Annotated in this window: 41 protein-coding genes, 1 tRNA gene and 1 pseudogene; 29 read left to right on the top strand and 14 right to left on the bottom strand. The window is 65.5% G+C overall.

Features of this window, described 5'->3' with window-relative positions:
• The 11 genes from gyrA to pyrF form a co-directional block, all read left to right on the top strand.
• Positions 1-2,370, top strand: a 2,370-nt coding sequence (gyrA, locus tag ACESL5_RS01675) for a DNA gyrase subunit A (RefSeq protein WP_372591041.1), incomplete at its 5' end; no start/stop codon positions are given.
• Between the two features lie 120 nt (positions 2,371-2,490).
• On the top strand, positions 2,491-3,573 hold the full coding sequence (serC, locus tag ACESL5_RS01670) for a 3-phosphoserine/phosphohydroxythreonine transaminase (RefSeq protein WP_372591040.1): 1,083 nt from the start codon (positions 2,491-2,493) through the stop codon (positions 3,571-3,573).
• 51 nt (positions 3,574-3,624) lie between these two features.
• Positions 3,625-4,788, top strand: coding sequence for a 3-phosphoglycerate dehydrogenase family protein (locus ACESL5_RS01665; RefSeq protein WP_372591039.1), 1,164 nt, complete (start codon positions 3,625-3,627; stop codon positions 4,786-4,788).
• Positions 4,789-4,803: 15 nt separating this feature from the next.
• The gene (gene pheA / locus ACESL5_RS01660) at positions 4,804-5,949 is read left to right on the top strand and encodes a prephenate dehydratase (protein ID WP_372591038.1); all 1,146 of its coding nucleotides are present in this window, start codon (positions 4,804-4,806) and stop codon (positions 5,947-5,949) included.
• Entirely contained in the window at positions 5,950-7,125 is a 1,176-nt protein-coding gene (hisC, locus tag ACESL5_RS01655) for a histidinol-phosphate transaminase (RefSeq protein ID WP_372591037.1), read from the top strand. It begins immediately after the preceding gene.
• On the top strand, positions 7,118-8,032 hold the full coding sequence (locus ACESL5_RS01650) for a prephenate dehydrogenase (RefSeq protein WP_372591036.1): 915 nt from the start codon (positions 7,118-7,120) through the stop codon (positions 8,030-8,032). The genes hisC and ACESL5_RS01650 overlap by 8 nt, the downstream gene beginning before the upstream one ends.
• 63 nt (positions 8,033-8,095) lie before the next feature.
• Positions 8,096-9,451 (top strand): 3-phosphoshikimate 1-carboxyvinyltransferase, encoded by a 1,356-nt coding sequence (gene aroA / locus ACESL5_RS01645; protein WP_372591035.1) that lies wholly within the window; start codon positions 8,096-8,098, stop codon positions 9,449-9,451.
• A gap of 222 nt (positions 9,452-9,673) precedes the next feature.
• Positions 9,674-10,342, top strand: a complete 669-nt coding sequence (gene cmk, locus ACESL5_RS01640; RefSeq protein WP_372591034.1) for a (d)CMP kinase — start codon at positions 9,674-9,676, stop codon at positions 10,340-10,342.
• 161 nt (positions 10,343-10,503) lie between these two features.
• The gene (gene rpsA / locus ACESL5_RS01635; protein ID WP_372591033.1) at positions 10,504-12,177 is read left to right on the top strand and encodes a 30S ribosomal protein S1; all 1,674 of its coding nucleotides are present in this window, start codon (positions 10,504-10,506) and stop codon (positions 12,175-12,177) included.
• A 128-nt stretch (positions 12,178-12,305) separates the two neighbouring features.
• Positions 12,306-12,602, top strand: coding sequence for an integration host factor subunit beta (locus ACESL5_RS01630; RefSeq protein ID WP_372591032.1), 297 nt, complete (start codon positions 12,306-12,308; stop codon positions 12,600-12,602).
• A gap of 3 nt (positions 12,603-12,605) precedes the next feature.
• Entirely contained in the window at positions 12,606-13,307 is a 702-nt protein-coding gene (gene pyrF / locus ACESL5_RS01625) for an orotidine-5'-phosphate decarboxylase (protein ID WP_372591031.1), read from the top strand.
• Between the two features lie 63 nt (positions 13,308-13,370).
• Here the strand turns inward: pyrF and mltF are convergent, their stop codons facing one another.
• The 8 genes from mltF to dapF form a co-directional block, all read right to left on the bottom strand.
• Entirely contained in the window at positions 13,371-14,843 is a 1,473-nt protein-coding gene (mltF, locus tag ACESL5_RS01620) for a membrane-bound lytic murein transglycosylase MltF (RefSeq protein ID WP_372591030.1), read from the bottom strand.
• A complete protein-coding gene (gene ubiE / locus ACESL5_RS01615; protein ID WP_372591029.1) occupies positions 14,840-15,583 on the bottom strand; it encodes a bifunctional demethylmenaquinone methyltransferase/2-methoxy-6-polyprenyl-1,4-benzoquinol methylase UbiE in 744 nt (247 codons plus the stop codon). The genes mltF and ubiE overlap by 4 nt, the downstream gene beginning before the upstream one ends.
• Before the next feature lie 52 nt (positions 15,584-15,635).
• Positions 15,636-16,085: a gamma-butyrobetaine hydroxylase-like domain-containing protein gene (locus tag ACESL5_RS01610; protein WP_372591028.1), complete on the bottom strand. Its 450-nt coding sequence runs from the start codon at positions 16,083-16,085 to the stop codon at positions 15,636-15,638.
• Positions 16,086-16,097: 12 nt separating this feature from the next.
• Entirely contained in the window at positions 16,098-17,432 is a 1,335-nt protein-coding gene (hslU, locus tag ACESL5_RS01605; protein WP_372591043.1) for an ATP-dependent protease ATPase subunit HslU, read from the bottom strand.
• The gene (gene hslV, locus ACESL5_RS01600; protein ID WP_372591027.1) at positions 17,429-17,977 is read right to left on the bottom strand and encodes an ATP-dependent protease subunit HslV; all 549 of its coding nucleotides are present in this window, start codon (positions 17,975-17,977) and stop codon (positions 17,429-17,431) included. Before hslV ends, hslU begins: the two co-directional genes overlap by 4 nt.
• A gap of 122 nt (positions 17,978-18,099) precedes the next feature.
• Positions 18,100-19,077, bottom strand: a complete 978-nt coding sequence (locus tag ACESL5_RS01595) for a tyrosine recombinase XerC (RefSeq protein WP_372591026.1) — start codon at positions 19,075-19,077, stop codon at positions 18,100-18,102.
• 17 nt (positions 19,078-19,094) lie between these two features.
• Entirely contained in the window at positions 19,095-19,781 is a 687-nt protein-coding gene (locus ACESL5_RS01590; RefSeq protein WP_372591025.1) for a DUF484 family protein, read from the bottom strand.
• Positions 19,782-19,902: 121 nt separating this feature from the next.
• Complete coding sequence (dapF, locus tag ACESL5_RS01585; protein WP_372591024.1) at positions 19,903-20,775, bottom strand: diaminopimelate epimerase; 873 nt, start codon at positions 20,773-20,775, stop codon at positions 19,903-19,905.
• 268 nt (positions 20,776-21,043) lie between these two features.
• On the opposite strand from dapF, the gene typA reads away from it, so the two are divergent.
• The 10 genes and pseudogenes from typA (at position 21,044) to ACESL5_RS01535 (ending at position 34,845) form a co-directional block, all read left to right on the top strand.
• Positions 21,044-22,873 carry a translational GTPase TypA gene (gene typA / locus ACESL5_RS01580; RefSeq protein WP_372591023.1) on the top strand — a complete coding sequence of 610 codons (1,830 nt, stop codon included), beginning with the start codon at positions 21,044-21,046 and terminating at the stop codon, positions 22,871-22,873.
• A 57-nt stretch (positions 22,874-22,930) separates the two neighbouring features.
• Positions 22,931-24,286: a signal recognition particle protein gene (gene ffh / locus ACESL5_RS01575; protein ID WP_372591022.1), complete on the top strand. Its 1,356-nt coding sequence runs from the start codon at positions 22,931-22,933 to the stop codon at positions 24,284-24,286.
• A 109-nt stretch (positions 24,287-24,395) separates the two neighbouring features.
• Positions 24,396-24,480, top strand: a tRNA-Leu gene (locus ACESL5_RS01570).
• 80 nt (positions 24,481-24,560) lie between these two features.
• Positions 24,561-25,850 (top strand): trigger factor, encoded by a 1,290-nt coding sequence (tig, locus tag ACESL5_RS01565; RefSeq protein ID WP_372591021.1) that lies wholly within the window; start codon positions 24,561-24,563, stop codon positions 25,848-25,850.
• An 85-nt stretch (positions 25,851-25,935) separates the two neighbouring features.
• A complete protein-coding gene (gene clpP, locus ACESL5_RS01560; RefSeq protein WP_372591020.1) occupies positions 25,936-26,583 on the top strand; it encodes an ATP-dependent Clp endopeptidase proteolytic subunit ClpP in 648 nt (215 codons plus the stop codon).
• 105 nt (positions 26,584-26,688) lie between these two features.
• On the top strand, positions 26,689-28,008 hold the full coding sequence (gene clpX / locus ACESL5_RS01555) for an ATP-dependent Clp protease ATP-binding subunit ClpX (protein WP_372591019.1): 1,320 nt from the start codon (positions 26,689-26,691) through the stop codon (positions 28,006-28,008).
• A 206-nt stretch (positions 28,009-28,214) separates the two neighbouring features.
• Positions 28,215-30,563 (top strand): annotated as a pseudogene (gene lon, locus ACESL5_RS01550) (endopeptidase La); the annotation flags it as partial.
• Between the two features lie 425 nt (positions 30,564-30,988).
• Positions 30,989-31,261, top strand: a complete 273-nt coding sequence (locus ACESL5_RS01545) for an HU family DNA-binding protein (protein WP_372591018.1) — start codon at positions 30,989-30,991, stop codon at positions 31,259-31,261.
• Between the two features lie 304 nt (positions 31,262-31,565).
• Positions 31,566-33,494 (top strand): SurA N-terminal domain-containing protein, encoded by a 1,929-nt coding sequence (locus ACESL5_RS01540; RefSeq protein ID WP_372591017.1) that lies wholly within the window; start codon positions 31,566-31,568, stop codon positions 33,492-33,494.
• Between the two features lie 49 nt (positions 33,495-33,543).
• On the top strand, positions 33,544-34,845 hold the full coding sequence (locus ACESL5_RS01535; protein ID WP_372591016.1) for a dicarboxylate/amino acid:cation symporter: 1,302 nt from the start codon (positions 33,544-33,546) through the stop codon (positions 34,843-34,845).
• A gap of 85 nt (positions 34,846-34,930) precedes the next feature.
• On the opposite strand, the gene ACESL5_RS01530 is transcribed toward ACESL5_RS01535, so the two are convergent.
• Positions 34,931-35,620 (bottom strand): DUF4395 domain-containing protein, encoded by a 690-nt coding sequence (locus ACESL5_RS01530; RefSeq protein WP_372591015.1) that lies wholly within the window; start codon positions 35,618-35,620, stop codon positions 34,931-34,933.
• 231 nt (positions 35,621-35,851) lie between these two features.
• Complete coding sequence (locus ACESL5_RS01525; protein ID WP_372591014.1) at positions 35,852-36,646, bottom strand: enoyl-ACP reductase; 795 nt, start codon at positions 36,644-36,646, stop codon at positions 35,852-35,854.
• Between the two features lie 130 nt (positions 36,647-36,776).
• On the opposite strand from ACESL5_RS01525, the gene ACESL5_RS01520 reads away from it, so the two are divergent.
• From ACESL5_RS01520 to ACESL5_RS01505, 4 genes are read left to right on the top strand one after another with little or no spacing between them, the layout of a single operon-like run.
• On the top strand, positions 36,777-38,642 hold the full coding sequence (locus tag ACESL5_RS01520; protein ID WP_372591013.1) for an extracellular solute-binding protein: 1,866 nt from the start codon (positions 36,777-36,779) through the stop codon (positions 38,640-38,642).
• 16 nt (positions 38,643-38,658) lie between these two features.
• On the top strand, positions 38,659-39,285 hold the full coding sequence (locus ACESL5_RS01515; protein ID WP_372591012.1) for a hypothetical protein: 627 nt from the start codon (positions 38,659-38,661) through the stop codon (positions 39,283-39,285).
• Positions 39,286-40,344, top strand: coding sequence for a microcin C ABC transporter permease YejB (locus ACESL5_RS01510; RefSeq protein WP_372591011.1), 1,059 nt, complete (start codon positions 39,286-39,288; stop codon positions 40,342-40,344).
• A complete protein-coding gene (locus ACESL5_RS01505) occupies positions 40,345-41,418 on the top strand; it encodes an ABC transporter permease (RefSeq protein ID WP_372591010.1) in 1,074 nt (357 codons plus the stop codon). It begins immediately after the preceding gene.
• 205 nt (positions 41,419-41,623) lie between these two features.
• Here the strand turns inward: ACESL5_RS01505 and ACESL5_RS01500 are convergent, their stop codons facing one another.
• Entirely contained in the window at positions 41,624-42,901 is a 1,278-nt protein-coding gene (locus ACESL5_RS01500) for an NAD(P)/FAD-dependent oxidoreductase (protein WP_372591009.1), read from the bottom strand.
• 229 nt (positions 42,902-43,130) lie between these two features.
• Positions 43,131-44,096, bottom strand: coding sequence for a 50S ribosomal protein L3 N(5)-glutamine methyltransferase (gene prmB, locus ACESL5_RS01495; protein ID WP_372591008.1), 966 nt, complete (start codon positions 44,094-44,096; stop codon positions 43,131-43,133).
• 119 nt (positions 44,097-44,215) lie between these two features.
• Between prmB and asd the strand changes: the two genes are divergently transcribed.
• Positions 44,216-45,097: an archaetidylserine decarboxylase gene (gene asd, locus ACESL5_RS01490; RefSeq protein ID WP_372591007.1), complete on the top strand. Its 882-nt coding sequence runs from the start codon at positions 44,216-44,218 to the stop codon at positions 45,095-45,097.
• Between the two features lie 33 nt (positions 45,098-45,130).
• Here the strand turns inward: asd and ACESL5_RS01485 are convergent, their stop codons facing one another.
• Positions 45,131-46,075 (bottom strand): amino acid--tRNA ligase-related protein, encoded by a 945-nt coding sequence (locus ACESL5_RS01485; RefSeq protein WP_372591006.1) that lies wholly within the window; start codon positions 46,073-46,075, stop codon positions 45,131-45,133.
• A gap of 64 nt (positions 46,076-46,139) precedes the next feature.
• Positions 46,140-46,709, bottom strand: coding sequence for an elongation factor P (gene efp, locus ACESL5_RS01480; RefSeq protein ID WP_372591005.1), 570 nt, complete (start codon positions 46,707-46,709; stop codon positions 46,140-46,142).
• A gap of 57 nt (positions 46,710-46,766) precedes the next feature.
• On the opposite strand from efp, the gene epmB reads away from it, so the two are divergent.
• The 3 genes from epmB to ACESL5_RS01465 form a co-directional block, all read left to right on the top strand.
• Positions 46,767-47,675 carry an EF-P beta-lysylation protein EpmB gene (gene epmB / locus ACESL5_RS01475; RefSeq protein WP_372591004.1) on the top strand — a complete coding sequence of 303 codons (909 nt, stop codon included), beginning with the start codon at positions 46,767-46,769 and terminating at the stop codon, positions 47,673-47,675.
• Between the two features lie 149 nt (positions 47,676-47,824).
• Positions 47,825-49,456, top strand: coding sequence for a hypothetical protein (locus tag ACESL5_RS01470; RefSeq protein ID WP_372591003.1), 1,632 nt, complete (start codon positions 47,825-47,827; stop codon positions 49,454-49,456).
• The coding region (locus ACESL5_RS01465; RefSeq protein ID WP_372591002.1) for a hypothetical protein at positions 49,443-50,347 on the top strand (905 nt) is incomplete at its 3' end. The genes ACESL5_RS01470 and ACESL5_RS01465, both read left to right, overlap by 14 nt.

The following is a 50,347-nucleotide window of genomic DNA, read 5'->3' as shown; positions in this document are numbered from 1 at the left end:
GTCGTGGGTGACGTCATCGGTAAGTATCACCCGCACGGGGATTCGGCGGTCTACGACGCGCTGGTGCGCATGGCGCAGGACTTCTCCATGCGCAACATGCTCATCGACGGGCAGGGTAACTTCGGCTCGGTCGACGGTGATGCCCCGGCGGCGATGCGTTATACCGAAGTTCGCATGGCGAAGATCGCCCACGAACTGCTCGCCGACATCGACAAGGAAACCGTCGACTTCATCGACAACTACGACGGCTCGGAATCCGAGCCTCAGGTCCTGCCTGCCCAATTCCCGAACCTGCTGGTCAACGGCTCCTCGGGTATCGCGGTGGGCATGGCCACCAACATCCCGCCGCACAATCTCGGCGAGGTGCTCGACGCCACCGTCGCGATGATCGACGACCCGGCCATCAATGATGACGACCTGCTCGCGTACGTGCCGGCCCCGGACTTCCCCACCGCGGGCATCATCAACGGTGCGGCCGGCCTGCGCGATGCCTACCTGACCGGTCGCGGCCGCTGCGTAATGCGCGCCCGGGCCGAGTTCGAGGACAGCGAGAAGACCGACCGCACCTCGATCGTCATCACCGAGCTGCCGTACCAAGTCAACAAGGCGCGCCTGATCGAGCGCATCGCCGAACTGGTGCGCGAAAAGAAGATCGAGGGCATTGCCGAACTGCGTGACGAATCCGACAAGGAGGGCATGCGGGTCGTTATCGAGTGCAAGCGGGGCGAGATGCCCGATGTGCTCCTGAACAACCTGTACCAGCAGACCCAGCTGCAGAGCGTGTTCGGCATCAACATGGTCGCGCTGATCGATGGCCAGCCGCGCACCGTCGGTTTGCGCGAGATTCTCAACGTCTTCCTGCGTCACCGCCGCGAGGTGGTCACCCGCCGCACCATCTTCGAGTTGAGGAAGGCGCGCGATCGCGCCCACATCCTCGAGGGTCTGGCCGTGGCGCTGGCGAACATCGATCCGATGATCGCCGTGATCAAGTCCGCGCCGACCCCGGCCGAGGCGAAGGTCAAGCTGCTCGACGGCACCTGGGAGTCCGGCGTGGTTCGCACCATGCTCGAGAAGGCGGATGCCGCCGCATCCCGCCCCGAGGCCCTGGGCGACGAATTCGGTCTGCAGGAGGACGGCAGTTACCGTCTCTCGCCGGAACAGGCGCAGGCCATTCTCGAGATGCGCCTCAACCGTCTCACCGGCCTCGAGCAGGACAAGATCGTCGAGGAATACGCCAACCTTCTCGAGCGCATCATCGATCTCCTCGACATCCTGCGCTCGGAAGAGCGGCTGATGCAGGTCATCCGCGACGAGCTGATGCGGATCCGGGACGAGTACGCGGACCCACGTCGTACCGAGATCATCGTCGACTACGAGGACCTCTCGATGGAGGACCTGATCGCCGAGGAGGATCGGGTGGTCACGCTCTCCCGCGAGGGGTACATCAAGACCCAGTCGCTGACCGATTACCGCAGCCAGCGTCGTGGCGGCCGAGGCAAGGCCTCGACGCGGATGAAGGACGAGGACGTCATCGAGCAATTGCTGGTGGCCAGCACCCATGCCTGGGTGCTGATGTTCACGAACTACGGTCGCGTATACTGGCGCAAGGTCTACCAGCTGCCGCAGGGTGCCCGCGGGGCACGCGGCCGGCCGGTGGTCAACGTCCTGCCGCTGCAGGATGGCGAGCACATCAACACCATGTTGCCGATTCGCGAGTTCGTCGACGATCACTACATCTTCTTCGCCACACGCAATGGCCAGGTGAAGAAGACCCCGCTGGTCGACTTCTCCCGCCCGCGCCAGGCCGGCATCATCGCCATCGACCTGCGCGAGGGTGACCGGTTGATCGGTGCGGCGCTGACCGACGGCTCCCGCGAGATCATGCTGTTCTCCAACGCCGGCAAGGCGACGCGTTTCGCCGAGGAAGACGTACGGTCGATGGGCCGCACGGCGGCCGGCGTGCGAGGCATTCGCCTGCAGGACAAGCAGTTCGTCGTCTCGTTGATCGTGGTCGACGAAGGCGAGGTGCTTACCGCCACCGAGAACGGCTATGGCAAGCGCACGCCCACCGACGAGTTCCCCGTCTACAACCGTGGCGGGCAGGGCGTGATCGCGATCAACACCAGCGAACGCAACGGCGAGCTGGTCGGCGCGGTGCTGGTGCGCGAGTCCGACGAGGTGATTCTGATCTCGAACCGCGGTACACTCGTGCGCACCGAGGTGTCCCAGATTTCCTCCCTGTCGCGCAATACTCAGGGTGTGACCCTCATCCGTCTGGGCAAGGACGAGCGTCTGGTTCAGATCGAGCCGGTCGCGGCCATGGAAGATGAAGGCGACGAGGAAATCGAGGATCAGGACGCGGAGGAGTGATCCCCGCCGTGGCCGCCGCCACCCCAATCAGCCCGCCCGAGCGGGCTGTTTCCGATTGAATGATGGACCGGGCGAGGCATCGTCCGGTCGCTTGTTTTCTGTTTCTGTTCAGGAGTAGTCATGGCTCGCGTTTACAACTTCAGCGCCGGTCCGGCGATGTTGCCCACCGAAGTCCTCACCCGTGCAGGGGAAGAGTTGGTCGATTATCACGGGACCGGCATGTCGGTCATGGAAATGAGCCATCGCGGCAAGCATTTCGTCGGCATCGCCGAGCAGGCGGAAGCGAACCTGCGCAAGCTGATGAACATCCCGGACAACTACAAGGTGCTGTTCCTGCAGGGCGGTGCCTCGACCCAGTTCGGCGCGATTCCGCTGAACCTGGGCAACGGCTCGGGCAAGGCCGACTACCTCAACACCGGCCACTGGTCGGTCAAGGCGATCAAGGAAGCCAAGCGCTTCGTCGACGTCAACGTGGTCGCCGACACCAAGCCGGAGAACTTCACCACGCTGCCGGCCGAGGGCGAGATCAAGTTCTCCCCGGACGCCGACTACGTCCACTACACCCCGAACGAGACCATCGCGGGCGTGGAGTTTCCGTACATCCCGGACACCGGCGACGTGCCTCTGGTCGCGGACATGTCCTCGACCATCCTGTCGCGCCCGATCGACGTCTCGAAGTTCGGCGTCATCTACGCCGGCGCGCAGAAGAACATCGGTCCGGCCGGCCTGACGATCGTCATCGTCCGCGACGACCTGCTGGGCAAGTCGCGCGAGAACACCCCGGCGATGCTGGACTGGGCCACCCAGGCCGAGGCCGATTCCATGTACAACACCCCGCCCACCTATTCCTGGTACATGGCGGGGCTGGTGTTCGAGCACCTGCTGGAAAAGGGCGGTCTCGAGGCAATGGCCGAGATCAACAAGCGCAAGGCCGAGAAGCTGTACGCGACCATCGACGGCAACGATTTCTATCGCAATCCGGTCGAGCCGGGCTACCGCTCCTGGATGAACGTTCCGTTCATGCTGGCCGATGACTCCCTGGACAAGACCTTCCTCGAGGAAGCGGGCAAGCAGGGCCTCGTTACCCTGAACGGTCACCGTTCGGTCGGCGGCATGCGCGCGAGCATCTACAACGCGATGCCGGAGTCCGGCGTCGACGCGCTGATCGACTTCATGAACGACTTCGCCAAGCGTCACGGCTGAGTCTCGAGACGAGCCGCCAACGCCCAGACAGCCAAATTCAAGGATTCGGACATGTACAAGATTCACACCCTCAACGCCATTTCCAACAAGGGCCTCGAGCGCCTGCCGACCGACAAGTACGACGTCGGTGCCGAGCTCTCTGACGCCGATGCCATCCTGGTCCGCTCGGCCAAGATGCACGACATGGAGCTGCCGGAGTCGCTGCTGGCCATCGGCCGTGCCGGCGCCGGCGTCAACAACGTCCCGGTCGATCGGATGACCGACAGGGGCGTGGTGGTCTTCAACGCACCGGGCGCGAACGCCAACGCGGTCAAGGAACTGGTCATCGCCGGCATGCTGATGTCCATCCGCAACATCGGTCCGGCCTGGGATTTCGCTCGCAACCTCGAAGGTTCCGACGAGGAAATCCACAAGGCGACGGAAGCCGGCAAGAAGAACTTCAAGGGCTTCGAGCTGCCGGGTCGCACGCTGGGCATCATCGGCCTGGGCGCGATCGGCGTCCGTGTGGCCAACTCCGCCAAGGCATTGGGCATGCGCGTGATCGGCTTCGACCCGGGCATCAGCGTCGAGCGCGCCTGGGAACTGTCCCCGGACGTCCATCAGGCGGCCAGCGTCGACGAGGTCCTGGCCAAGGCCGATTTCGTCTCCCTGCACGTGCCCCTGATCGACGCCACCCGCGACCTGATCAACGCCGAGCGCCTGGCGTTCATGAAGGACAACGTCGTGGTCCTGAACTTCTCCCGTGACGGCATCGTCAACGAGCAGGCCATGGTCGACGCACTGGACAACGGCAAGGCCCTGTCCTACGTCTGCGACTTCCCGACCAACCTGACGAAGAACCACCCGAAGTGCCTGACCCTGCCGCACCTGGGTGCGTCCACCGACGAGGCCGAGGACAACTGCGCGATCATGGTCGCCGACCAGGTGCGCGACTACATCGAGAACGGCAACATCAAGAACGCGGTCAACATGCCGCACGTCCAGATGGCCCGCTCCGGCGCCCAGCGCATCGCGATCGCCAACCTCAACCGCCCGGACATGGTCGGTCAGATCTCGCACATCCTCGGCAAGGCCGGCGTGAACATCGAGCACCTGGTCAACGAGTCGCGCGACCAGGTCGCCTACACGCTGCTGGACGTGGACCGTGAAGTGCCGGCAGAGACTCGCGACGAGCTGGCGGCCATCGACGGCGTTCTGCGCCTGCGCCTGCTCTGATATCCCGTCGGGTCCATGGGCGGTAACCAGTCCAAGCCGACGGCACCCCCAACGCTGCCCGACAGCCTGGACGAGGTGCGCCTGCTGATCGACGATCTCGATCGGCAGCTGCTCGACCTGGTCAGCCAGCGTGCGCGTCTGGCCGAGCAGGTCGCCCACATCAAGCAGCGGGACCCCGCCTTCTCTCCGGGGCAGTCCTTCTACCGTCCGGAGCGAGAGGCCCAGGTGCTCGCGCGTATCCGCGAGCTCAATCCGGGGCCTCTCGACGACGACACGGTGGCCTGGCTGTTCCGCGAGGTGATGTCGGCCTGCCTGGCGCACGAGCGCCCGTTGTCGATCGCCACCCTCGGTCCGAGCGGCACCTTCTCCGAGCTGGCAGCCGTCGCGGCCTTCGGTCACGGTGGCCGGCTGCAGTTCGAACCGGGCATCCCGGAGGTGTTCCGCGCCGTGTCCGCCGGCAGCGTGGATTACGGCGTGGTGCCGCTCGAGAATTCCACCGAGGGCAGCGTGTCGCTGACGCTGGACTCGCTTGCCGGCAGCGATCTGCTGCTCTGCGGTGAGGTGGCGCTGCGCATCGACCAGCAACTGCTGTCCCACCCGGATGCCGCGTCACATCCGCGCTGCATCGTCTCGCACGCCCAATCGCTGGCCCAGTGCCGCGAGTGGCTCGACGCCCATTTTCCGGGCGTCGATCGCATGGCCGTGGCGAGCAACAGTGCCGCCGCTCAGCAGGCGGCGACCGACCCCGAGGTGTTCGCCATCGGGCCGGCCTTCGCCGCCGAACGGCACGGGCTGGTCGTGCGCGCAGCCAATATCCAGGACAACGTCCAGAACACCACGCGGTTCGCGGTGCTTGGCCGGGAGCCGGTCGCACCTTCCGGCGAGGACAAGACCGCGCTCCTGCTTTCCGTGACCAACGAGCCCGGGGCATTGTCGCGGTTGCTCCTGCCGCTGTCCGAGGCCGGCATCGACGTGTTGCGCATCGAATCACGGCCGGCACGAGACCGTGTCTGGGACTACGTCTTCTTCATCGACATCGCCGGTCACCGCGACGACCCGGCCGTGGCCGACGCCCTCGAGCGGTTGCACCCGCACTGCGGCCAGTTGCGGGTTCTCGGCTCCTATCCGTTGCCGGTGATCAGCCACCCGGGAGGGGAGTAGATGGATCGTGAGGAAAGCATGTCGGCCTCCAAGAGGGCGCGAGCCTGTGTGCAGGCGATCAGCCCCTACGTTCCCGGCAAGCCGGCCGAGGAGGTGGCGCGCGAGTACGGCATCAGTGACGTGCTCAAGCTCGCCTCCAACGAGAATCCGCTCGGGCCGTCCCCGCGCGCCGTCGAGGCGTTGCGGGACAGCCTGGCCGAACTGCACGTCTATCCCGACGGCAGCGGCTATCGGCTCAAGCGGGCGATAGGCGAACACTACGGGGTGCACCCCGGGCAGATCACCCTGGGCAACGGGTCGAATGACGTGCTCGAACTGGTGGCACGCGCCTACCTCGAGCCCGGCGTCAACGCGGTGTTTTCCGAGCATGCCTTTGCGGTCTACGCCCTGGCCACGCAGGCGGCCGGGGCCGATGCGAAGGTGGTGCCGGCGCGCCCGGCCGACGACCCCGTGATGCCCTTCGGTGCCGACTGCGCGGCCATGTCCGAGGCCATCGACGAACGCACCCGCGTGGTCTTCCTCGCCAACCCCAACAACCCCACCGGCACCTGGGTGGAGGCGGCCGAACTGCGCGAGTTGCTCGACGCGGTCCCGGAAGACGTCATCGTGGTGCTCGACGAGGCCTACACGGAATACGTCGAGGATCCGTCCTTCCCGGACGGGGTCGAGTTGCTCGCGCACTACCCGAACCTGGTGGTCACGCGCACCTTCTCCAAGATCTTCGGTCTCGCGGCTCTGCGCGTCGGGTTTGCCGTCAGCGCACCGACAATCGCGAGCCTGCTCGACCGGGTGCGTCACCCGTTCAACGTCAATGCCCTGGCGTTGCGGGCGGCGGAGGCGGCCCTGGAGGACGCGGCGTTCATCACCGAGAGCCGGACCGTCAATCGCGAGGGGCTCGAGCAGTGGCAGGCCGCCGCCCACGCGCGCGGCTGGCAGACGGTGCCGAGTCGGGCGAACTTCATCACGGTGCGCACATCCTTCGGCGCCGGCCGCGTGTTCGAGCAGATGCTGCGCGAGGGCGTGATTGTCCGTCCGCTGGGCGGGCAGGAGGCCCACGGGGGGTTGTCGACGGCGTTGCGTATCACTGTCGGCACACGCGAGCAGAACGAGCGAGCGATCGCGTCCCTCGAGCGGGCGCTCGATCGGCTGCGCGCCGAGGACGAACGCGATGATTGATCGTCTGGCGCTGATCGGTACGGGCCTGATCGGCGGCTCGCTGGCGCTCGGACTGCGAGAGCAGGACGCGGTCGGCGAGGTGGTCGGCTACAGCCGACGGCTCGACACCCGATTATCGGCGCAGCGCCTCGGGTTGATCGACCGGCCGGCCGACTCGATCGCCGAGGCGGTTGCCGGTGCCGACATGGTCTTCCTTGCGACTCCCGTGGCGGCGATGGACGCCGTACTGGCCGAACTGGCGGACTGTCTGCCCGAGGGTGCGCTGATCACCGACGGTGGCAGTGTGAAGGGTGCCGTGGTCGAGCGGGCGCGGGCCCATCTTTCATCGGCCCAACTGGCGCGATTCGTACCTGGCCATCCGATCGCCGGGCGAGAGCACAGCGGTCCCTCGGCGGCGACCGCCGATCTCTACCGCGGCCATCGTGTCATCCTCACGCCCCTGCCCGAGAACACCGACGCGGACGTTGCCCGGGTCGAGTCGATGTGGCGGGCCGTCGGCGCGCGTGTCGAGCGCCTCGACGTGGCCCATCACGACCACGTTCTGGCCGCGACCTCGCACCTGCCGCACGTGGCGGCCTTTGCCATGGTCTCGGCATTGGCGCGGCTGGCCGAGCGCTACGAAGTGTTCCGCTATGCCGCCGGAGGCTTCCGTGACTTCACGCGGATTGCAAGCTCCGACCCGGTGATGTGGCGCGATATCTGCCTGGACAATCGCGACGAGATCCTGGGGATGCTGGATCATTACCGCGCCGAACTTGACCAGTTACGGGGGCTGATGGCCGATCGCGATGGCGAGGCGCTCGAGTCCTACTTGGCCGATGCCAAGGCAGTGCGGGACGCCCTCTATCCGGTCGCCGACTCGAACGGCGAGTGTGACGGCGATACGTCGCGCCCCGCCGGAGACTGAAAGCCGCACGACCCATCGCTCGACGTCACGAACCAACCTTCCAATCATCCGGACGACTGCCACATGTCTTCTGTTCATGAAACCGCCTCGCTGATCTTCCGCAGCACGGCCGCCGAGCGCCTCTCGGGCGAGGCGCGCGTGCCGGGGGACAAGTCGATCTCCCACCGCTCGATCATGCTCGGTGCGCTTGCCGAAGGGACGACCGAGGTGACGGGATTCCTGGAGGGCGAGGATAGCCTCAACACGCTCCGCTGCTTCCGCGCCATGGGCGTGGACATCAGCGACCCCGAGGATGGTCGCGTCACCATCCAGGGGGTTGGTCTGCATGGTCTCAATGCGCCCGAGAAACCCCTGTACGTGGGCAATTCCGGCACCTCGATGCGGCTGATGTCCGGTATTCTCGCCGGCCAGTCCTTCGATTCGGTGATCGAGGGTGACGCTTCGCTCTCGCGTCGGCCGATGAAGCGTGTGATCGATCCGCTGATCGCGATGGGTGCGGTGATCGAATCGGGTCCCGAAGGCCGTTCGCCGCTGACCATCCGTGGCGGGCAGCCGCTCAAGGCCATTGAGTACGCGATGCCCATGGCCAGTGCACAGGTGAAGTCCTGCGTCCTGCTGGCCGGGCTGTACGCCGAGGGACGCACCTGTGTCACCGAGCCGGCGCCGACGCGGGATCATACCGAACGGATGCTCTCCGGCTTCGGCGTGCCGGTCGACCGCGATGACGCGACGGTCTGCCTGCGCGATGCGGACCCGGCGGATCGTCATCTGGCCGGGGGTCGACTCGAGGTTCCGGCCGACATCTCCTCGGCCGCCTTCTTCCTGGTCGCGGCGAGCATCGTGCCCGGGTCCGACATCACGCTGACTCACGTGGGTCTGAACCCGACCCGTACCGGCGTAATCGACATCCTGCTGGCGATGGGTGCGGACATCCGGATCGAGAACCGCCGTACCGTCGGTGGCGAACCGGTTGGCGATCTTCGTGTGAGGAGTGCGGAGCTTGAAGGCATCGAGATCGACGAGGCACTGGTGCCGCTGGCCATCGACGAGTTCCCGGTTATCTTCGTGGCTGCGGCTTGCGCGCGTGGCCGTACGGTGCTCACCGGTGCCGAGGAGTTGCGTGTCAAGGAATCCGATCGGATCGCGGTCATGGCAGACGGGCTGGCCAAGCTGGGTGTCGACGCGGTGGCCACCGCCGACGGCATGATCATCGAGGGACGCGGGGAACCGAAACCCTTCGGTTCGGCCACCATCTATGCCCAGGGTGACCACCGCATCGCGATGGCATTCGCTGTGGCCGGCCTGAAGGCCCGCGGCGAGGTCACCATCCACGACTGCCAGTTCGTCGAGACCTCCTTCCCGGGCTTCGCCGAAATGTTCAATCGCCTCGGTGGATGCCTGGAGCTGTCCAGACACTAGGCCCGGTCGATCAGGTCCCCGCGCCCGGATCCTTCGGGCTCGTCAGACTCGTGACGAGGCAGGCATCAACCGAGAGCAGTTTCAGGCCCGGCTGTTTGCTGTCGGCCGCCGTCCGCCGGGAGTGATCGAGTCGGGGCTATTGAAGTCCGCCTGAAGCGCCGGTCCGCCGGCGCGGTCGAGGCACCCCGAAAAACGACCACGCTCACGAAAGCAGGAGAACTCATGGTTCCGGTAATCACCATCGATGGCCCCAGCGGTTCCGGCAAGGGTACGGTCGCGCGGCGTCTGGCCAGCCGGCTCGGATTCGGCATGCTCGATTCGGGCGCGCTCTACCGCCTGACCGCGCTGGCCAGCCAGGCTGCTGGACTCGCGCCCAAGGATCCGGAAGTGGTCGACATGGCGCGCCATCTCGACTGCCGGTTCGACGAGGAAGGCAACGTGTTCCTCAACGAGGAGAACGTCTCGCGCGAACTGCGTACCGAGACCACCGGTGCCATCGCATCGCAGATTGCTGCTCGGCCCGAGGTGCGCGAGGCGCTTTTGCAGCGTCAGCGGGATTTCGCCCGCCCGCCCGGGTTGGTCGCCGATGGCCGCGACATGGGTACGGTGGTCTTTCCGGAGGCGCCGGTGAAGATCTTTCTCGACGCCAGTGCCGAGGTGCGGGCCGACCGACGTTATAAGCAGTTGATCGAGAATGGATTCGATGCTAGTTTTACCGCCCTCGTCGAAGAGATCCGGCAACGGGACGAACGGGACCGCAACCGGTCGGTCGCGCCGCTTCGGCCCGCGGAAGACGCGCTAGTCGTTGATTCCAGTGATCTTTCGATCGACGAGGTGGAGGCCACGCTCTGGCGCTACATCCGGGATCGGCTCGCCGGTTCCGAGGAATAGCTACCAGGTCGAGGCCGTTGACTCGTGTTTTTGTGCGGGCAATGTCGCCCGGTCATCAACCGTTGAGTCTGGCAAACCCAGGGACGGATAGGCCAGTGTTTGTTTACCACGACGGACAGCTTTTGGAACGTCCAGTCGTCAACCCTTGGAAATGTTGATTAATGTCTGAAAGTTTTGCCCAGCTTTTTGAAGAAAGCCTCCAGAATGCCGTCATGCAGGCGGGCTCCATCGTCTACGGCAAGGTCGTCGACATCAACGACGACTACGTCACTGTCGACGCCGGTCTGAAGTCGGAAGGCATCATCCCCACCGACCAGTTCCGTGACGAGAACGGCGAGCTGAACATCAACGTCGGTGAAGAGGTCGAAGTCGCCCTCGATGCCGTCGAAGACGGTTTCGGCGAGACCCGCCTGTCGCGTGAAAAGGCCCTGCGTGCCCGTGCGTGGAAGAAGCTGGAGAAGGCTTTCGACGACGACGAGATCGTCACCGGTCGCATTTCCGGGAAGGTCAAGGGTGGTTTCACCGTCGAGCTCGGCGACGTCCGCGCGTTCCTGCCGGGTTCGCTGGTCGACGTGCGTCCGATCCGGGACACCACCTACCTCGAAGGCAAGGACATCGAGTTCAAGATCATCAAGCTCGACCAGCGCCGCAACAACGTGGTCGTCTCCCGTCGTGCCGTTGTCGAGGAAGAGTACAGCGCCGAGCGCGAGGCTCTGCTCGAGCAGTTGCAGGAAGGCATGGTCCTCCGCGGTATCGTCAAGAACCTCACCGACTACGGTGCGTTCCTGGATCTCGGCGGCATCGACGGCCTGCTCCACATCACCGACATGGCGTGGAAGCGCGTCAAGCATCCGTCCGAGATGGTCAACATCGGTGACGAGATCGACGTCAAGGTGCTGAAGTTCGACCGCGAGCGCAACCGCGTTTCGCTGGGTCTCAAGCAGCTGGGCGAAGATCCCTGGAGCGACATCTCCCGCCGGTACCCGAGCAGCACCCGCCTGTTCGGCAAGGTCACCAACATCACCGATTACGGCTGCTTCGTCGAGATCGAGGATGGTGTCGAGGGTCTGGTACACGTCTCCGAGATGGACTGGACCAACAAGAACGTCAACCCGGGCAAGCTGGTCAACGTCGGTGACGAGGTCGAGGTCATGATCCTCGATATCGACGAGGACCGTCGCCGGATCTCGCTGGGCATGAAGCAATGCCAGCCGAACCCGTGGGATGCCTTCGCCGCATCGCACACCAAGGGCGACAAGGTCTCCGGCCAGATCAAGTCGATCACCGACTTCGGCATCTTCATCGGCTTGGAAGGCGGCATCGACGGTCTGGTTCACCTCTCCGACCTGTCCTGGAGCGAGCCGGGCGAAGAGGCCGTGCGCCAGTTCAAGAAGGGCGAGGAGCTCGAGGCCGTGGTCATCGCGATCGACCCCGAGCGCGAGCGTATCTCCCTGGGCCTCAAGCAGCTCGAGGACGATCCGCTGTCCAACTGGGCGGCCGACCATCCGAAGGGCAGCATCGTCAAGGGCACGCTGCGTGAAGTCGACGCCCGTGGCGCCGTGGTCGATTTGGGTGACGGCATCGAAGGCTACATCCGTGCCTCGGACATCGCCCGCGAGCGCATCGACGACGCGCGCACCGTGCTGAAGGAAGGCGAGGAAGTCGAGGCCAAGTTCATGGGCATCGACCGCAAGAACCGCATGATCAGCCTGTCGATCCGCGCCAAGGATCACGCCGAGGAAGCCGAGGCGATGGACGAGCTGAACAAGGCTCCGAGCACCTCGTCGCCGACCTTGGGTGACCTGCTCAAGGAGCAGCTCGGCCGCTCCGAATAAGCCGGCTCTGCCGAGCTTTCAAAACGCCATCCCATGTGATGGCGTTTTTTGTGGGTGCCACGTTGCGGCATCCCCTGACATCAGAAGTCGCACGGCTCGTCCGGGCCGTGCCTGAAGGAGTTCTACCGATGACGAAGTCGGAACTGATCGAACGGCTGGCCGATCGCCAGCAGTACCTGCCGATGCGTGACATCGAGACCTCGGTGCGCCTCATGCTCGACGAGATGATGGATGCCCTGAGTGCCGGTGAGCGGATCGAGATCCGCGGCTTCGGCAGCTTTTCGCTGAACTATCGTCGCCCCCGTCTCGGACGAAATCCCAAGACCGGGGAGACGGTCTCTCTGGGTGCGAAGTACGTTCCACACTTCAAGCCCGGCAAGGAACTGCGTGAACGCGTCAACGCCGCCGTGAAGAGCGAGGCCTGACCCGTGGGGCTCCACCGAGCGCAGCCGCGCATATACGTGGCTCTGGACTCGGCCAAGCCGCAACGGGTCCGGGAACTGATTGGCGAGCTCGACCCGGCGCTCTGCGGCATCAAGATCGGTAAGGAGGCCTTCACGGCCCTTGGGCCGGCGGCCGTGGAATGGGCGCGGGAGCGGGGGTTTCCCGTCTTCCTGGACCTCAAGTTCCACGACATTCCGAATACCGTGCGGCAGGCCTGCCGCACGGCGGCCGATCTGGGCGTCTCGCTGGTGAACGTGCACGCCAGCGGGGGGCGGCGGATGCTGGAAGCAGCGCGCGAGGCGATCGAGCCGGGCCCGGACGCGCCGGGTCTGATCGCCGTGACTGTGCTCACGTCGATGGAAGACGCGGACCTGGCCGAGGTCGGAGTGACCGACGGGACGGCTACCCAGGTCGAAAGACTGGCGGGACTCGTGGTCGGAGCGGGCCTCGACGGCGTCGTGTGCTCTGCCCACGAGGCGGGTGCCATGAGCCGGCGATTTTCCGAGGACGGCCTGATCGTGACCCCCGGCGTGCGACCGGCCGGAAGTGCCCGGGATGACCAACGGCGGGTGATGACGCCCGCCGAGGCTCAGGCGGCCGGGGCGACCAGTCTCGTGATTGGTCGACCGATCACCGGGGCGGAGTCCCCGGGACAGGCCCTGGCGGAGATCGTCGCCTCGCTCTGAGGTCAATCGGCACGGCGAGAGGACAGGACCCGGTCGAACGAGAGTCGGCCGGGTCTTTTTCGTTCAGTTGCCGTTGCCCCTTAGCAGGGCGTCGCGGGTCGAGACCCAGATCATCAGGTCATGGAAGGCCCGGATGTTCTCGACGTAGTTGACCGTCTCGCGGCCACGCGCGTAGCCGTATCGCATGTCGCGGTAGATGGCGGGATCCGAGAGCTGGGGCAGGCGCTCGCGGACGTCGTTCCAGTGCTCGGGTGAGCCGCCCTGGGCGCGGGTGAGTTGCAGGGCGTCGCTCAGGTGGCCGATGCCGACGTTGTAGGCGGCCAGTGCCAGATAGGTGCGGTCGGGTTCCGTGGCGGACTCCGGCACCTGTTGGCGCAACTGGGCGATGTATTTCGCGCCGCTCATGATGTTGGAGACGGGGTCGCTCGGGTCGCTGAGACCAAGGCCGCGGGCCGTGGGCAGGGTGATCTGCATCAGGCCGTAGGCCCCCTGGTGTGAGACGGCGTCGGGTTGCCACTTGGATTCCTGGTAGCCGACGGCAGCCAGCAGGCGCCAGTCGATCCGGTATCTTTCCCCGGCCTGGCGGAAGGTCTTCAGGTAGGGGGTGGCCTTGTCGTGCAGGTCGCTGAGAAAGCGGCGCGAGAGGGATTCGTCGAGCCGCTCGAATTGAGCGTAGTGCCGATCGACCAGCGCCTTGAGTTGAAGATCGCTTCGGGTATCACCGAAGAACTGTTGCGCGACGCGGAACAGCGAGTCGTCCGCCTGGCGCGAAAAGGCCCAGGCCAGAGAGACCGGCGGGCCGACCGTCGGACCGATCGCCACGTCGTCGGAGAGCTTGTGGGTCAGCAGGGCGATGTGCGACAGGGTCACCGCGTATTCGATCTCCCCCGTCCGAATCCCCTGAAGGATGGCGAGCTTGTCCGATTCCTCGCGGATGTCGATGTTCAAGCGCCGGTCACGCTGCCGCTCGCGTTCGAGCCAGTGAAGGGTGGCCGATCCGGCAGGCAGAGCCACCGTCTTGCCCGACAGGTCGGCGAGCGTTTCGGGTGCCACCTGGTCGGTGGCGTGGAGGAGCTTGCGGCTGACAGTGAGATACGGCGGACCGTAGCGGAAGTGCTGTTGTCGTTCGGGGTCGATCTGGAGGCCGGCGGCGGCGAGGTCGGCACGATTCTCCTCGAGCGCCTCGTAGGCAGCGTCGATGGTAGCAACCACGACGAATTCCACATCGACCCCGAGCCGATCGGCGAATCGATGGCTCAGGTCGTATTCCAGTCCCTGCGGACGATAGCTGTCAGGGATGTAGAGCGACGGTTCGATCAGGGTGGCCACGCGCAGCACGCCGCGCCGGACGACCTGCTCGAGCTGCGGGGTGCGCTTGAACGAGTCGGACACGTCGATGGCCTGGAGGCGGGTCGGGCGCTCCCCGGGCGCCCAGAGGGTCGCCCACCAGACGAGTGGCGCGACGAACAGCGCACCCACCCCGATCAGCGGGATCAGCCAGCGGCCGATCCCGCGGTTCCGGACCGCTTCGGTCAAAACCGGAAGCCTACGTGGATGGCGACGACGCCGAAGGTGAGGTTGTGCACGTCGACGTGATCGAACCCGTTGTCGAGCATCATCTGCTCGAGGGTTTCCTGATCGGGATGCATGCGGATCGACTCGGCCAGATAGCGGTAGCTGTCGGCGTCATTGGCCAGCAGCTTGCCCATCACCGGAAGGGCGGAGAAGGAGTAGGCGTCGTACAGGCGGCCCACCACGGGGTTGGTCGGCTTGGAGAACTCCAGCACGACCACCCGGCCGCCGGGCTTGATGACGCGGGCCATCTCGGCGAGAGCCCGGGCCTTGTCGGTGACGTTGCGCAGGCCGAAGCCGATTGTCACGCAGTCGAAGCGGTCGCTCTCGAAGGGCAGCGCCTCGGCGTTGGCCAGGCTGTATTCGACGTTGTTGAAGATGCCCTGCTCGTCGAGCTTCTCCCGTCCGATCGAAAGCATGCTCGCGTTGATGTCCGAGAGCACCACCAGGCCGGTATCGCCGACCATGCGTGCCATGCGGGCGGCGAGATCGCCCGTGCCGGAGGCCAGGTCGAGTGCCTGTCCCCCACGCTTGAGGCCGGTGTACTCCAGGGCGACCCGCTTCCACAGACGGTGGATGCCGAAGGACATCGCGTCGTTCATCAGGTCGTAGCGACCCGCCACGGAGTCGAAGACCGATCCCACCAGCCGGGACTTCTCCTCGCGGGGGACTTCCCGGTAGCCGAAATGCGTCTTCTCGCTCATGGATCTTCTCTCGTCGGGTTCTCGATGGGGCAGGGCGCGGGGGCCCGGTGATTCACTCGGAACGGCCGTCGTTTCCGTTACGTCCGGAGGCCGATAATACATCGTAGGCCGGGGTCCCGCCCGCCTCGGGCGCTCGTTCCGGGTCCCGGTCGATACCCGCGGCGGCCAGCCGGTCGAGATAGTACCGCCAGTTGACATCCTGCCGCTCGCCGAGTTCGCGCAGCAGGCCCCAGTCGTACAGGCCGCTGTCATGGCCATCGTCGAAGACCAGCTTGACCGCGTAGCGTCCCACGGGCTGGACATCGGTGATCCGCACCCGCTCCTTGCCCAGCACCAGCATCATCTCGCCACCGCCGTGTCCGCGGACTTCGGCGGAGGGACTGAAGACGCGCAGGTATTCGGCCGGCAGGTCGTAGGCGGCGCCGTCGGGGAATGCCACGGACAGGGTATGTCTGTCCCTGGCGAGGCGGATCTTGCTGGGAGCGGGGCTCGATGCGTTCATGACGTTCTCCGGCTAGAGGATGTAGCGGCTCAGATCCTCGTCGCGGGCCAGTTCGCCCAGGCGTTCTTCGACGAAGTCGGCATCCAGCGTCAGCCTGCCGGGCCGGTTGTCCGCCTCGAAGCTCAGTTCCTCGAGCAGGTGCTCCATGACCGTCTGCAGGCGGCGGGCGCCGATGTTCTCGGTGCGGTGGTTCACCTCGAAGGCAATTTCCGCGATGCGGCGGATGGCGTCGTCGGTGAACTCTATCTCCAGACCCTCGGCGGCCAGCAGTGCCTTGTGCTGGCGTGTCAGGGCAGCGTCCGGCTCGGTCAGGATGCGCACGAAGTCGTCGCTGGAGAGTGCCTCGAGCTCCACGCGGATCGGCAGTCGGCCCTGCAGTTCGGGGATGAGGTCAGAGGGGTTTGCGACGTGGAAGGCGCCCGAGGCGATGAAGAGGATGTGATCGGTGCGGACCATCCCGATCTTGGTGCTGACCGTCGACCCTTCGATCAGCGGCAACAGGTCGCGCTGGACGCCCTCGCGGGAGACTTCGCCGCCGCCATGCTCGGCGCGCTTGGCCACCTTGTCGATCTCGTCGATGAAGACGATGCCGTTCTGTTCGACGCGTTCGGCCGCCTCGGAGCGGATTTCCTCCTCGTTGACGAGATTGGCGGCCTCTTCGTCGGTGAGCGCGGCCATGGCCTCGCTGATGGTCATGCGGCGGTTCTGGGTCTTGTCCTGCCCCATGTTCTGGAAGACCGAGCGCAGCTGGCTGGCCATCTCCTCCATGCCCGGCGGGGTCATCACGTCGATGCCGGCCGGTGCCTGGCGCAGCTCGATTTCTACCTCGCGGTCGTCGAGCTCGCCGCGGCGCAGTTTCTCGCGAAACTTCTCGCGCGTGTTGCGGTAGGCTTCGTCACCGTGACTGTCGGCGCTTGACCAGGTGTCGCGCGGCGCCGGGAGCAGCGCGTCGAGTACGCGATCCTCGGCCGCAACCTTGGCCCGGTCGCGAACCTGCACCATGGCCTCCTGACGGACCATCTTCATGGCGTACTCGGCCAGGTCGCGAATCATCGACTCCACGTCGCGGCCGACATAGCCCACCTCGGTGAACTTCGTCGCCTCGATCTTGAGGAACGGCGCGTTGGCAAGCTTCGCCAGCCGGCGGGCGATCTCGGTCTTGCCCACGCCGGTCGGGCCGATCATCAGGATGTTCTTGGGCGTGATCTCGCTCTTGAGCGGTTCCTCGACCTGCTGGCGGCGCCAGCGATTGCGCAGGGCGATGGCCACGGCCTTCTTGGCGGCTTGCTGGCCTACGATGTGCTTGTCGAGTTCGGAGACGGTCTGTGCAGGTGTGAGGTTCATCAGTCGAGCTCTTCGATGGTCAGCTGGTGATTGGTGTAGATGCAGATGTCGCCGGCGATGTGCAGCGCTGTCTCCACGGTCTCGCGCGCCGGGAGTTCGGAGTGGCGCATCAGGGCGGTGGCGGCCGACTGGGCATAGGCGCCGCCCGAGCCGATGGCGATCAGCGAGTCTTCGGGCTCGATGACGTCGCCGTTGCCGCTGATCGTCAGCATGGCGTTGCGATCCGCGACCACGAGCATCGCCTCGAGGCGGCGCATCATGCGGTCGGTCCGCCAGTCCTTGGCCAGCTCCACGGCCGATCGCAGCAGGTTGCCGCTGTACTTCTCGAGGTTGGCCTCGAAGCGTTCGAACAGGGTGAAGGCATCGGCCGTTGCGCCGGCAAACCCGGCTAGCACCTTGCCGTCATAGAGCGTGCGTACCTTTCGGGCATTGCCCTTGACCACCGTGTGGCCGAGCGTGACCTGGCCGTCGCCGCCGATGACCGTCTGTCCGTTCTTGCGCAAGCAGAGAATGGTGGTGCCGTAGAGCGTCTCTTCCTGGTGGGCCATGGGAACCCCTTGTCTGGTTGGTTGAGGCCGGGCCGGGGACGCGATGCCGCCGTTTCGGCACCCCTGTAACGACCCCCGCGCGCGTGCAAGAACTGCCTACCTTGGAGGCTCCCGGAGGAAATTCAAGTCTGCTCGGAGCCCTCGGGGTCGCCATCGGCAGGCTGGCGCTCGGCACGCGGATGCGCCTTCTCGTAGACCGACATCAGGTGCTGGAAATCCAGGTGAGTGTAGATCTGCGTGGTCGAGAGGCTCTCGTGCCCGAGCATTTCCTGAACGGCCCGCAGGTCGCCGGAACTCTCCAGTACGTGCGTGGCGAAGGCGTGGCGCAACTGGTGTGGATGGAGCGGCTCGCTGAGGCCGTTTCGACGACTGAGTCGTTCCAGGCGGCGTTGCACGGTTCGTGTCGTCAGGCGACGGCCGTGGTGGCTGATGAACACGGCCGGCTCCTCCGGACGGGCCCAGCGGGCACGCAGGGGAAGCCAGGCGTCGAGTGCCTCGGCAGCCTTGTGGCCCACCGGCACGATGCGGGTCTTGCCGCGCTTGCCGGTCACCCGGACCTGCCCGTTGGCCCGGTCCACGGCATCCAGGTCCAGCGAGACTACCTCGCTCAGGCGCAGGCCGCTGCCGTAGAGCCATTCGAACAGGCAGCGGTCACGTACCTGCCGGGCCTGGTCGTCCTCGCCGGCAGGCGCGGACATGTCGGTCGGGCTCTCGCCGTCGAGCAGGCGGGATACGGTTTCCACGTCCGGGGCCTGCGGCAGACGTCGCGGAGCTCGCGGGGGCTTGAGGAGCAGCCCGTCGGCGGGGCAGGGCACGGCGCGCCGTTGCCAGGCCCGGAGCAGCCACTTGATGGCGCTGACGTGTCGACCGATGGAGCGGGGCGACATGCCGGTACGCGCCAAATGAGCAAGAAACCCCCGTAGCACCCGGTCGTCGACCCGACGCGGTTCGTGAACGCCGGTCTCGACGAGGTGGGCGGCCAGGCGCTCCCAGGTGGCCAGGTAGGCGTTCTTCGTCAGCTTGACGAGCCGGTGGTCCTCGTCAAGCTGTTGGCGGGCATCAGCGAGGGCCTCGTCCAGTCGGGTGCTCGCCGTTGTCATGGCCGCGGTCGGACGGGCTAGGCCTCGGGCGCCGGCAGGAAGGCGGCGGCGAGTTCGCCGATCTGGTCGAGAAAGTGCGTGCCCTGAGCGGGGTTGAAGCCATCCGGGGCATGGCGACCGAGGGCGACGACGTGGGTGATGCGATCCGAGCCGCCGGCGCTTACCGCGATCAGGGCGGCCGAGCCGGTTTGTGCGAGGGCCTGCCCGAACAACTCGTCGCGCACGGCATCGGCGATACGGCCGCAGTGGGGTACGGGGTTGTCCAGCCAGCCGGCCAGTTGCTTTGCGCTCGCCTGGCCGAGGTCGCCGAGGCGAACCACGCGGCTGGCATCCACCTCGAAGGTTTCCCCGATCAGCCGTTCCAGCGTCTCGCGGCTGCGGTCGCCGGTGGCCAGCAGCACCTGACAGAAGTCGTGCAGCAGGCGATCGGCCACGGCGTTCTCCTCGGCAACCTGATGAAGCCGGTCGAGGGCCTGACGATGACGGTTGGCCTGGCTCCGCCAACGTCGCAGTTGCCAGTGGTGAAGGGAGGCCGCCGGTGCCGGCGGGCCAGGGAGCTCGAGGCGATCCAGCAGTTCCGGACGCTCGAGGAGCAGGCCGGGGTGCCGTTCGAGGTAATCGATGACGTCCTCCTCGGTGAGTCCCTCATTGCCCGACGGCTCGGCATCCCTGTCGGCGAGTTCGAAAGCCACGTTGTCGCTCATGCATCATCCCTTGTGTCGGTTTTCGTGGGCATGCCCCTACTTTTGGGGGCAGCCTCTGCTCACCTTACTCCGGCCTTCGGGGTGCGGCAATGCCGCTCGGCCCGTGGTCGACCACCCGGCCTTAAAGCGGCACGCTGCCGTCGTAGACGAACTCGGCTGGCCCCGTCATGTAGAGCGGCTGGTCGTCGTCACCGGACCACTCGATCGAGAGTTCGCCGCCACGCAACTCGACCCGGCATGGTGACCGAAGGCGCCCGGCATGGATCCCGGTCGCCACGGCGGCGCAGGCACCCGTGCCGCAGGCCAGCGTTTCGCCCGTGCCGCGCTCGAAGACCCTCAGACGGATGTGATTCGGGCCCAGTTGCTGGACGAATCCGGCGTTGACCCGGCGGGGAAACGCCGGGTGGGACTCGATCGCCGCCCCGACCTCCACCACCGGGAAGCGGTCGAGGTCGTCGACCTGAATGACGGCATGCGGGTTGCCCATGGAAACCACGTCTGCGCGAACCTGACCGATCCCTCCGGGCCGGCCGCTGAGCATCAGCGAGTAGGGTGGGGCCGTTTCGGTGATCGGCGGCTTGAACGGAATGGTCTCGGGCTCGAAGCGGGGGCGTCCCATGTCGACGCGGACCCGCCCGTCGTCGGTGAGGCTGAGCACGATGGGCCCGCCGGCGGTCTCGACCCGGATGTCCTTCCGCTCCGTCAGGCCGCGTTCGGCCACAAAGCGGGCGAAGCAGCGTGCGCCATTACCGCACTGCTCCACCTCGCCGCCGTCGGCATTGAAGATGCGGTAGCGGAAATCCATGCCGCGGCCGCGCGCCGGCTCGACCAGTAGTAGCTGATCGAAGCCGATGCCGAAATGTCGGTCGGACCAGCGGCGGATGCGCTCCGCGGTGAGTAGGCGATCAGGGTCGACATCATGGCTGATCGCGTCGATCACCATGAAGTCGTTGCCCAGTCCCTGCATCTTCGTGAATGCCAGCCGATCGGACATTGCGCTCCCCGTGTCTCATGCCTGTCGATACTCATTAAAGTCTATCATTCGCCATCAAAGATCGTTCGGTCGGACGATCTGGCGGATGTGCTCGCTGTGGAGATTGTCGTCACGCTCCTCCATCTTCCACGGCAGGATGGCCGGCGAGGATGCGCCATGCCGGGCAGGCAGCGAGGGCAGCGGGAAGGATTTGGTGAATCCGCCTCGGTATCGGGCCGGTTTATGGTTATACTGCGCGCCCTTATTTCAACCCCTTGGACCGCATTTCGTGATCGCCAATCTCCGTAATATCGCCATTATCGCCCACGTCGACCATGGCAAGACCACGCTGGTCGACCGTCTCCTGCAGCAATCCGGCACCCTCGACGCCCGCGCCGACCACGGCGAGCGGGTCATGGACTCCAACCAGATCGAGAAGGAACGGGGCATCACGATCCTGGCCAAGAACACGGCGATCAAGTGGCAGTCTCCCAAGGGCGAGGACTGGCGCATCAACATCGTCGACACCCCGGGACACGCCGACTTCGGCGGCGAGGTCGAGCGGGTCATGTCGATGGTCGACTCGGTGCTGCTGCTGGTCGACGCGGTCGACGGCCCGATGCCGCAGACCCGCTTCGTCACCCAGAAGGCCTTCGAGCACGGTCTCAAGCCCATCGTGGTGATCAACAAGATCGACCGCCCGGGCGCGCGCCCGGACTGGGTCATCAACGAGGTCTTCGACCTGTTCGACCGCCTGGGCGCAAGCGACGACCAGCTCGACTTTCCGATCGTCTACGCCTCGGCGCTGAATGGCTACGCCAGCCTCGACGAGAATGTCCGCGAGGGCGACATGACCCCGCTGTTCGAGGCGATCGCCGAGCGCGTCCCGGCCCCGGACGTCGACCCGGATGGCCCGTTCCAGATGCAGGTATCGAGCCTCGACTACAACTCCTACGTGGGCGTGATCGGCGTGGGCCGGATCAAGCGCGGCCGGGTCAAGACCAACACGCCGGTGAAGGTCGTCGGCCGCGAGGGCGAGGTGCGCAACGGCCGCGTCCTGCAGATCATGGGTTTCCACGGTCTCGACCGCGTCGAGGTCGACTCGGCCCAGGCCGGTGACATCATTGCCTTCTCCGGCGTCGACCCGCTGTACATTTCCGACACGCTCTGCGATCCGGAAAACGTCGAGGCGCTGCCGGCTCTGACCGTCGACGAGCCGACCGTCTCCATGACCTTCCAGGTCAACACCTCGCCGTTCGCCGGCCGCGAGGGCAAGTTCCTCACCAGCCGCCAGATCCGCGAGCGCCTCGACCGTGAGCTGGTGCACAACGTCGCCCTGCGCGTCGAGCAGCTCGACGATCCGGACAAGTTCCGCGTCTCCGGCCGTGGCGAGCTGCACCTGTCGGTGCTGATCGAGAACATGCGCCGCGAGGGCTACGAGCTGGGTGTCTCCCGTCCCGAGGTCATCGTCCGCGAGGTCGACGGCGAGAAGCAGGAGCCGTACGAGCAACTGGTCGTCGACATCGAGGAGCAGCACCAGGGTGCGGTCATGGAGAAGCTCGGCCTGCGCCGCGGCGAGATGCGCAACATGGAGCCGGACGGCCAGGGCCGCGTGCGCCTGGAGTTCATCATCCCGTCGCGCGGCCTGATCGGCTTCCGCACCGAGTTCCTCACCGCCACCCAGGGCACCGGCCTGATGTTCTCGGTATTCGACCACTACGGTCCGTACCAGCCGGGCATGGTCGGTCAGCGCATCAACGGCGTGCTGATCGCCTCGGATACCGGCAAGGCGCTGGCCTACGCCCTGTACAACCTGCAGGATCGTGGTCGCCTGATGATCGGTCACGGCGAAGAGGTCTACGAAGGCGAAGTGGTGGGTATCCATGCCCGCGATAACGACCTGACCGTCAACGTGCTCAAGGGCAAGAAGCTGACCAACGTCCGTGCCGCCGGTACCGACGAGGCACTGACGCTGACGCCGCCGATTCGCTACACGCTTGAGCAGGCGCTGGAGTTCATCGATGATGACGAGCTGGTCGAGGTCACGCCCGAATCGGTCCGGATCCGCAAGAAGCACTTGACCGAGAACGAGCGCAAGCGCGCCTCCCGCAGCGCTTGAAGCGCGCCCCGGTCGCCCCCAAGGTCCCGGATCGACACGGGCAGGAGTGGATGACGCATGTTTGACAATCTCTCCAAACGCCTCGGTGGACTGCTCGATGGCCTGAAGGGCCAGGGCCGCCTGACCGAGGACAACATCAAGGACGCCCTGCGCGAGGTGCGCATGGCACTGCTGGAGGCCGATGTGGCCCTGCCGGTGGTGCGCGAGTTCATCAAGGATGTGCGCGAGCGCGCTGTGGGCGCCGAGGTGGCCAAGAGCCTCCAGCCGGGCCAGGTGTTCGTCAAGATCGTCAACGACGAGTTGACGCGCCTGATGGGTTCGGAAAACGCCGAGCTCGACCTGGCCGCGCGCCCGCCGGCGGTGATCCTGATGGCCGGCCTGCAGGGCGCGGGCAAGACGACCACGGCAGGCAAGCTCGGCCGCTGGCTGAAAAAGAACCAGAAGAAAAAGGTGCTGGTCGTCTCCGCGGACGTCTATCGCCCGGCGGCGATCGATCAGCTCGAGACGGTGGCCAAGCAGGTCGGCGTCGACTTCTTCCCGTCCTCGAGTGAACAGGATCCGGTCGAGATCGCGAAGGCCGCCCGCAAGGAGGCCGAGCTCAAGTTCTACGACGTGCTGATCGTCGATACCGCCGGTCGCCTGCACGTCGACGAGGAGATGATGGGCGAGGTCGCCCGCATCCACGGCGCGGTCGACCCGGTCGAGACGCTGTTCGTCGTCGACTCGATGACCGGCCAGGACGCGGCCAACACGGCGCAGGCCTTCCACGAGCAGTTGCCGCTGACCGGCGTGATCCTGACCAAGGCCGACGGTGACGCGCGGGGCGGGGCGGCTCTGTCGGTGCGGCAGGTCACCGGCAAGCCGATCAAGTTCCTCGGCGTGGGCGAGAAGCTCGACGCGCTCGAGCCGTTCCACCCCGACCGGATCGCCTCGCGCATCCTCGGGATGGGTGACGTCGTCTCGCTGGTGGAGCAGGCGCAGGAAACCGTCGATGCCGACAAGGCCAAAGCGCTGGCCGACAAGGTGCGCTCCGGCAAGGGGTTCACGCTCGAGGACATGCGCGACCAGTTCAACCAGATGCTCAAGATGGGCGGCATGGGCGGCCTGATGGACAAGTTGCCCGGCATGGGCAAGCTCGGTGCCGATGCGCAGAAGCACATCGACGACAAGGACATCAAGCGCATGATCGCCATCATCGACTCGATGACGCCCGGTGAGCGCCAGCGCCCCGACATCATCAAGGGCTCGCGCAAGCGCCGGATCGCGAACGGTTCGGGCATGCAGGTGCAGGACGTCAACCGCCTGCTCAAGCAGTACCGCGACATGCGCGACATGATGAAGAAGCTGTCCGGCGGCGGCATGAAGAAGATGATGCGCGCCATGAAGGGGCGCATGCCTGGCCTGCCGTTCTGACGGCCCTATGTCCCGGCCGGACGAAGCCTCGTCACGGCGCGGGATTTCCCGCCAGCTTTGGGCGCGGGTACGCCTCCGGTATACTGGCGCGCTTTGATTGGTAGCCCCGGCGAGAGTGGCGGAATTGGTAGACGCACTGGATTTAGGTTCCAGCGCCTTACGGCGTGAGAGTTCGAGTCTCTCCTCTCGCACCAGATTCCCGTGATTTGTCCGGCCGCGGACGGCGGCCGGACCGGAACATTCAGACATTCGTTTCTTTTGAGGTATGACATCCATGCAGGTTGAATTGCAGCCGGCCGAGGGCCTGACCCGTCGCCTGGAAATCGAGGTTCCCGCCAACGAGATCGACGAGCAGGTCGAAAAAAGGCTCAAGGACATGCGCGGTCGCGTGCGCATCGACGGGTTCCGCCCGGGCAAGGCGCCGCTGTCGGTTATCCGGATGCAGTACGCCGGTCGGGTGCGTGACGACGTGGTCAGCGAGGTCATGGGCCAGAGCTTCCAGAAGGCCGTCGAGGAAAAGGAACTGCGCGTGGCCGGCCAGCCGAGCATCGAGTCCGTCGAGGGCGCGGCCGGCGAGGCGCTGAAGTTCGTTGCTGCCGTCGAGGTCTACCCGGAAATCGAGCTGGGCGACCTGTCCAAACTCAAGATCGAGACGCTGACCAGCGAAGTCACCGACGAGGATGTCGACGAGATGATCGACACCCTGCGCAAGCAGAACGCGGGCTGGAAGAAGGTTCGCCACAAGGCGCGCAAGGGCGAGAAGGTCACCATCAACTTCGTCGGCAAGATCGACGGCGAGGTCTTCGAGGGCGGTTCTGCCGAGGATGTCGAGGTGATTCTGGGTGAAGGCCAGATGCTGCCGGACTTCGAGAAGGGGCTGAAGGGCATCAAGCCGGGCGAGCCGGTCACCATCGAGGTGAACTTCCCCGAGGACTACCAGGCCGAGCACCTGGCCGGCAAGACCGCCGAGTTCGAGATCGAGGCGACCAAGGTCGAGGAGCAGGATCTGCCCGAGGTCGACGACGAGTTCGCCAAGAAGTTCGGCGCCGAGTCGGCCGAGAAGCTCCGCGAGGACGTCCGCGAGAACATGGAACGCGAGTTGAAGCAGACCATGCGTCGTCGCAACAAGGACCGCACCATCGAGGCCCTGACCGACTCGCTCGAGTTCGACGTGCCGTCGTCGTTGATCGACGACGAGGCCGTGAACATGCGTGACCAGTTCGTCCGCAACCAGATGCCGCAGGCGGATGCCAGCCAGCTCGACCCGTCGCTGTTCCGCGAGCAGGCCGAGAAGCGTGTCCGCATGGGCCTGGTGATCATGGAAGTGGTCAAGGACGCCGATCTCAAGCCGGACGACGCCCGCGTCGACGAGTTCATCAACGAGATTGCCGCGGCCTACGACGAGCCGGAGCAAGTGGTGGCACACTACAAGGGCGACCACCAGATGATGAGCAATGCCCGTACCGTCGTTCTTGAAGAACAGGCGGTCGAGCATATTCTCGACAAGGCCAAGGTCAGCGAGAAGACGGTTCCGTTCAAGGAACTGATGAATCCGCAGGGCTGATTGCCCCGCGGCTCGCGCCCCGGCATCGAGATACCCTACTGACCTAGGCCGCCCACGGGCGGCCTGAACCGTGTTGAGGTGATGAATGAAAGAGGCGTTTGATCGCTTGAGTGGCGGACAGCCGGAAATGAATGCCCTCGTGCCGATGGTCGTCGAGCAGAGCTCCCGGGGCGAGCGGGCCTACGACATCTATTCGCGCCTCCTCAAGGAGCGCGTGATCTTCGTCATCGGGCCCATCGAGGATCACATGGCGAACCTGATCGTCGCCCAGCTCCTGTTCCTGGAGTCGGAGAACCCGGACAAGGATATCCATCTCTACATCAATTCCCCGGGGGGCGTCGTGACCGCCGGCATGGCGATCTATGACACCATGCAGTTCATCAAGCCGGACGTCTCGACGCTGTGCATCGGCCAGGCGGCCAGCATGGGATCGTTCCTGCTCGCTGGCGGGGCGGAGGGCAAGCGCTACGCGCTTCCGAACTCGCGGGTCATGATCCACCAGCCCCTGGGCGGCTTTCAGGGTCAGGCCTCCGACATCAAGATCCACGCCGAGGAGATCATCAAGTTGCGTGAGCGGCTCAACACGATCCTGGCCCACCACACCGGCCGTAGCCTCGAGGAGTTGGAGCGTGACACCGATCGCGACAACTTCATGACGGCGCTTGAAGCTTGTGACTACAATCTGGTGGACAAGGTGCTGACCAGCCGCAAGGAAGCGGGTCAAGCCGTTTGAGGCCCCCGCCGACCGGGCGCTTCCGGCACCCGTGCCGCCATTCAGCCGGCCAGTTGCCCCGCGTGACGGTGCAGGCCCGACCCAAGAGGTTCGACGAGAACAGCAATGGCTGACAAGACGAAAGACACGCAGGATCTGATCTGCTCGTTCTGCGGCAAGAGCCAGGACGAGGTGAAGAAACTCATCGCCGGTCCGAACATCTTCATCTGCGACGAGTGCGTCGAGTTGTGTAATGACATCCTGCGTGAGGAAGTGGAGGCCGAGGGTGAAGGCGGTCCGACCCGCTTGCCGACACCGCACGAGCTCGTGGCGGCCCTCGACGAGTATGTCATCGGCCAGATGCAGGCCAAGCGCGCGCTGGCCGTGGCCGTCTATAACCACTACAAGCGGCTGAACCTGTTCGGCGAGCGCCGTCGGGGTGAGGAGGATGGCGACGTCGAGCTGTCGAAGTCGAACATCCTGTTGATCGGCCCGACCGGGTCCGGCAAGACCTTGCTGGCGCAGACACTTGCCCGCGTGCTGGACGTGCCCTTCACCATCGCCGACGCGACCACGCTCACGGAGGCGGGTTACGTGGGCGAGGACGTCGAGAACATCCTGCAGAAACTGCTGCAGCGCTGCGACTACGACGTCGAGAAGGCCCAGCACGGCATCATCTACATCGACGAGATCGACAAGATCACCCGCAAGTCGGAGAACCCGTCGATCACCCGCGATGTCTCCGGCGAGGGCGTTCAGCAGGCGCTCCTGAAGATGATCGAGGGCACCACCGCATCGGTGCCGCCGCAAGGCGGACGCAAGCACCCGCAGCAGGAGTTCGTCCAGATCGATACCAGCAACATGCTGTTCATCTGTGGCGGGGCGTTCGCGGGGCTTGAGCAGATCATTCGCCAGCGCGTCGAGAAGGGCGGTATCGGCTTCTCGGCCGAGGTGAAGTCCGAGCTTGACCAGCAGGCCACGGACCAGCTCATGGCGCAGATCGAGTCCGAGGATCTGACCCGCTTCGGCCTGATCCCGGAGTTCATCGGCCGCCTGCCGGTGATCGCCACGCTCACCGAGCTCGACGAGGACGCGCTGATCCGCATCCTGACCGAGCCGAAGAACGCGCTGACCAAGCAGTACGAGCGCCTGTTCGAGATGGAGGACGTCGAGCTGGAGTTCCGCGAGGATGCGCTGCGCGAGATCTCCAAGAAGGCCATACGGCGGCGCACCGGCGCGCGCGGCCTGCGGACCATCATGGAGCACATCCTGCTCGATACCATGTACGAGGTGCCGTCGCTGGAAAACGTCGAGAAGGTGGTCGTCGACGGTGCAGTGGTCCGAGGCGAGTCGGATCCCTACCTTGTCTACCAGAGCGACCGGCAGCAGGGCGGGGGCGAGAGCGCCTCTTCCGCCGCGCGTGACAAGGCGTCGTCGGATCGCTGATTTTCCGGCAGCGATCCATCGATGATCCGATCCTCGAGCACCCCGCCCAGCGGGGTGTTTTCGTGTCCGGCCGCCGTGCCGAGGCACTGAAAATGCCGGGTTGAAAAGCTATTCTCCGGTCATACGTCTAAAGCAAGTCGATTCCCGTTCCGACGCGGGTCTTTCCCGAATACACCGCCCTCAGGGCGTCACAGGTATACCGAAACATGACTGACTTCGAACATTCTTCCGAAAACGTCCCGGCGACACCGCGACAGGTCGACGTGCTGCCTCTGCGTGATGTCGTGGTGTACCCGCACATGGTCATCCCGCTGTTCGTCGGGCGACCCAAGTCGGTCGCGGCCCTGGACGAGGCGGTCAAGGGCAGCAAGCAGTTGCTTCTGGTCGCCCAGAAGGATGCGGAAAAGGACGATCCGGGCGTCGAGGACCTGCACGGCGTGGGCACGCTGGCCTCGATCCTGCAGTTGCACAAGCTTCCGGACGGCACCATCAAGGTGCTCGTCGAGGGGATCGAGCGGGTGGAGCTTTCTTCCGTCCAGGAGCACGACGGGCACCTGACCGCCGCGGTGCAGTCTATCGCGGCACCGGCCGGTGCCGACGAGCGCGAGATCGAGCTCGAGGCCCGTGCTCTGCTCAACCAGTTCGAGAGCTACGTGAAGCTCAACAAGAAGACGCCACCGGAGGTGCTGACTTCGCTGTCCGGCATCGACGACGTCTCGCGCCTGGCCGACACCATCGCTGCCCACATGGCGCTTGGCATCGACGAGAAGCAATCGATCCTCGAGATGATCGACCTGCGCGAGCGCATCGAGCGGCTGATGATGCTGATCGAGTCCGAGATCGACACGCTGCAGGTCGAGCGGCGCATCCGTGGCCGCGTCAAGCAGCAGATGGAAAAGAGCCAGCGCGAGTACTACCTCAACGAGCAGATGAAGGCCATCCAGAAGGAGCTCGGCGAGCTCGAGGACGGTGGCAACGAGCTCGACGAGCTGGAGGACAAGATCGAGAAGGCGGGCATGACCAAGGAGGCTCGCGATAAGGCCAGGTCCGAGCTCAACAAGCTCAAGATGATGTCGCCGATGTCCGCCGAGGCGTCCGTGGTCCGCAGTTATCTCGACTGGATGGTGGCCGTGCCGTGGAAGAAGCGCACGCGCATCAAGCACGATCTCGAGGCCGCCGAGGCAGTGCTCGAGGCCGATCACTTCGGCCTGGAGAAGGTCAAGGAGCGGATCATCGAGTATCTCGCGGTCCAGACGCGCGTGCGCAAGATGGCCGGCCCGATCCTCTGCCTGGTTGGGCCCCCGGGCGTGGGCAAGACCTCGCTGGGCCAGTCGATCGCCAAGGCCACCAACCGCAAGTTCGGCCGCATCGCCCTGGGGGGCGTGCGTGACGATGCCGAGATCCGCGGCCATCGGCGTACCTACGTCGGCGCGTTGCCGGGTCGCATCGTCCAGGCACTGACCAAGGTCGGCACCAGGAACCCGCTGATCCTGCTCGACGAGATCGACAAGATGGCCTCCGACTTCCGTGGCGACCCGGCGGCCGCCATGCTCGAGGTGCTCGATCCCGAGCAGAACAAGGCCTTCGCCGACCACTACATGGACGTCGACATCGACCTCTCCGAGGTGATGTTCGTCTGCACGGCGAACAGCTACAACATTCCCGGACCGCTGCTCGACCGGATGGAGACCATCCGCATCGCCGGCTACACCGAGGACGAGAAGACCGAGATCGCCAAGCGCTACCTGCTGCCCAAGCAGGTCAAGGCCAACGGTCTGAAGGAGGGCGAGCTCAAGGTCAGCGACAACGCCATCCGCGACATCATTCGTCACTACACCCGCGAGGCGGGCGTGCGCAATCTCGAGCGCGAGCTGGCGAAGATCTGCCGCAAGGTGGTCCGCGAACTGATCACCGCCAGGGACAAGAAGGGGGTTTCGGTCACGCCGAAGAACCTCGACAAGTACCTCGGCGTGCAGCGTTTCGACTTCGGTCGCGCGGAGGAGACCGACCAGGTGGGCCAGGTCACCGGGCTTGCGTGGACCGAGGTGGGTGGCGATCTGCTGACCATCGAAGCGACCACGGTGCCGGGCAAGGGCAACCTCAAGTACACCGGCAAGCTCGGCGAGGTCATGCAGGAGTCCATCCAGGCCGCGTTGACGGTCGTGCGCGCCCGTGCCGACACACTGGGCATCGATCCGGACTTCAACCAGAAGAGCGACATCCACGTGCACGTGCCGGAAGGCGCGACACCGAAGGATGGCCCGTCGGCAGGCAGCGCGATGTGCACCGCGATCGTTTCGGCGCTGACCGGGATTCCGGTCAAGGCGGCTGTCGGCATGACCGGCGAGATCACCCTGCGCGGCGAGGTGCTGCCCATCGGCGGACTCAAGGAGAAGCTGCTGGCGGCCCAGCGCGGCGGCCTCGAGACGGTGCTGATCCCCGAGCAGAACCGCAAGGATCTGGTCGAGATTCCCGAGCAGATCAAGAAGAAGCTCGACATCCGGCCGGTACGCTGGATCGACCAGGTGCTGGAGGCAGCGCTGACACGGATGCCGATGCCGAACGAGACCACGCCAGCCGGCGACGTCGGCCTGATCGAGAAGAAAAAGCGCGGGGGCAAGGGCAAGAGCATGGCCCATTAACCTCGTGTGAGGGGCTGCGGTGCTGCCTTGGCACCGCCTCTCGACTCGGACGCCCCAGCGGTTTCGCCGGGGCGTTTTTTGTCTGGATCGGGAAGGGCAGCGGGCCGGGGGACGAGCTTGTCCTTCATGCCAAATGGGGACACTCGTCCGGACAAGCGTTGTAATCGCGCCACCAAGCCCTTTCCGGCGGGCCACTTGCGTGTTGACAGCCCAAAGGTCGCACTTGTATAACTGATGACGCTGTTTCCGTGCGGTGGCCAGCCGCGCCGCGTAGTGATTTTGACGCGCGTTGGGCCGGAACCCGAGCAGACACTTTTTTCACCAAGGGATGACAAGGTATGAATAAATCTGAACTGATCGATGCGATGGCCGCTAATGCTGATATTTCCAAGTCGGCGGCCGCGAGTGCCCTGGACGGTTTCATCGACGCCGTTGGTGGCGCGCTGAAGAAGGGCGATCAGGTCACGCTGGTCGGCTTCGGCACCTTCCTCGTTCGCGAGCGCGAGGCCCGTACCGGTCGCAACCCGCGTACCGGCGAGACGATCAACATCAAGGCTTCCAAGCTGCCGTCGTTCAAGGCAGGCAAGGGCCTGAAAGACGCGGTCAACTGATCCGACGGTCAGGTTTACTCGGGTGCGCACCGGCACGGAACCGGTCGGCGCACTCACGGAAAAGGGGCGGCAACGCCCCTTTCTTTTTGTCTGCCTGCCCCGCGTGCCCGGCATTCCGACGTGGTTTCACCGATGGCAGCTACGCGAGATGTCGGCCGACTAACGGGATGGCGATGGGTGAGGCCGCCAAGCCCTGCTATCATGCCGGGCGTTCAGGGTCATGGGCACGCCCATGGCCGTGCCGACCAGGGGACACGGCTGGTCCCGGATCGAAAGACAGACCCGCACGGGGAGTGAAGAAGACATGTTGATGGATATCCGCGAGAAGATTCGCGGCTGGCTCGCTTATGTGATCGTTGGTTTGATCAGCATCCCGTTCATGCTTTGGGGTGTCGGTGAATACATGGGCGGGGGAAGCGATCCCACGGTTGCCGAGGTCGATGGCGAGGAGATCACTGCGCGTGAGCTCGACCGGGCCTTTGCCGAACGCCGCGCACAGTTGATTGCCGAAAGTGACGAGCAACTGACCGCGGAGATGTTCGAGGAGATGGGGCTCAAGCGCCAGGTGCTCGACGAGATCATCAACGAGCGGCTGCTGGTCAGCTTCATTCGGGAGCAGGGATACGTCGTGCCCGACGACCGCGTGGCCGCGGTGATTCGGGGCATTTCGGCGTTTCATGCCGATGGCGGGTTCGATCGGGAAACCTACGAGCGTCGTCTGGCCCAGCAGGGTATGAGCGTGGAGCAGTTCGAGAACGACGTTCGTCGCGACCAGCTGTTCAACACGCTCGACCGGGCCCTGATCGGCAGCGCGTTCGTCACCGACCCCGAGGTGCGTCAACTGGTCGCCCTGCGCGACCAGTCGCGGGAGGTCGGCCTGATCCGGATCGACCGCGAGCAGGTGGCCGAGTCGCTTCCCGAGCCCGACGAGGCCGATTTGCGTGCCTACCACGAGGAGCACGCCGAGACGTTCGAACGTCCAGAGCAGGTGCGACTCGCCTACATCGAGATCACCCCCGAGCGTCTCGCCGCCTCGCAGGATATTTCGGAGGCGGCTCTCGCGAGCGCCTACGAGGACTACAAGGCTCGCCAGGAAGGGGAAGAGGCCAAGCGGGTCCGGCACATCCTGATTCAGTTGCCCGACGATGCGGATGCCGCCGATGTCGATGCGGCCCGCGAGAGCCTTGAGCAGGCGCGTGCGACCATCGTCTCGGGCGAAGCGAGTTTCGCCGAGAAGGCCGCCGAGCTCTCCGACGACACCAGCTCCCGTGACGAAGGCGGTGACCTGGGTCGCGTCCGGGAAGGTGACATTGCCGAATCCTTCGACCAGGCGCTGGCGTCTCTCGGGGAGGGCGAGATCAGCGAGCCGGTGCGCACACGCTTCGGCTGGCACCTGATCGAGGTCTACGACGTCGAGGAGGCGGCCGTGCCGCCGCTGGAGGAGGTCCGGGGCGAGTTGCTCGAGGATCTGCGCCAGGATGCCGCGGAGCGCGCCTACTACGATGCGGCCGAGGAACTGGCGAGCGTGAGCTACGAACAGCCCGACAGCCTCGTGCCGGCATCGGAGGCCATCGGCCTGCCGATCGAGCAGAGCGGCTGGGTCAGTCGTGATTCGGGTGATGGCATCGGCCAGCATGCGGGCGTGCGCGACGCGGCCTTCGACGAGGGCGTGCTCGAGGAGCGTTTCAACAGCCAGTTGATCGAGATCGGATCCAGTCATGGGGTCGTCGTGCGAGTCGAGGACTACCGCGAGGCCCAACCGCTGCCGTTCGAGGAAGTCGAGGCGCAGGTGCGTGAGCAGTGGGAGCGTGACGCGATCGACGAGGCGATGGGCGAGATGGCCGAATCGATGCGTGCGGCGCTCGATGACGGCAGCGACCCCTCGCAGGTCGTGGCGGACGAGCCGGCGGCCGACTGGGTCGAGGCGGGCTGGTACCAGCGTGGGGAGTCGGACGAGCAGATGCCCGTCGAGGCCTTGCAGGCTGCCTTCGGCATGACGCCGCCGGCGTCCGATGCGGTGGCCAGCGCGGTTACCACCCTGCGCAACGGTGATCGCGTCGTGCTGCGGCTCTCGGGTGTCCGGGCAGGCGAGCCGACAGAGCTCGACGCCGAGGCCCGCCAGTTGATGGCCAGGCAGCTCGAGGCCAACCAGTCCGATCGACTGATCGCCACCTTCATGCGCTCGCTGCGCGCTGAGGCGGATGTGAACATTCGCGAGCGGGCGATCGACTAGAGACGACATGCGCCGCCCGTGAGGCGGGCGGTCGCCGGGGAGTAGCGGCATGGCCTTGCACTGGCAGATTCTGGGCGCGCTGCTGGCGGCATTTCTCGTCGGCAGCGTCTTCGGCACCGAGGCGGCCGGCATCCCGCTCGGCAGCATCTATGCCTTCGTGGGCGGGCTCTTTCTCGATGCGCTGAAGATGCTGATCGTGCCGCTGATCACCGCATCGATCATCACGGGCGTGGCCAGCATGGGCAGTGCCGGCGGGGTCGGGATGATGGCCGGTCGGACCGTCATCTACTACGTATTCTCGACCACCATGGCGGTGACCACCGCGTTGCTGGTGATGAACCTGTACCAGCCGGGCATTTCGGGTGGGCAGCCCCTGTCGCAGACCGTCGAACTGCCGCCGATCGGCGAGGAGGTCAGCGGGCGGCTCGAGGGACAGGAGCTCAGCGGGTTCTTCAACATCCTGCGCGAGATGGTGCCGGCGAACATCGTCGAGGCCGGGGCCAATGCCCAGATGCTCGGCCTGATCTTCTTCTCGGTCCTGTTCGGCATCGCCCTGACCCGCGTGACCTCGCCCGGCCGGCAGGTGGTCAAGGACTTCTGGGCCGGCGTGCAGGACGTCATGATCCAGATCACCCACTGGGTGATGCGGGTCGCGCCCATCGGGGTGTTCGCCCTGGTGGCCGGCGTGATCGCCGAGAGCGGCCTGTCGGTGCTCCTGCCCATGCTGGACTTCTTCCTGGCGGTGGTGCTGGGGCTGGCCATCCACGCCCTGGTGGTGTTGCCCCTGGTGCTATGGCTGGTGGCCCGGCGTTCGCCGATCCTGTTCATGCGCGCCATCTGGCCCGCCCTGCTGGTGGCCTTCTCCACCAGCTCGTCGGCCGGCACCCTGCCGGTCACTCTCAACGCGCTGACCCAGCGGGCCGGGGTGTCCCGGGAGACTGCCTCGTTCGTCCTGCCACTGGGCGCGACGATCAACATGGACGGCACCGCGCTGTACGAATGCGCCGCCGTGCTGTTCATCGCCCAGGCCTACGGCGTGGACCTCTCGCTGTCGATGCAGGTGCTGATCGTCGTGCTCGCGCTGGTGACCTCCATCGGGGTGGCCGCTGTGCCCTCGGCGAGCCTGGTGGCGATTGCCCTGATCCTGGGCGTGCTTGGGCTGCCGCTGGAGGCGATGGGGCTGCTGCTGGTGGTGGACCGTGTACTCGACATGGTCCGGACGTCGGTGAACGTCTATAGCGATGCCACCGGTGCGGTGGTGGTTGCCCGCCTGCGGGGCGAGGATCGAGTCCTGACCGACACGCGCTTCGAGGAGGGCGAGGAAGGGGCGACGTCCGCCGAGCGGGGCTGACCGGCTCGCGACGACGTCCGCGTATCAACCAAAAGAAAGCCCGCCGGGGTCGGCGGGCTTTTTCGTGTCGGCTGACGGCGCGATCTCAGTACGAGAGGCTGTCGAGGTCGATGGTGTCGAAGTTGGAGTCGTCCACTTCGACGTTGTCCTGGATGTTCCAGAGGTTGTACTCGGGAATGGACCACAGCAGGGCAAAGAATGCCACGACGAGAATCACCTGCCACCACTTGACGCGCTGGATGGGCTCGAGCTGCTTGATCCGGCAGGCGCCACCCGGGCAGAGCTGTGCCTTCTGGCCGGTGAGCAGGTTGTAGGCCGCGCAGCCCAGGCAGATGCCGAAGGCCGACTCGAAGGCCAGGAACAGCAGGCAGGCGGAACAGCCGACCAGGTTCATCAGGCCCGTGTTCGCCTCGACGAACACCACCCAGATCATGATGGCGGCGATGAGCAGCCCGATCGACCAGGCCACCCGCTTCTGCGGGGCGCCGACGTACTCGACTTCCTGGTTGCGCGTGATCAGCCGGCCCAGGATCATGAACGGCGCGTACTGCGGGTTGACGAGCACTCGGATACCGAACTCGAGCGAGAAGGCGATGATCAGCAGGCGCTCCCACATGAAGTTTCCGGTGAGGTAGGCCTGGGCGAAGGCGAAGCCGGCGAACAGGGCAAGCAAGCCGGCGGCCGCGCGGGCCTCTCGCTCGTTGATCACCCGAACGGGGTAACCCTCGATTTCCTCGCCGAAATGGAAGACGCTTTTCAGGCTGGCAGTCGTCATCAATCTCCTCCAGTAAATGCTGTTTTTCTGATATTCCCTTTGTTCATTATGTTGGACCCGAAAGATGTCGCCAGCCAATCAAACTTTTTGGCTGCTACCCAGTGGTTGTTTATAAAAATACTGGGTTAATCGGGGGGCGCCGCCGCCCGGAACCCGGATTCAGCCGGTCGGATGGCACGAAAAAAAGGGCGCCCTCGGGCGCCCCTTTTCGTGGTCCGACAGGGTGTGGACCTAGTCCTTGCCGCACTCGCCCATGCCGGTGATGAAGTAGCCGGAATCGACGTGCACGTTCTCGCCGGTGATGCCCGAGGCCAGGTCGGAGCAGAGGAAGGCGGCAGTGTTTCCTACCTGCTCGATGGTCACGTTGCGTTTGAGCGGGGCGTTGGTGGCCACGTAGTCGAGAAAGCCCTTGAAGTCGCCGATGCCGGAGGCCGCCAGCGTCTTGATCGGCCCGGCGGAGATGGCGTTGACCCGAATGCCGCGCTGGCCCAGTCGCGACCCGGCGAGATAGCGCACGGTGGCTTCCAGCGAGGCCTTGGCCACGCCCATGACGTTGTAGTTCTTCATGACCCGCTCGGCGCCGAGGTAGCTCAGGGTCAGCAGGGCCCCCTCGTCGCGGATGTGCTTTTCCCCGGCCTTGGCCAGAGCGGCCAGCGAGTAGGCCGACACGTCGTGTGCCTGGGCGAAGGCCTCGCGGGACATGCCGTCGAGGAAATCCCCGTCGAGCGCCTCGCGCGGAGCGAAGGCCATGGCGTGAATGACGATGTCCACGCCCTCCGGCCAGTGCTCGGCCAGCGCCGGGAACAGTGCCTCGACCTGCGCGTCGTCGGTCGCGTCGAAGGGCAGGTAGATGGAGGAACCCAGATCCTTCGTCGCCTTCTCGACCTTCGGCTTGAAGCGGTCGTTGAGGTAGGTGAAGGCCAGCTCGGCCCCTTCGCGGTGCATGGCCTCGGCGATGCCGAAGGCGATCGAGCGGTTGTTGGCAATGCCCGTGATCAGGGCGCGCTTGCCGGATAGGAATCCCATGTGTCTCTCCTGTTTTCCCTTGGTCTAGGTTGGACTTTCACCGTATTGTATTCGCCTGATGAGGAACAAGCACCCCAAATCCGGACACCCGCCGTCGGACCCCGGGAAGGAATTGCCCGCCGATGGCCGTTTGACGGGTATTGCCCTGCCCGGACGTCGCGTCTTTCTCTGCCGGGCCGGCGGGTTGCTGGGCGCCTGTTTCCTGCCCGGCGTGGCGTCTGCAGCGGGCTTTGCCACGGCACTGGGCTATGAGCCGGCCTATGACGCCGAGCTGTCGCACTTCGGCTACGTCAATCCCGGGGCGCCGCGGGAAGGCGAGCTGGCGATGTCGGTCTTCGGCACCTTCGACTCCCTCAACCCGTTCGTGCTCAAGGGGCTGGCGGCGGCCGGGACCAACAACCTGCTGTTCGACACGCTGGTGGCGCGTGCCTGGGACGAGCCCTTCTCGGCCTACGGTCTGCTCGCCGATCGCATGGATCTGGCCGACGACGGCCTGTCGGTCACGTTCCGGATCAATCCGGATGCTCGCTTTGCCGACGACACGCCGGTTACCGCCCGGGACGTGGCTTTCAGCTTCGAGACGCTGGTGGGCGAGGACGCCCATCCGCGCTATCGCCACTACTGGGGAGACGTCGAGGGCGTGACGGTCGTTGATCCCCGGCACGTCCGTTTCGATTTCAGGCGCTTGAATCCCGAGCTGCACCTGATCATCGGTGAGTTGCCGGTACTCTCGCGCCGCTCCCTGGAATCGGTCGATTTTGCCAAGCATTCACGCACGCCCCTGGTGGGAAGCGGTCCCTACGAGATCGAGCAGATCAACTTCGGGCGGGACATCCGATATCGTCGACGCGACGACTACTGGGCACGCGATCTCGGAGTGCGTCGGGGAATGTTCAATTTCCGGCATCTGACCTTCAAGTACTACAAGGACGAGACGGTGGCGCTGGAGGCCTTCAAGGCCGGCGAGTTCGATGTTTTCCACGAGACCAACTCGAAGCGCTGGGCGCGGGCCCACCAGGGACAAGCCTTCGAGGAAGGTCGCATTCGTCGGCGGGAGATTCCCCACCACAACAATGCGGGCATGCAGGGGTTCGCGATGAACACCCGCCGGCGTCTGTTCACCGACCGCCGTGTACGCCGGGCCCTGAACCTCGCCTTCGATTTCCAGTGGTCTAACACCCACCTGTTCTACGGGCAGTACAGTCGCTGTGACAGCTATTTCGCCAACAGCGAACTGGCGGCCACCGGGGTGCCGGAAGGCCGCGAACTCGAACTGCTCGAGCCGCATCGGGAACAACTGCCCCCGGCATTGTTCGAGCGCCCCCACCAGGTGCCCGACGCGCCGGACCCCGAGGCGCAGCGTGCGCACCTGATCGAGGCACAGCGACTGCTCGCCGAGGCAGGCTGGGAGGTTGTCGACGGGGTGCTGCGCAATGCCGACGGCGAGCGGTTCGCCTTCGAGATCATGCTGGCGCAGAAGGGGTTCGAGCGCATCGTCGCCCCTTATGCCTACAGCCTGCGCCGCCTGGGCGTGGACGTGTCCTACCGCACGATCGACGTCGCGCTCTACCAGCGGCGCATGAACCGCTTCGACTTCGACATGACGGTCATTTCCTACGGCCAGTCGCAGTCGCCGGGCAACGAACTGCGCGACATGTTCGGATCGCAGGCGGCCGAACGCGAGGGATCACGCAACTACTGCGGGATCGACAATCCCGTGGTGGATGCCATGATAGAGGCGGTGATCTACGCGAAGGATCGCGGGGCACTGGTCACGGCCTGCCACGCGCTCGATCGCGTGCTGCTGTGGAACGAATACCTGGTGCCGAACTGGTACATCGGCTCGCACCGGCTGGCGTGGTGGAACCGCTTCGGCTACCACGATCGGCCATTGCCGCGCTATTACAGTGCGATGGATTGGGTGCTGCAGACCTGGTGGCAGACCCACCCCGAGGCGCAGACTGGTCCGGTGGTCAACGACGTGACCGAACTCTGAAGGGAGGGCGAGGGCAATGAAGGCGAAAAGCATCTGTCGGCGATGGGCGGGACCCTGGCGGGGCGCGTTTCTCCTCGCGGCATCCGCACTGGTCCTTTCGGCCTGTGCCTCCCCCCGCTATGCCACGGAGGTGCGCTACGTTCCGCCGGCGACCGAGGCGGGCATGGCCTGCCTCCAGGGTTGTCACGTGGAAATGAAGGCCTGTCAGGCCGACTGCCAGTCGCGACGCGAGGCCTGCATCGCCGGCATCGAGCCGCGGGCCGACGCCGCCTTCGAAGAAGCGCTGAAGCGCTACGAGGTTGAACGGCAACGCTACATGCGCGAGCGCCAGTTCTACCAACTCGATCACGCCCTGAACTTCGGCTACTACCACCATCCGTTCTATTACGGCTACCCGGGTCCGTTCTGGTACACGGACCGGTTCTACGACGACCCGCCGGTCCCGCCTGCCGCCCCCGATCGGGCAACGATCCGCAAGCGGGTGATCGACCAGCATTGCAACGAGCCTTGCGGCTGCCAGGAGGGATTCGACCAGTGCTACGTCGGTTGTGGCGGGCAGGTCGAGCGCCGCGTCGTGTGCATCGAGAATTGTCGCGAGACCGATCCTCTGCCGAATCCTTCGGCCCCGGGAGGCACGCCCTAGATGGGGCCGTACATCCTCAAGCGGCTGGCGCTGATGATCCCGACCTTGTTCGGGATCCTGCTGATTTCGTTCGCCGTCATCCAGTTCGTTCCCGGCGGCCCGGTCGAGCAGTTGATGATGCAGCTCAAGGGCGCGGCCGACGGCAGCGGGGCGGAGTCGGGCGGTGCGCTCACCGAGGGGCTCTACCGCGGAGAGCAGGGGCTGGACGCCGAACAGATCGAGGAGTTCCGCGAGTTCTACGGATTCGACCAGCCGGCCTGGAAACGCTTCGGCGAGATGGTCGGCAACTACCTCACCTTCGACCTGGGCGAGTCGTACTTCTACCAGCGCAGCGTGGGCGAGTTGATCGCGGAGAAGCTGCCTGTCTCGATCAGCCTCGGGATATGGACCTTCCTGCTGACCTACCTGGTCTCCATTCCGCTAGGGGTGGCCAAGGCGGTGCGCGACGGCTCGCGCTTCGACTCGATCACCTCGACGGTCATCCTGGTCGGCTATGCCATCCCCGGTTTCGTTCTGGGCCTGGTCCTGCTGGTGCTGTTCGGCGGTGGCAGCTTCGTGCAGTGGTTCCCGCTGCGTGGCCTGACCTCGGACAACTTCGAACAGTTGTCCCTGATGGGCAAGATCCTCGATTACCTATGGCACCTGGTGCTGCCGATCACCGCGATGGTGGTGGGTAACTTTGCCGTGATGACGATGCTGACCAAGAACAGCTTCCTCGAGGAGATCAGGAAGCAGTACGTGCTCACCGCGCGGGCCAAGGGTCTGGCCGAGCGCACGGTACTCTACCGCCACGTCTTCCGCAACGCGCTGATTCCGATCGTCACCGGTTTCCCGGCGGCGTTCATCGGCGCGTTCTTCACCGGCAGCCTGCTGATCGAGACCATCTTCTCGCTCGACGGGCTGGGCCTGTTGTCCTACAACGCCGTATTGCAGCGTGACTACCCGGTCGTGCTGGGCACGCTGTACGTGTTCAGCCTGATCGGGCTGTTCGGCAAGCTGCTGTCGGATCTCGTCTACGTCTGGGTCGATCCGCGCATTCATTTCGAGGCGGTGGGTTAGATGTCAATCGTCGATGCCGGAGCGGAGTCTGCCGTCGCGAAGGGCAGCGGCGCCGAAGGACAGGTCTCCACGGCGAAGCGCGCCTGGAAGCGCTTTCGTCGCCATCGTCGCGGCTGGTTCAGCCTGTGGATATTCCTCGCGCTTTTCGTCCTCAGCCTCGGCGCGGAGCTGATCGCCAACGACCGCCCGCTGCTGGTCAAGCACCAGGGCGAACTCCTGTTTCCGCTCTGGAACGACTACGCGGAAACGCGTTTCGGCGGGGATTTCGCCACCCCGGCGGACTACACCGACCCGCACGTGATCGAGTTGATCGAGCGTGACGGCTGGGCGATCCGGGCGCCGATCCCGTTCTCCTTCGACACGATCGACTACTACAACGAACAGCCGAACCCGGCCGCTCCCAACAGCCGCCACCTGCTGGGCACGGACGATCGCGGCCGGGACGTGGCGGCACGCCTGATCTACGGCTTCCGCATCTCGGTGCTGTTCGCCCTGGCACTGACGGTGATCGGTACGGCCATCGGGGTGCTTGCCGGTGCCGTGCAGGGCTATCTGGGCGGCAAGGTCGACCTGGCCTTCCAGCGGTTCATCGAGGTCTGGTCGGCGTTGCCGGAGCTCTACCTGCTGATCATCTTCGCCTCGATCTTCGAGCCCTCGATCGGGCTGTTGCTGGCCCTGCTGGCGCTGTTCGGCTGGATGGGGCTGTCCGACTACGTGCGCGCGGAATTCCTCAAGGGGCGAAACCTGGACTACGTCCGGGCCGCCCGCGCGCTGGGTGTTTCCGGTCCCAGGCTGATGTTCCGGCACCTGATGCCCAACGCGATGACACCGGTGATCACGTTCCTGCCGTTCCGGATTTCCGGGGCGGTGCTGGCGCTGACCAGCCTCGATTTCCTTGGTCTCGGCGTCCCGCCGTCCACCCCGTCGCTGGGTGAACTGCTCTCGCAGGGGAAATCGAATATCGACGCCTGGTGGCTGTCGGTGTCTACCTTCCTGGTGCTCGTCGGGACCCTGGTGCTGCTGATTTTCGTCGGCGAGGCGACGCGGGACGCACTCGACACGCGGCGAGGCTAGTCCCGTTTTACCTCCGAGGGGCGCGGGCCCCAGCTAGATTGTCCGACGCCGCCGCATCCCTGTCCGGCTAGTGACGGCCCGCATATCCGCACAGGCAGGCCCTGGTCGGCGTTTCCATCGCTCGGCTGTTACCTTCCCACATTGTCGGGCACGAAAAAGCCCGCCGTAACGGCGGGCCTCGTCGGTCGCGAGCCGGTCGTCCGGCCTACTTTTCCAGCCGGTTCAGGCCGATCGCCCGCATGATGTACTTCTCGTACAGCGGTTCGGAGGTGCCCTTCTTCATCTTGCGAATGAAGTACTTCTCGAACGCGATCTTCGCCAGGTGCACCCACTTGCCGGCCGCGAACCAGTTGACGTTGCGCGGCGGGATCTGGGGCAGGGCGATGAAGGCCGCGCCCCGGTCGCCGAAGTCCGCCAGGCAGATGGCCTGCCAGGAGCCCTTGCTGTCAGGTTCGCCCTTGCCGCTGAGTTCGGCGTGGATGTTGTGCACGATGGCGGTGACCATCGACTCGATCATGTAACCGGTCTTCGGAGCGCCGGTCGCGACCGGGGTCTTCTCGATCGGCGGGATGGCGATGGCCACGCCGGCGGCGAAGATGTTGGGGTAGGTCGGGCTGCGCTGGTAGTCGTCGACCTTGACGAAGCCGCGCGGGTTGCAAAGGTCCTCGACCTCGGCGACACAGTCCACACCCTTGAACGCCGGAAGCATCATGGAGTGGTGGAACGGCAGCTCGTGCTTCTGCTTGACCTCCCCGCTGTTGTCTAGCTCCTCGACGTGCATCACGCCTTCATCGACCTTGGTGGTCTTCGCGTTGGTGATCCACTTGATGTCGTGGGCGCGCATCTCGGACTCGAGCATGCCCTTGGAGTCCCCGACGCCACCGAGGCCGAGGTGGCCGATGTACGGTTCGGCGGTGACATAGGTGATCGGCACCTTGTGACGGATCTTCTTCTTGCGCAGGGCCGAGTCGAGGATGAAGACGTACTCGTAGGCCGGCCCGTAGCAGCTCGCTCCCGGCATGGCGCCGACGATCACGGGGCCCGGGTTCTCCACCAGCTTCTTGAAGTCGTCGTAGGCCTGCTCGGCGTGGTCGATGGTGCAGACCGACTGGGTGTGACCGCCGTGCGGACCCGAACCCTCCACCTCGTCGAACATCAGCTTCGCGCCGGTGGTGATGATCAGGTAGTCGTATTCCACCGTCTCGCCGTCGGCGAGTTCCAGTCGGTTGCCCTTCGCGTCGATACGCTCGACCGACTGGGCGATGAAGTCGATGTTCTTGCGCTTGACGTAGGGTTCGATCGGAAAGGTAATGTCGTCACGGTTGCGCCAGCCGACGGCCACCCAGGGGTTGGACGGAACGAACTGGAAGTACGGTTCGGCGTTGATCACCGTGATCTTGTGTTCGTCGCCCAGCTCCTGCCGGGCCTCGTAGGCGGCTGGCAGACCGCCGATGCCGGCGCCGAGGATTACGATATGTGCCATGTCTCACTCTCCCATCAAAGGAACCAGGGAGTGGCTACTTTCCCGCGATCTCGCCGGGAAAGAGTCCGGCCGCTCCCGAACAATCCGTCACCTGACGATTGTTCACCCCGGGGGCGATAAAAACAAGCCCCATGGGCATCAGTTTTTCAATTGACTGGCCGAAAACGGCAACAAGTTTCTGAAACCATGTCGATTTCTGGACTGGATTTCGGGATGTGAAAAACAATTTTCAGCCATTCTGGCCGCGCCAGTCGGCGAGTTTTTCCCGGGGGAAGCCGATGATCGAGGAGGGAGCGGGAGAGAGATCCACCCAGTAGCCGCGATGGCTTGGCCAGCGCTGGTCGAACCAGTGGCGTCCGTTCCCCATCTCGACGAAGATCCAGCCGCCGGGTTGGAGGTGGGTGGGCGCATCGTCGAGCAGACGTTCGACCAGGGCGAGCCCCTGCTCTGGAGCGAACAGGGCGTCGGCGGGCTCGTGGTGGTACTCGTCAGGCAGGTCCTCGGCCTCGTCCGGGTCGACGTAGGGCGGATTGCTGACGATCAAGTCGAAGACCAGGGGCTGTCCCTCGTCGTCCAGCAACTGATCGAGCAGGTCGGATTGCAGCAGGTCGACACGATCGCTGAGCTGGTAGTCGCCGACATTGCGCGAGGCGACTGACAGCGCGCCGAAGTCGATGTCGCTGCCGATCACCCGTGCCTCGGGGAAATGCTCGGCCAGCGCGATGGCGATGCAGCCCGAGCCGGTCCCGACGTCGAGGATGCGGCCGGTTCCGACACCGGCGCCCAGCAGGCCGTGGAAGTCGTCGCGGATCAGGTCGCCGAAGGGGGAGCGGGGAATCAGCACCCGCTCGTCGACGTAAAAGGGCTGGTCCATGAACCAGGCCCGGTTGAGGAGGTAGGCCGTGGGCGTGTGCTCGAGGCAGCGCCGACGGATCAGCTCGACCAGTTCGGCCTTCTCGTCGGCGGACACCCGTGACGACCACCAGTCGCTGCCCAGGTCCGGCGGCAGTCGCAGGCCCTCGAGCACCAGCCAGGCGGCCTCGTCGAGATAGCTGAGGGTGCCGTGACCGAGGAACACGCCGTGCTCGTCCATCCGGCTGGCGGCCCAGCGGATGAAGTCGAGGATCGTCTCGAGATTGTCGGGGCTGCCGAGCATCGAAGCGCCGGCGGATTCCGTCGGGTCAACCGGATTCATGGTGGAACCTACCTGAAAGGGACCTGAGAGCAGGCAAAAGGGTGCATAATTGGGGAACGATACAACACCGGGCCGGGTCTGACGATGCAACGGCCACAACGCGCGAACGACGAGGCAACATGGCGACGACATCTTCGGCACGACCGCTGAAATCCCGGCTCTGGGCCTGGACCCAGCTCTTCCTGCCGCATCACCTGATTTCGGGCCTGGTCTTCCGGGTGACTCGCTGGCGGGCACCGTGGACCACCTGGCTGGTCCGGCGCTTCGCCCGAACCTTCGGCGTGGATCTCAACGAGGCCGCCGAGACGGATCCGGCGGCTTATCCAACCTTCAATGCCTTCTTCACCCGGGCGCTCGCCGAGGGCGTGCGTCCGCTCGAAGGCGACGAGGGCACCTGGATCAGCCCGGTCGACGGGCGCATCAGCCAGATTGGGCACGTGCAGTCGGGCAACCTGCTGCAGGCGAAGGGGCGTGACTATACCGTGCTCGAACTGCTCGGTGGTGACGAGGAACTGGCCGCGCAGTTCGCCGACGGCTCATTTGCCACGCTCTACCTGTCACCGGGTGACTACCACCGCGTCCACATGCCGGTCACCGGCCAGTTGCGCGAGATGGTCCACGTGCCCGGTCGGCTGTTTTCCGTGAACACCGGGACGGTGGCCGAGGTCCCGCGCCTGTTCGCCCGCAACGAGCGGGTGGTCTGCCTGTTCGATACCGCCGACGGCCCCATGGCGATGGTGCTGGTCGGCGCGATCAACGTCTCGGCGATCGAGACGGTCTGGGCGGGGCTGGTCACGCCCAGCCCGCAACGGCAGATCGGGCGCTGGCGCTACGCCGAGGAGCAGGGGTTGTCGATTCGCCTGGAGCGCGGTGCCGAGATGGGTCGGTTCAACATGGGGTCCACGGTGATCCTGCTCACACGACCGGGCGTCGACTTCGACCCGGCGTGGCAGCCGGAGATGCCGGTGCGTGTTGGCCAGCGCCTGCAGGTCGGGGGCTGACGCGAATCGTCCGACCGTCGCGGGCCGGCACGCTTACACCCTGCGTTCGGAGAAGGGCAGGACCGTATCCAAGGTCGGCTGCTCCGTCAGCCACATCAACAGGCGGTCGAAGCCCATCGCCACGCCACTGCAATCGGGCAGGCCGTGCTCCAGCGCCTCGAGGAACAACCGCCGGCTGCGGCCATCCGTCCCGCTCTTGGCGGGATCCGGTAGACGTTCCGCCTGCTCGGCAGGGTCGGCGAGCTCATGGTAGCCGTTGGCCAGCTCGAGTTTGCCCCCGAAGACCTCGAAGCGTGCGGCGACACGCACCCGGTGCTCCTCGAAGTCGATCGTCTCGAGCCGTGCCATGGCCGCCTGACTGGCAGGGAAGCCCTTCACCACGGTCAGCCGATCGTCGGGGAAGCTCGGCTCGATCACCGTGCTCATCAGGAGATCGAGCCAGTCGTCCCGGTCCAGCCGACCGGGCTCATGTACCGAGATACCGGACAGGTGCGCGGTGCGCTGAAGCATGGCGGTGTCGGCGTGGTAGGGGTCGAGGCCCAGCCGTTCACGGAACAGGAGACCGTAGTCCCGGTGCGCCACAGGGGCCGGTGTGAGATCCAGGGCCTGGCGGGCCGCCTGAATCAGCTCGAGGGTGGTCGAGATCGCGGCGTCGAGATCCGAGCCGGTCTCGTACCACTCGAGCATGGTGAACTCGGGGTTGTGGCGTGCCCCGGCCTCGCCGGCGCGGAACACCGGGCCGAGATAGTGGATGCCCGGCAGGGTCGGGTGGGCGCATAACAGGCGCTTCATCATCAGCTCGGGCGAACTGTGCAGGCTGCCCGCCGGACTGCCGTCCGGGCTGGATACGCGGAAGAGGGCGATGTTGGGTTCGAAGTCGCCGCTGCGGATCAGCGCCGGGGTGTCGACCTCCAGCGAGTCGCGGCGTTCGAGCTCGTCTCGCAGTACCCGCTTGAGGCGGGCCCGCGCGTCGAGCATTTCCCGGTCGGCACCGGGACGCCAGTGGGGCGTGTCGGGGGAGGGGTGAGACAGAGGGTTGGCCTCAGCTCTTGACCCGGGAGAGGTACTCGCCGGTGCGGGTGTCGCAACGCAGCACCTCGCCTTCCTCGATGAACAGCGGCACCTTGACCACCGCGCCGGTCTCGAGACGGGCCGGCTTGGTGCCGCCGGTGGCGGTGTCGCCGCGCAGGCCGGGATCGGTCTCGACCACCTTCAGCTCGACGTGGTTGGGCGGCAGGACCTGGATCGGCGAGCCGTTGAACAGGGTGAGGGTGCACAGATCCTGTTCCTTGAGCCACTGGGCCGAGTCACCCACCGCTTCGCGGGTGGCCACGACTTGCTCGAAGCTCTCCGGGTCCATAAAGTGCCATTCCTCGCCGTCGGAGAAGAGGTACTGCATTTCCAGCTCGAGGATGTCGGCCGCCTCCAGCGAATCGCCCGACTTGAAGGTGCGCTCGATGGTCTTGCCGGTCTTGAGGTTCTTGAGCTTGACCCGGTTGAAGGCCTGACCCTTGCCCGGCTTGACGAACTCGTTCTCGATGATGATCGCCGGATCGCCGTCCAGCATGACCTTGAGGCCGCCGCGGAATTCGTTGGTGCTGTAGTTAGCCATGGGAAACCTGATCGATTGATTCGAAACGCTGTGGAAATGGGGGCGATCATACCCGATATGCCGGAAACAACCCAGCATGGTAGCGAACCGGGCGAGCCGGACTTTCGCGAGCTGACCACGCCGCTGATCGACGAGATCGCGGCGGTCTCGGATCCGGTTGCCCGCCAGTTCCGTCTCGATGCGCGCGAGTTCGATTCCGTCCCCGGTTTCGGTACCGACCCGGTCGGTGACCTGGCCTCGAATGCGGTGCCCGGCGTGCTGCACAAGTACCGGGGGCGCGCCCTGCTGGTGCTCACCGGCGCCTGCGCCGTGCATTGCCGTTACTGCTTCCGTCGGCATTTTCCCTATGGCGAGCAGCGGCTCGACGATACCTCCCTGGCACGCGCGATCGACTACCTGGCCGACGACCCCGAGATCACCGAGGTGATCCTCTCCGGGGGTGATCCGCTGGTGCTGAGCAACCGCCGGCTCGCCCGCGTGATCGAGTCGCTGGCGGCCATCCCTCGTGTCGCCCGGCTACGCATCCACAGCCGGCTGCCGACGGTCCGGCCCGAACGCATCGATGCCGAGCTCTGCCGGATGCTGGTCGACAGCGGTCTGTCGGTGGTGCTGGTCGCGCACGTAAACCACGCCGACGAGCTCACCGAGGGCAGTCGGGCCGCCTTCGCCCGCCTGCGCGAGGCCGGTGTCACGGTGCTCAACCAGGCGGTGCTGCTGGCGGGCGTCAACGATGACGAGACGGCACTGGCCGAGCTGTCGGAGCGATTGTTCGACCAGGGGGTGCTGCCCTACTACCTGCACCAGCTCGACCCCGTGGCCGGAGCGGCGCATTTCGCCGTCACGGAGGCGCGGGGCAGGGCACTGGTCGAGGCGCTGCGAAGCCGCCTGCCAGGCTACCTGGTGCCGCGCTACGTGGTCGAGATTCCCGGCGAACCCAGCAAGACCCCCGTCGGTAATGCTGGCTGAGGGAATCCTGCGTCCTGCCGGCGCATTTCATTCGGGTGGCGATGGATTCGGGCGGCCGTATTGAATAGAGTATCGTTTCAGGCGCCACCGTCAGGCCGACGGGGCAGGGACGTCCCAACCGGGGGCGAGAGGAAAAGGAGTTTCGTGACATGCCGGAATCCACACCGGGATCGGACGCCGCGGGCGATCTGAGATCGCTGCTCGATCAGATCCCAATCGTCGACCCGATCGAGGCGGCCGGCCTGCTGGTCGGGTTCCTGGGGCGAGCGGACCTGGAATCGATGACCGACGACCAGTTGCTTCAGCTGCTGGCGGACCTGGAGCCGGCCATCGATCGTACCGCGACCGCGCTGCGCCGTGGCCTGCGCCAGAGCCCACTGCCGATGACCGAGCGGGCGCGCTCCCAGCTTTCGGCTCTCTTCACCCTCTACCGAGCTGCCGAGGCCCTCGTGAACCTGCAACTGGGCATGGCCCGGACGGAAGGTTCCGGGGCGATGCTGGCCGGCGCCCACCAGCGGCGGGTCGACTGGGCGGCGAGGCAGGTCCTCGACTGCTACCTGCTCTACGTCAGTGTGCCCCAGCCCCTGCTGGCCGACCTGCACCAGTTCGCCCGCTCGGCCTGCCGCGAACTCGAGCGTGATCATCCGGCCGCCTGGGCGGTGGTGCGCAGTACCTACGTCTCCATCCTGCTACTGAGCATGGTCAATCCCTACTCGCTCACGGTCGAGGAGATGGAGTCGCTGTTTTCCTGTCTGCAGAAGTGTGCGGGCCTGGTGCGGATCACGTCCCACAAGCCACGGGGTACGGGCCGGTTCGTCGACATGACCGGTCGCATCGCCCCGCACGTGGCGTTCAGTGGCGGACAGGCGACGGCCGACGGTACGGTGTTCGTCGACGTCGAGAAGCTTTACGGCGAGGATGCCCTCGAGGAGCTGGAGCCCGAGTGCCGGGCCGCGCTGCTCGGCTTTCTCCATCGGCTCCACTTCTTCCTCGGGCCGCGGGAAAAGCGCGTTAAAGGCAGCCACGCCGCACGGGGCGAGCAGTCGCTGATCACGATCGGTTTCAACAGCGTGCATCGCCGCCTGCTCGACGAGATGTTCTATAGCGTGCGACCGTCCGAGCACCTGACCTTCTCCGGGTTGGATTGGGAGGGACTCGAGCGCCCGGTTCACGGTGAGGTCAACCGGGAGCAGAGCATTCGCGACTTCAAGCTGGAGATGGATTCCGGACGCAAGAACGATCTCGACTGGGAGGCACTGCCCGACGCCAGCGGCAACGGTCAGCAGCCGATGCGGATGAACGAGCCGGCCGTCTGGGACGTGGTCAATCTCTCGGAGCGCGGGCTGCGACTGCACTGGCGCATGGCGGAAAACAGCCGTGCGGCAGTCGACGAGCTGATCCTGATCGAGCGTGACCCGGACGAGGAGGTCGGCGGCCTGGAGGCGGTGGTCGGCCTGGGCATCATCCGCTGGGTGCGTCATCTCGACAGCGAGAACCGCACCGTCGACATGGGCGTCGAACGCCTGCCCGGCGACTGGATGGCCTACTTTGCCCATCCTGCCGACGGCAGCCCGCCGGCGGGGGGTACCTGGCCGGTGCTGGCGCGCGTGGATGATCAGCAGCGGATCGATCGCCTGGTCGTCCCACCCGAACTGCCCGAGCGCGGTCGTCGGCTGACGGTGATCCGCGAGCAGGGCGCAGACATCAACATCAACCTGGAGCGAATCGTGATGGTCGGTTCCCACCTGGTGGTAATGGAGGCGACGAGTGACCGCCATTGAATCCATCGAGAACACACCCTTTTCCATCCTCCACGTCACCGAGTCGGTGAACGACTCGATCGCGTTGAGGGGCGAGCTGCGCAACGCGGGCATGCAGGCCAGCGTTCACCACGCGCGTGACTACGACAGCGCGCGGGCCGAGCTGGGCAAGACCCCCTGTGACGTGGCCTACATCGAGTACGGCGATCGCGCCCTGGCCGTGGTCCAGGCGCTGCGCAAGCAGGTCGAGCGCGATCCCGGGATCAAGGGCATGCCGCTGGTGGTCTACAGCGAGGGGGCGTCTCCCGACCAGGTCGAGGAATTCCTCGAGGCCGGCGCCTTTCTGGTGATCACCGACGAGCTGCTGGTGGAGACTCTGCTCCAGCGTGCCGTCGAGTTCGCCCTGGTCTACCGCGACCGCGAGCGGGCCAGCAGCCAGTTGGCGCGATCGGAGCTGCGCTGCCAGAAGCTGATCGACGGGTCGAGCGAGGCGGTGGCCTACATCCAGGACGGTCTGCACATCTACGCCAACCAGCCCTATCTCGACCTGCTGGGCTTCTCCAGCGTCGACGAGCTCAGGGAGGAGCCGATCCTCGACCTGGCGGTGGGCGACTCGGCGCAGCGGCTGAAGAAGTTCCTGAAGACCGAGGATGCCGAGGACAGCTTCACCCTGCGGGCCTCCGGGGGGCACGAGATCGAGGTGCGCGTGCACAGCACGGCCGCGTCGTTCGACGGGGAACCCTGCCTGCAGATCTTCGCCACCGAGGTCAAGGAGGATACCGGCGACATCTCCGAGCAACTGGAATACTTTGCCCGCCGCGACCTGCTCACCGGCCTGTACAACCGCAACTACCTGTTCGAGCAGATCGAGGCTCGGCGCGAGGAGATCGCCCGGCAGGGCGAGGGCGACAG

The sequence above is a fragment of the Guyparkeria sp. genome, from assembly GCF_041687595.1.
Classification (GTDB): domain Bacteria; phylum Pseudomonadota; class Gammaproteobacteria; order Halothiobacillales; family Halothiobacillaceae; genus Guyparkeria.
This window is presented reverse-complemented; position numbering and strand designations above follow the sequence as displayed.

Coding starts and splice junctions, on each gene's coding strand:
- serC (WP_372591040.1), top strand. CDS start 2,491: ATGGCTCGCGTTTACAACTTCAGCGCCGGTCCGGCGATGTTGCCCACC.
- ACESL5_RS01665 (WP_372591039.1), top strand. CDS start 3,625: ATGTACAAGATTCACACCCTCAACGCCATTTCCAACAAGGGCCTCGAG.
- pheA (WP_372591038.1), top strand. CDS start 4,804: ATGGGCGGTAACCAGTCCAAGCCGACGGCACCCCCAACGCTGCCCGAC.
- hisC (WP_372591037.1), top strand. CDS start 5,950: ATGGATCGTGAGGAAAGCATGTCGGCCTCCAAGAGGGCGCGAGCCTGT.
- ACESL5_RS01650 (WP_372591036.1), top strand. CDS start 7,118: ATGATTGATCGTCTGGCGCTGATCGGTACGGGCCTGATCGGCGGCTCG.
- aroA (WP_372591035.1), top strand. CDS start 8,096: ATGTCTTCTGTTCATGAAACCGCCTCGCTGATCTTCCGCAGCACGGCC.
- cmk (WP_372591034.1), top strand. CDS start 9,674: ATGGTTCCGGTAATCACCATCGATGGCCCCAGCGGTTCCGGCAAGGGT.
- rpsA (WP_372591033.1), top strand. CDS start 10,504: ATGTCTGAAAGTTTTGCCCAGCTTTTTGAAGAAAGCCTCCAGAATGCC.
- ACESL5_RS01630 (WP_372591032.1), top strand. CDS start 12,306: ATGACGAAGTCGGAACTGATCGAACGGCTGGCCGATCGCCAGCAGTAC.
- ubiE (WP_372591029.1), bottom strand. CDS start 15,583: ATGAGCGAGAAGACGCATTTCGGCTACCGGGAAGTCCCCCGCGAGGAG.
- ACESL5_RS01610 (WP_372591028.1), bottom strand. CDS start 16,085: ATGAACGCATCGAGCCCCGCTCCCAGCAAGATCCGCCTCGCCAGGGAC.
- hslV (WP_372591027.1), bottom strand. CDS start 17,977: ATGGCCCACCAGGAAGAGACGCTCTACGGCACCACCATTCTCTGCTTG.
- ACESL5_RS01595 (WP_372591026.1), bottom strand. CDS start 19,077: ATGACAACGGCGAGCACCCGACTGGACGAGGCCCTCGCTGATGCCCGC.
- ACESL5_RS01590 (WP_372591025.1), bottom strand. CDS start 19,781: ATGAGCGACAACGTGGCTTTCGAACTCGCCGACAGGGATGCCGAGCCG.
- dapF (WP_372591024.1), bottom strand. CDS start 20,775: ATGTCCGATCGGCTGGCATTCACGAAGATGCAGGGACTGGGCAACGAC.
- ffh (WP_372591022.1), top strand. CDS start 22,931: ATGTTTGACAATCTCTCCAAACGCCTCGGTGGACTGCTCGATGGCCTG.
- tig (WP_372591021.1), top strand. CDS start 24,561: ATGCAGGTTGAATTGCAGCCGGCCGAGGGCCTGACCCGTCGCCTGGAA.
- clpP (WP_372591020.1), top strand. CDS start 25,936: ATGAAAGAGGCGTTTGATCGCTTGAGTGGCGGACAGCCGGAAATGAAT.
- clpX (WP_372591019.1), top strand. CDS start 26,689: ATGGCTGACAAGACGAAAGACACGCAGGATCTGATCTGCTCGTTCTGC.
- ACESL5_RS01545 (WP_372591018.1), top strand. CDS start 30,989: ATGAATAAATCTGAACTGATCGATGCGATGGCCGCTAATGCTGATATT.
- ACESL5_RS01540 (WP_372591017.1), top strand. CDS start 31,566: ATGTTGATGGATATCCGCGAGAAGATTCGCGGCTGGCTCGCTTATGTG.
- ACESL5_RS01535 (WP_372591016.1), top strand. CDS start 33,544: ATGGCCTTGCACTGGCAGATTCTGGGCGCGCTGCTGGCGGCATTTCTC.
- ACESL5_RS01530 (WP_372591015.1), bottom strand. CDS start 35,620: ATGACGACTGCCAGCCTGAAAAGCGTCTTCCATTTCGGCGAGGAAATC.
- ACESL5_RS01525 (WP_372591014.1), bottom strand. CDS start 36,646: ATGGGATTCCTATCCGGCAAGCGCGCCCTGATCACGGGCATTGCCAAC.
- ACESL5_RS01515 (WP_372591012.1), top strand. CDS start 38,659: ATGAAGGCGAAAAGCATCTGTCGGCGATGGGCGGGACCCTGGCGGGGC.
- ACESL5_RS01510 (WP_372591011.1), top strand. CDS start 39,286: ATGGGGCCGTACATCCTCAAGCGGCTGGCGCTGATGATCCCGACCTTG.
- ACESL5_RS01505 (WP_372591010.1), top strand. CDS start 40,345: ATGTCAATCGTCGATGCCGGAGCGGAGTCTGCCGTCGCGAAGGGCAGC.
- ACESL5_RS01500 (WP_372591009.1), bottom strand. CDS start 42,901: ATGGCACATATCGTAATCCTCGGCGCCGGCATCGGCGGTCTGCCAGCC.
- prmB (WP_372591008.1), bottom strand. CDS start 44,096: ATGAATCCGGTTGACCCGACGGAATCCGCCGGCGCTTCGATGCTCGGC.
- asd (WP_372591007.1), top strand. CDS start 44,216: ATGGCGACGACATCTTCGGCACGACCGCTGAAATCCCGGCTCTGGGCC.
- ACESL5_RS01485 (WP_372591006.1), bottom strand. CDS start 46,075: ATGCTCGACGCGCGGGCCCGCCTCAAGCGGGTACTGCGAGACGAGCTC.
- efp (WP_372591005.1), bottom strand. CDS start 46,709: ATGGCTAACTACAGCACCAACGAATTCCGCGGCGGCCTCAAGGTCATG.
- epmB (WP_372591004.1), top strand. CDS start 46,767: ATGCCGGAAACAACCCAGCATGGTAGCGAACCGGGCGAGCCGGACTTT.
- ACESL5_RS01470 (WP_372591003.1), top strand. CDS start 47,825: ATGCCGGAATCCACACCGGGATCGGACGCCGCGGGCGATCTGAGATCG.